The following is a 56,833-nucleotide window of genomic DNA, read 5'->3' as shown; positions in this document are numbered from 1 at the left end:
CGGCGTATCCACGGCCACCCCGATGTGGATGTATTTCTTCACGATCAGGTTCTCGCCGGCGGCATCCAGCGACGCGCAGAAATCGGGGAAGTGCTTCAGCGTGATGGCACAGGCCTTGAGCATGAAGGCCAGCGGGGTGATCTTGATGTTCTGCTTGGCGTATTCGGCACCCAACTCTTTGCGGAAGGCTTCCATCTCGCTGATGTCGGCTTCCTCGAACTGCGTGACATGCGGGATCATCACCCAGTTGCGGTGCAGGTTGGCACCGGACAGTTTCTTGATGCGCGACAGCGGCTTGCTTTCCACCGCGCCGAACTTGGCGAAATCCACTTCCGGCCACGGCAGCAGGCCGGGCAGTGCGCCTCCACCCGTGGCGGCAGCGCCGCCAGCCAGCGATTTCTTGACGAAGTTCTGCACATCGTCTTTGGTGATGCGGCCTTTTTCGCCGCTGCCGCCAACCAGCGCCAGGTTCACGCCCAGTTCGCGCGCGAAGCGGCGGATGGACGGGCTGGCGTGGGCCTTGCCACCGGAGGGGGCGACCGTTGCGGCCGGCATTGCCGGTGCCGCCGCAGCCACCGGGGCGGGCGCAGGAGCTGGCGCCGCCGCGACCGGCGCTGCGGCCTGCGGCGCAGGTGCCGCTGCCGGGGCGGCCGCTTGTGCACCGCTGCTTTGCATCAGGACGATCAGGTCGCCTTCGGATACCTTGTCGCCGACTTTTACCTTCACTTCCTTGACCACGCCGTCGAACGGCGCCGGCACATCCATGGTTGCCTTGTCCGTCTCCACGGTGATCAGCGCCTGCTCGGCGGACACCTTGTCGCCGGCTTTCACCGCCACTTCGATGACTGCAACACCCTTGAAATTGCCGATGTCCGGCACCAATACTTGTCTGATTTCTGCCACGCTGGTCTCCTCGGCTTAAACCGTCGTCGGGTTCGGTTTGTCGGGATTGATCTTGTACAACTTGATTGCCTTGCTCACTTCGCTCGCCGGCAGCGTGCCTTCGTCCGCCAGCGCCTTCAATGCGGCGACGGCGACATAGAAGCGGTCGACTTCGAAGAAGTGGCGCAGTTTCTTGCGCGTATCCGAACGGCCGAAGCCGTCGGTACCCAGCGTCCGGTAGCGGGCCTTGACGAAGGGGCGGATCTGGTCGGCATAAGAGCGGATGTAGTCGGTTGCGGCAACTACCGGCACGGCAGCGTCCAGGCACTGCTCGACGTAGCTGACGCGGGCCTTGGCTTCCGGATGCAGCGTGTTCCAGCGTTCGCAGTCGATGCCTTCGCGGCGCAGTTCGTTGAAGCTGGTCACGCTCCAGACGTCGGCGGCGACGCCGAAATCCTTCTCCAGCAGTTCGGCGGCGGCGATCACTTCGCGCAGGATGGTGCCGCTGCCCAGCAGTTGAACCCTGGCTTTCGCCTTGGCCTTGCCGGCGCTGAACTTGTACATGCCCTTGATGATGCCTTCCTCGGCGCCCTTCGGCATGGCCGGGTGCGTGTAATTCTCGTTCATCACGGTGAGGTAATAAAACACGTCTTCCTGGTTCTGGTACATGCGGCGCATGCCGTCATGCACGATCACCGCCAGTTCATAGGCAAAGGTCGGATCGTAGCTGATGCAATTCGGGATCATGGCGGCTTGCAGGTGGCTGTGGCCGTCCTGGTGCTGCAGGCCTTCGCCGTTCAGCGTGGTGCGCCCGGCGGTGCCGCCGACGAGGAAGCCGCGCGCGCGCATGTCGCCCGCTGCCCAGGCCAGGTCGCCGATGCGCTGGAAGCCGAACATCGAGTAATAGATATAGAACGGGATCATTGCCACGTCATGGTTGGCGTAAGCAGTCGCGGCGGCGATCCAGTCGGCCATGCCGCCGGCTTCGTTGATGCCTTCCTGCAGGATCTGCCCGGCTTCCGACTCCTTGTAGAACATGAGCTGGTCGGCGTCCTGCGGCGTGTACAGCTGGCCCACCTGGGAGAAGATGCCGAGCTGGCGGAACATGCCTTCCATGCCGAAGGTGCGCGATTCATCGGGCACGATGGGCACGATTTTCTTGCCGATCGCCTTGTCCTTCACCAGCACGCCTAGCAGGCGCACGAACGCCATGGTGGTGGAGAACTCGCGGCCTTCGCTGTCCTTCAGCAGGGCTTCGAATGCAGGCAGGTCGGGGATGGGCAATGTCTTGCTGACCGGTTTCCGCGCCGGCAGCGTACCCATCGCCTCGCAACGCTGGCGCAGGTATTTCATCTCCTGGCTGTCTTCGGCAAGGCGCACGAACGGCAGCTTGGGCAACTGTTCGTCGCTGACCGGGATGTTGAAGCGGTCGCGGAATTTGCGCAACGCGTCTTCGCCGATCTTCTTCTGCTGGTGCGTCGGATTCTGTCCTTCGCCTGCCTCACCCATGCCGTAACCTTTGACCGTCTTGGCTAGGATCACGGTGGGCTGGCCGGTGTGCTTGCTGGCAGCGGCATAGGCCGCGAACATCTTGAACGGGTCGTGGCCGCCGCGGTTCAGGTGCCAGATCTCGTCGTCCGACATGTCGGCGACCAGTTCGAGCAGCTCGGGATATTTGCCGAAGAAGTGCTGGCGTACATACGCGCCGTCCTTGGATTTGTAGGTCTGGTACTCGCCGTCGACCACCTCTTCCATGCGTTTCAGCAGCAGGCCGGTCTTGTCCTTGGCCAGCAGGCGGTCCCACCAGCGGCCCCAGATGACCTTGATGACGTTCCAGCCGGCGCCGCGGAACACGCCTTCCAGTTCCTGGATGATCTTGCCGTTGCCGCGCACCGGGCCGTCCAGGCGCTGCAGGTTGCAGTTGATGACGAAGATCAGGTTGTCCAGTTTCTCGCGTCCGGCCATCGAGATCGCGCCCAGCGATTCCGGTTCGTCGGTCTCGCCGTCGCCGAGGAAAGCCCATACCTTGCGGCCGTTGGTCTGTGCCAGGTTGCGGTGCTGCAGGTAGCGCATGAAGCGCGCCTGGTAAATGGCCATCAGCGGGCCCAGGCCCATCGACACCGTGGGAAATTGCCAGAAGTTCGGCATCAGCCAGGGGTGCGGATAAGAGGACAGGCCGTTGCCGTCCACTTCCTGGCGGAACTTGTAGAGCTGTTCTTCGGTAAGGCGGCCTTCAAGGAAAGCGCGCGCATACATGCCGGGCGAGGAGTGGCCCTGGAAATACACCAGGTCGCCGCCGTGGTCGGCGGTCTTGCCGTGGAAGAAATGGTTGAAGGCGACATCATATAAAGTCGCTGCCGAAGCGAAGCTGGCGATGTGGCCGCCCAGCTCGGACGATTCCTTGTTGGCGTTCATCACGATGGCCATCGCGTTCCAGCGCGTCAGGGCGCGGATGCGGTGTTCCAGCTCGAAATTGCCTGCCGAGCGTTCTTCCTTGTCCAGCGGGATCGTGTTGATGTAAGGGGTGGTGGCGCTGATCGGCATGTCGTCGCCAGCCAGGCGTGCGTGGTGGATCAGCTGATCCATCAGGAAGTGGGCTCGTTCGGCGCCTTCCTTCTCCAGCACGGATTGGAGCGCGTCCAGCCACTCTTGCGTTTCCTGTGGATCGTAATCGGGTTGTTGCGTAGCCATCTTCACTCTCTCCCTAAATTGCAACGTATCGTTTCGTTTTCCGTCACCAGCAAGTCGACATTGCGGTCGGTGCTTTCCTGCGGAATCTCCGGCACCACCTGCAGCGCGAACGCCCCGGCGACCAGGGCCGGCTGGTGCGGCATGTGCGCCAGCAGTTTGTCGTAAAACCCGCCGCCATACCCAAGCCGCGCCCCGTTCCGGGTGAATGCCACGCCGGGTAACAGGATGAAATCCACGGTTCCCGGCGATTCTTCTTTTATGCAGCGCTCTGCAACCGGTTCACGTATGCCCCATAGTCCGGGCGCCACGTCGTGCTGCAGATCCAGCACCTGATATAAGTCCAGATGCTTGCTGGCGCGGTTGACCCGCGGCAGCAAGACCCGTTTGCCGTCAGCCAGCGCCTGTCGTACCCACAGTTCGGCCGCCAGTTCGGCGCCGAAATTGAGATAACCCAGCACCGTCTGCGCCTGCCGATACCCGGGCAGATCGCATACAGCGCCAATAATGGTGCGGCTCAGATGCAAACGCTCGGCCGCGGCCAACTTTTCGCGGGCGGCGATTATACTTTGCCTGAGTGCCTGCTTCCTAGCTTGGATGTTCATCGCCGTGCCGCCTTCCTTGCCCAATGCATCAAACGCTCGCTATCTTCAAGGATTTCCACTGGAACTTCGCGGTAGTTCCGCAAAATCTGTTTTTCTGACGGGGCGAAAACAGGGGCTTCGCTGGCCAGATAATCCTGCAGGGTGTCGGGATGTGTCCTGAAATACAGCTGTCCGTGGAACAGGATGCCGAAGAAAATCTCACCGCAATACAGCCCGTGACCGCCGAACATGCGCTTGCAGCTCAATCTGTCGAGCGTGGCCAGCTGTTCGAGCACGAAATCACGGAAGCTGTCCGTGCTCATCCACCTTACCCCAGGAACAGCTTGTAGGCCGGGTTGTTGCTCTCGTCCCAGTACGGGTAGCCGAGGGTGTCGAGGAAGGTCTTGAGCGCCTTCTTGTCCTTTTGCGGTACCTGCATGCCGACCAGCACGCGGCCGTAGTCCGCGCCGTGGTTGCGGTAATGGAACAGCGAGATGTTCCAGGTATGGTTCATGCTGTTGAGGAAGTTCATCAACGCGCCGGGACGTTCCGGGAATTCGAAGCGGAACATGATCTCGTCTTTCGCTTCCGGCGCCCGCCCGCCGACGAGGTGGCGCAGGTGCAGCTTGGCCATCTCGTTGTCGGTGAGGTCGAGCGTGCTGAGCTTGTGCTTCTCCAGCGTGGCGACCAGTCTGGCAGTCTCGGACGGATCCTTCACCTGCACGCCGACGAACACCTGCGCCGCCTTGGGGTCGGCGTAGCGGTAGTTGAATTCGGTGATGTTGCGGTTGCCGAGCAGCGCGCAGAACTGGCGGAAGCTGCCCGGCGTTTCCGGGATGGTCACCGCGAGGATGGCTTCGCGCTTCTCGCCGATCTCGGCGCGCTCCGCCACGAAGCGCAGGCGGTCGAAGTTCATGTTGGCGCCGCTGCATACCGTGACCAGCGTCTCTCCCTTGAGCTTCTCGCGCTTGGCATACAGCTTGGCGCCGGCGATGGCGAGTGCGCCTGCCGGCTCCAGGATGGAGCGGGTGTCCTGGAACACGTCCTTGATCGCGGCGCAGACCGCATCGGTATCCACCAGGATCACCTCATCGACATAGTGCTTGCAAACGCGGAAAGTCTCTTCACCGGCCAGCTTGACTGCGGTGCCGTCCGAGAACAGGCCGACATCGTTGAGCGTGACGCGTTTCCTGGATTTGAGCGAACGCGCCATGGCATCGGAATCGCTGGTCTGCACGCCGATGACCTTGATGTCCGGCCGCACCTGTTTGACATAAGCCGCCACGCCGGAGATCAGGCCACCGCCGCCGATTGCGCAGAAAATGGCATGGATGGGTGCCTGGTGCTGGCGCAGGATCTCCATGCCGATGGTGCCCTGGCCGGCGATGACATCGGGGTCGTCGAACGGGTGGACGAAGGTGAGGCCATGTTGTTTTTCCAGCGCGAGCGAATGAGTGTAGGCATCGCTGTAGCTGCTGCCGTGCAGCACGATCTCCACCGCACGCTGGCCGAAATGTTTGACCGCATCGATTTTCACCTGCGGCGTGGTGGTTGGCATCACGATGATGGCCTTGCAGCCCATCTTGTTGGCGGACAGCGCGACACCCTGCGCATGGTTGCCTGCGGAAGCCGTGATGACGCCGCGCTTGAGCTGTTCCGGAGAGAGTTGCGCCATCTTGTTGTAGGCGCCGCGCAGCTTGAACGAGAACACCGGCTGCATGTCCTCGCGCTTGAACAGGATTTTGTTGCCGGTGCGTGCGGACAGGCTGGACGCATATTCCAGCGGGCTTTCGATGGCCACGTCATAGACGCGTGCGGTGAGGATGCGCTTCAGGTAATTTTGCATGATGGCTTGCGGACAAATGAATTGTCCGCAAGATTAGCAGGAAACCGGGCGAACTGCCTAAATGCGCAGGCCGGTGACGCGGTAGAAGTTCGCCAGGTCGCTGAGATCGTCGAACACGCCGGCGGCATCGGCGAAATCCTGCCGGTGCGTATAGGGGTTGGTGGTGACGTAGGTCTTGATGCCGGCCGCCAGCGCCGAACGCAGGCCGTTGTTGGAGTCTTCCAGTGCTATGCAGTCCTGCGGGGCGAGCTTGAGTTCGCTCAGCACCCAGTTGTAGATATCCGGCGCCGGCTTTTTGTGCGGCACGATGTCGCCGCAGCCGATGGAGGAGAAGTTGCTTGCCCAGTCCTTGCCGAGGCCGACCTCCAGCAATGCGCTGACGTTCTCCGGCGAAGTGGTGGTGGCGATGGCCAGCACGATGCCGGCCTTGCGCGCATCGGCTATGAGCTGCTTGATGCCGGGACGCAGCGGGATCATGCCGCCGCGCAGCATCGCGGTGTAATGGCCGGTTTTCACCACGTGCAGGTGTTTGACGAAGCCGTCATAGTCGGCCGGCTTGGCAAAGCCCGGCAGGTAGCTTTCGACATAGTGCTTGATGCGCTCCTTGCCACCGGTCACCTTCAGCAGCTTGTCGTACAGCGCCACGTCCCAGTTCCAGTCCAGGCCGTTCTCGGCAAAGGTCTTGTTGAAGGCGATGCGGTGCGCATCCTCGGTATCGGCAAGCGTGCCGTCCACGTCGAAAATGATGGCTTTGATATTCATGCTGGATTGCTCAGAGAGGTTGGTTAACGAAGTCCGGGGAATTTGCCTGCCATGCCGCGCATCATCTTTGCCATGCCGCCCTTGCTGCTGAACATCTTCATCATCTTCTGCGACTGCTCGAACTGGTTCAGCAACTGGTTGACGTGCATCACCTGCACGCCGGCACCGGCGGCGATGCGGCGTTTGCGCGAGGCCTTGATCTGTTCCGGGTGGGCCCGCTCCCAGGGGGTCATCGAGTTGATGATGCCTTCGGTGCGGTTGATCTGGCGTTCGTCGATCTTGGCGCCCGCCGCCGCTTGCGACAGCTGTGCCGGCAGTTTGTCCATCAATGCGGACATGCCACCCATCTTCTTCATCTGCACGATCTGCATCTTGAAGTCGTTGAGGTCGAAGCCCTTGCCGCTGTGCATTTTCTTCGCCAGCTTCTCGGCGGCGGCATGGTCCACGTTGCGCTGGGCCTCTTCCAGCAGCGACAGCACGTCACCCATGCCGAGGATGCGCTGCGCCATGCGTTCCGGGTGGAAGGCTTCGAGGCCGTTCGGCTTCTCGCTGACGCCGACGAACTTGATCGGTTTGCCGGTGACCTGCCGTACCGACAGTGCGCCGCCGCCGCGGGCATCGCCGTCCAGCTTGGTGAGGATCACGCCGGTCAGCGGCAGCGCATCGCCGAATGCCTTGGCGGTGTTCACCGCATCCTGGCCGGTCATCGCGTCGACCACGAACAGTGTCTCGATCGGCTTCAGCGCGGCGTTCAGGTCCTTGATCTCGGCCATCATCGCCGCATCTACGGCGAGGCGGCCGGCGGTGTCGACGATCAGCACCTCATGGTGGTGTTTGCGCGCGTAGTCGTGCGCGGCAAGGGCGATGTCCAGCGGTTTCTGGCTCGCATCGGAGGCGAAGAAATCGATCCCGAGTTGCTGTGCCAGCGTACGCAACTGCTCGATCGCGGCGGGACGGTATACGTCGCAGCTGACCAGCAGTACCTTCTTCTTGTTCTGTTCATGCAGCAGTTTGGCCAGCTTGCCGCTGCTGGTGGTCTTGCCGGCGCCCTGCAGGCCGGCCATCAGGATCACGGCGGGTGGCACGGTGGCGAGGTTGATGCCGACGTTGGCTTCGCCCATCAGCTTGGTCAGCTCGCGGTTCACTACGCCGATCAGCGCCTGCCCCGGTGTCAGGCTGCCGATGACCTCCTGCCCCAGTGCAGCCTCTTTTACCGTGGCGATGAATTCCTTGACCACGGGCAGAGCGACGTCGGCTTCCAGCAAGGCGAGGCGGACTTCCCTGAGCGCGTCCTGGATGTTGCTCTCGGTCAGCCTGGCCTGGCCGCGCAGATTCTTGACGATGCCCGAGAAGCGTTGTGTAAGGTTATCCAGCATGTGTGCAAATCCCGATGATTTCGGCGTGCGCCGGTGCAGACACTTTCGCGGCGCTTCCTGTAGAATCCGCACAGTCTAAAACATCTGCACTCCTCATGTCGAACTCAGTCTTGCCTCTGATCACGTTTGCCCTTTATGCCATTCTGGCTATTCTGTTCTGGCGTGCGCAGGCGGCCGGCAATGCAGAGCAGCAGAACCGCGGCTTCCTGGGCTTTGCGGTCATCGTGCCGCTGGCGCTGCACGGCTGGCAGCTTTACGACACACTATTTATATTGGGCGCATTGAACCTGGGGCTGGTCTATGCGTTGTCGCTGATCCTGTGGCTGACGGTGCTGGTGTACTGGCTGGCGCGCTACTTCTATCCCCTGTCCAGTTTGCAGACCCTGGTTTTGCCGCTGGCTGCGGTCAGCACGGCGCTGCCGGCGGTCTTTCCGGATGTGCGTATCCTGTCCCAGCACGCTTCGGGCCTGTTCGACACCCATGTCCTGGGGGCCATGCTGGCCTACAGCCTGTTCACGATCGCTGCGCTGCATGCGGCGCTGATCTCGCTGGTCGAGAAACGCCTGCACCATGCCAAGCTGCCCAGGGTGTTGCGCAACCTGCCGCCGTTGCTGACCATGGAGAGCCTGCTATTCCGGGTTATCGGTGCGGGATTCGTGCTGCTGAGCATCACTATCGCATCCGGCATGCTGTTTTCGGAGAAGCTGTTCGGCCATCCCTGGGAATTCAGCCATAAGGTGCTGTTCGGGATCCTGTCCTGGGGGGTGTTCGCTACCTTGCTGATGGGGCATCATTTCTATGGCTGGCGCGGGCATACGGCAGTGCGCTGGACGCTCAGCGGCTTCGGATTCCTGGTGTTGGCCTATCTGGGCACCCAATTCGTGCTGGAAGTCATCCTGCACCGCTGATTTTCCCCTTGGAAACAGTCCTTGCCATAGGCTGGCAAGGTATCGTAGAATTCGCGCCCTTTGGCATAGTCCAGATCACTATTTATTGGGTAATCATTATGGTAGTCATTCGTCTTTCTCGTGGCGGCGCGAAGAATCGCCCGTTCTACAACGTGGTGGTGGCGGATTCCCGCAACCGTCGTGACGGTCGCTTCATCGAGCGTATCGGTTTCTACAATCCTCTGGCTGCCGAAGGCTCGGAAGGTTTGCGCATCCAGCTGGACCGCGTGACGCATTGGCAAGAGCGCGGCGCGCAGTTGAGCGAGACCGTGGGCCGTCTGGTCAAAAAAGCCGGTGCAGCAGCCAAGGCCTGACGGTCATAACCGTTTCCCCCACCCTAACCCTCCCCCGGAGGGAGAGGGGACAAACGAGGCGAAACGTGATGAGTGTTAACGAGGCAAGCCCCATGGTCGTCATGGGGAAAGTGGTTGCGGCACAGGGAATCCAGGGGTGGGTGAAGGTGCAGACCTTTACCGAATATCTGGATAGCCTGCTGGACTACGACACTTGGTACATGGGCAACGAACAAGCCTGGCGTCCGCTGGAAGTTCTGGATGCGAGCGTGCATGGCGGCAAGGTAGTGATTGCCAGGCTGCAGGGCATCGCCGACCGCACGGCAGCCGAGAAATGCAAAGGCATGCTGATCGCGATCCCGCGCTCAGAGTTGCCCGAGCAGGAAGAAGGCGAATATTACTGGTCCGACCTGATCGGGCTGACGGTGGTGAACCAGGCGGGTGAGGTGTTCGGCACGGTGGATACCCTGCTGGAGACCGGAGCCAACGACGTGCTGGTGATCAAGGGCGATATCGGCGAGACATTGATCCCGTTCATCGCCAGCGTCATCCAGCAGGTGGATCTGAAGGGCAAAACGATCCGGGTGGATTGGCAGGCGGATTACCTCAAATGAGGTTCGACGTCATCACGCTGTTCCCCGAGATGTTCGAAGCGCTCACAAAGTATGGCGTGACGCGGCGGGCGGCAGAGCAGGGCAAGTTTGAATTGCAGACGTGGAATCCGCGCGATTTTACGACCGACAACTACCGCACCATCGACGATCGCCCCTACGGCGGCGGCCCCGGGATGGTGATGTTGGCGGAACCGCTGGAAAAAGCGATCAGCGCAGCGAAAGCAGCGCAGGCGCAAGGCGGGGCGAAGAAGAGTTGCGTGATCCACCTCTCGCCGCAAGGCAGGCAGCTCACCCATGAAGTGGTGATGGAACTGCTGGCGCGGGATGAAGGATTGATATTGCTGGCGAGCCGTTACGAAGGCGTGGATGAGCGCCTGTTGCGCCAGCAAGTGGATGAAGAGCTTTCCATCGGTGATTATGTGTTGTCCGGTGGCGAGTTGGCGGCGATGGTGGTGATGGACAGCGTGGTGCGGCAGATTCCCGGCGTATTGGGCGACGACGCATCGGCGCAGCAGGATTCCTTCGTACAGGGGCTGCTGGATTGTCCGCACTACACGCGCCCCGAGGTTTATAACGGCGAGGCGATTCCGGACGTATTGATGTCCGGGCACCACGCCGAGATAGAGAAGTGGCGATTGAAGCAGGCATTAGGCAGGACTGCGGAACGTCGCCCGGATTTGCTGGCATCACGCCAGTTGACTAAACAGGAAGCTCGGCTACTGGCAGAGTACCAGCAGGAACAAGCCTCCGCACAAGAAAAGGAAACAAAATGAATCTGATCGGAATTCTCGAAAAAGAAGAAATCGCCCGTCTGGGCAAGACCATCCCCAACTTCGCACCCGGCGACACCGTGATCGTCAACGTGAACGTGGTGGAAGGCGACAAGAAGCGCGTACAGGCCTACGAAGGCGTGGTGATCGCCAAGCGCAACAAGGGGCTGAACTCCAGCTTCATCGTGCGCAAGGTATCTTCCGGCGAAGGCGTCGAGCGTACCTTCCAGACCTACTCCCCGAGCATCGCCAGCATCGAAGTGAAGCGCAAGGGCGACGTCCGCCGTGCCAAGCTGTACTACCTGCGTGATCGTTCCGGCAAGTCGGCGCGTATCAAGGAAAAGCTGGCTGCGCGCACCACGACTGCGGCGTAACCAAGCAATACCTGCAGTACCTGAACGGGAGCCCAACGGCTCCCGTTTTGCATTTCCGCTATCATGCGCATATGACCCGCCAAGCCGTTATCGCCGCACCGTTCGGAAAGCTGGGCATCCTCTGTACGGAGGATGCGCTGCTGGGCATCGAGTTCCTGCCGGCGAATACGCGGGCAACGTCGCCGCGCGGCGTATTGGCCCGGGAGGTGTGCAGGCAACTGCAGGCTTATCTGGACAATGCTGGCTTCCATTTCGATCTGCCGCTCAGGCTGGACGGTACAGAACACCAGCGCAAAGTGTGGCAGGCGATGTGTGGCATTCCGCGTGGACAGGTACTGAGCTATGGTGAGCTGGCGGCGCAGATCGGTTCAAGCGCGCGAGCCGTCGGGCAGGCCTGCGGCAACAATCCCATCCCAGTCATCATTCCCTGCCATCGCGTGGTGAGCAAGGCCGGGCTGGGCGGATTCATGCATCGGGCAGATGCGGGCGCACTGGATATCAAGCGTTGGTTGCTGGCACATGAGCGACGTTGACCTGCTGGATGAATTCAGCGATGCCCTCTGGCTGGAAGATGGCCTGTCGCGCAATACGCTGGAAAGCTACCGGCGCGACCTGAACAAATTCACCGAGTGGCTGGAGAAGCAGCGTGGATGCGGTTTACAGGCTACCACCCATGCCGATATCCAGGGTTTTCTGGCGTACCTGGTAAGCGGCCAAAAAGCCAAATCCACTTCCACCTCGCGCGCCATTTCCAGCCTCAAGCGATTGTTCCGCTACCTGCTGCGGCAGAACAAAATTACCATCGACCCGACCCTGCAGATCGCCACGCCGAAGCTGCCGCGCAGCCTGCCCAAAAGCTTGACCGAAGAGGATGTCGAACTGCTGTTGAGTGCGCCCGATGTGGATACGCCGCTCGGCATGCGCGACCGCACCATGCTGGAAGTGCTGTATGCCAGCGGATTGAGGGTGTCGGAACTGGTCGGCCTGAGCGTGGCGCAGGTGAGCTTGGACATGGGGGTGACGCGGGTGATGGGCAAAGGCAGCAAGGAGCGCCTTGTGCCGCTGGGCGAAGAGGCGCTGGACTGGGTCAGGAAATACCTCGCCGAAGCCCGTCCTGCCTTGCTTTTGGGCAAGGTGACAGACGCCCTGTTCGTTACCCAGCGCGGCGAGGCGATGACGCGGCAGATGTTCTGGTACCTGATCAAGAAACACGCCAAACAGGGCGGCTTGCACAAGCCATTGTCGCCGCATACCCTGCGCCACGCCTTTGCCACACACCTGCTCAACCATGGTGCCGACCTGCGCGTGGTGCAGATGTTGCTTGGACATTCGGATATTTCGACTACGCAAATCTACACCCATGTGGCGCGAGAACGCCTGAAGCGGTTGCATGCCCAGCATCATCCGAGAGGGTGACCGTGCTGCGGAATCGCGCTGCACCGGACATGCTAAGATTCATATTGTTCATCTGATCCGGATTCCGGCCCATGCCTGACACACCCCGCAATCTGCTCATCGAATTCCTTTCCGACCTGGAACAGACCGCCATTCTCTGGCAGTTGGCGTTGCTGGCGGTGTGCATGGCTGTTGCCTGGGGAATGAACGGCTTGCTGAAGCGTCGTTACCTCGGGCCCGAGGGAGCATCGAGAGTTGGATTGGGTGGCGTGCACCGGGTGGCTCTCCCTTTATTCGCGTTATTGCTGGTGTTGCTGGGAAGGTCGCTGCTCCGGAACTGGCATTCCGTCAATCTCCTGAATATCGTCGTCCCCCTGTTGTTCGCCTGGATGTTGATCAGTCTGGTGGTCTATGCATTGCGCCAGGTGTTTAGCCCGAGCAGTTGGTTGCATGGATCGGAAAGATTCATCGCCATGGCGGTCTGGGCCGGGTTTGCCTTGCACTTGACCGGGTTGCTGCCGGAGATATTGGAAGCCATGGATCACCTCGGCTTCCGCGTCGGCAAGCAGCAGATATCGCTGCTCATGATCCTGAGCGGCGTGTTCTCCATCCTGGTCACCATGCTGGGGGCGATGTGGCTCGGGCGTGTGCTGGAGAGCAAGATCATGTCCGCCGCAAACCTGGAGTTGAATCTGCGCGTCGTGCTCTCCAAGCTGACCCGCGCTGTGCTGGTCGTGCTGGGCATCCTTGTCGCATTGCCCTTGGTGGGGATCGACATCACTGTGCTGTCGGTGTTCGGCGGCGCGCTGGGTGTCGGTATCGGTTTCGGTTTGCAGAAGATCGCCAGCAATTACGTGAGCGGCTTCATCATCCTGCTCGATCGTTCCATCCATCCTGGCGATGTGCTGACGGTGGACGGGCGCTTCGGCAAAGTCTCGCAACTGACCGCGCGCTACCTGGTGTTGCAGAGCACGGACGGCACCGAATCGATCATCCCGAATGAAACGCTGGTCAGCTCAACGGTCGTCAACCATACCTATACCAATCGGCAGATACGCATCGGCATCCCTGTGCAGGTCAGTTACCAGAGCGATCTGCAGCGCGCCATGGAGATCATGAAGCAGGCGGCGAGCAATCAGCCGAGGGTGCTCGCCGATCCGGAAGCGAAGGTCTATCTCAAGTCGTTTGGCGACAACGGGATCGACCTGGAACTGGGCATCTGGATCAATGACCCGGAGCAGGGGCAGCTCAATCTGTGCTCCGACATCAATATGGAGATCTGGCGCAAGTTCCAGGAAGCGAATATCGAAATCCCCTATCCGCAACGTGATATCCGCATCATCAATGCCCAGCAAGCGCCTGGCTTCAGCCCATGAGAATCGCTATGGCCTGCAGGCCACAATCAGGCGGTGCAGATCAGGGTCAAGATGGCTATTGGAAAGATCACATTCACGCAGTTCGATAACGCTTCCGTGAAAGAACGCAGAATGTCGATAATCGGATAAGTAACCTTCATTTTCATCTCCATCAGTACAGGATGAGAGGCATTATCCGGTTCAGGTGTTGCAGGATGATTAAGGTTGCATGCCTGGTTGGGGTTTAATAATTTTGTAATCCAGCATCGGTAATATTCGCACTGTTTTCTCCTCCCTCAAGAGAACATTTGCACTTCGGCAACGAAGTGCATTTTTTTTGCGCTGTCGATTCAGGATCGCTGTGGGACCATTGCGGGTGGAAGCGGCCGCCAAGCCGCGATAAGGCGTTGTTTCTAGTGGTGGAGGTGATCAGGATCGAACTGACGACCTTCTGATTGCGAACCAGACGCTCTCCCAACTGAGCTACACCCCCACGTCAACCTAATCCTAAAGGCAAAACGCCGATTTGGAAAGGGCGCGCCGGATCTGGCGTGCGAGGTTCCTAATTTAACGAATTCCTGCAATAATCCCGTCACGAAACAATATTTATTCCCGGGATTGAGACACAGCATGGCTTTGACACAGGATGATCTGAAACGCGCGGTCGCTCAGGCCGCGATCGCTTATGTACCGGCCGATTGCATTGTCGGCGTGGGCACAGGTTCCACCGCCAATTTCTTCATCGATGAACTTGCCAAGATCAAGCATAAGATACGCGGCGCAGTTGCCAGTTCGGAAGCATCGGCCAAACGTCTGCAGGGGCACGGTATCGAAGTGCTGTCGCTGAACGATGCGGGCGATCTGCCGGTATACGTGGACGGCGCGGATGAAATCACGCGTCACATGCACATGGTCAAGGGTGGTGGTGGCGCCCTGACGCGCGAAAAGATCGTGGCGGCGGCCAGCAAGAAATTCATCTGCGTGTGCGATGCCAGCAAGCTGGTGGACGTGCTGGGCAAGTTTCCTTTGCCGATCGAGGTGATCCCGATGGCGCGCAGCTATATCGCGCGCGAACTGGTGAAACTGGGCGGCCAGCCGAAATTGCGCGAAGGTTTCACCACCGACAACGGTAACGTGATCCTTGATGTGCATAACCTGCAGATCATGAATCCGGTGGAACTGGAGACCACATTGAACCAATTGGCCGGTGTGGTGACCAATGGCCTGTTCGCCCGCCGTGGCGCAGACGTGCTGTTGCTGGGCACGCCGGAGGGCGTAAAGACGCTCACCGCCTGAGCCGGAGTAACAAAATCGTAACGGCGCATCGGTAGCATCCGTCATTTGCAATAATCCTTTTTAAGGAACAGACATGGCCAGTAGCGAACACACCTCGAAACAGTTCGATGCAGAACTCGAAGCGGTACGCGCCCGCGTCCTGCAGATGGGGGGGCTGGTGGAGAGCCAGATACGCTTGGCGGTCGAGTCCCTGATTACCGGCGACGTGGCGCTGATGAACCGGGTGATCGACGACGATCATCGCGTGAACTCGCTGGAAGTGGAGATCGATGAGAGCTGTAATCGCATCCTGGTGCGCCGTCAGCCGGCGGCAGGCGACCTGCGCATGATCACGACGGTCATCAAGACCATCACCGACCTGGAGCGCATTGGCGACGAGGCCGAAAAGATCGCCCGCATGGCCAAGCTGCTGTCGCAGAAGGAGCGCCTGTATCTGCCGCGCTACAACGAGATCAAGCACGCTTCCGATATCGCGTTGGACATGTTGCGCAAGTCGCTGGATGCCTTCGCGCGTCTCGATCTTTCCACTGCCGCGCAAGTGGTGCGCCAGGACGAACAGGTCGACGAAGAATTCCGTTCCATCATGCGCTATCTGATCACCTTCATGATGGAAGATCCGCGCACGATCTCCACTTCGCTGGAGATCCTGTTCGTGGCCAAGGCGATCGAGCGTATCGGGGACCATGCCAAGAACATGTCCGAATATGTGGTGTACATGGTCAAGGGCCGCGATGTGCGCCACGTCACCGTGGAAGAGATCGAGCGCGAAGTCCTCGAATAACGCCTGTGCAACAACCCATCCTTGCCGCAGTCGATCTCGGCTCCAACAGTTTTCGGCTGCAAATCGCCCGTGTGGAGAATGACCAGCTGTACATGCTGGACGGATTGCGCGAAGCGGTGCGCCTGGCTGCCGGCATCACCGAAGACAAGCGGCTCGACAAGCCGGCACAACAGCGCGCACTTTCCTGTTTGCAGCGGTTCGGCGAGCGCTTGCGCGGGCTGCCGCGTGAAGCAGTGCGTGCGGTAGGCACCAATTCACTGCGTGTCGCCAAGAATGCCCCGGAATTCCTGCAACTGGCAGAGGCAGCTCTCGGTTTTCCCATCGACGTCATTGCGGGGCGCGAGGAAGCGCGCCTTATCTATCTTGGTGTCGCCCGGGCGCTGCCGCACACGGAAGGCAGGCGGCTGGTGATGGATATCGGCGGCGGCTCTACCGAGTTCATCATCGGTAACGGCCTGCAGCCGCTCAAGCTGGAAAGCCTGTACATGGGTTGCGTCAGCTACAGCGTGCGTTACTTTCCCGATGGCAAGATCAACAAGGCCAACCTCAAGCAGGCCGAGTTGGCTGCGCGCAGCGAAGTGCAGGCCATCGCTTCGGAGTATTCCCAAGGGCACTGGAACGTCGCATTCGGCTCCTCGGGCAGCGCCCGCGTGCTGTGCGACATACTCGAGCAGAATGGCTACAGCGAGGGGGGCATCACCCGCGAGGGGTTGGAACAATTGCGTGTCCAGATGCTCAAGGCTGGCGACGTCAACAGACTGGACGTGCTGGGCCTCAAACCCGACCGGATCCCGGTGCTGCCGGGCGGCTTCGCCATCATGTATGCGGCCTTTTGTGAACTCGGTATCGAACGCATGCAGCCGGCCCTCGGTGCATTGCGCGAGGGGTTGCTGTACGACCTGCTCGGCCGTTTCCATCACAATGACATGCGCGAAGTCACCGTGCAGCAGTTCATGCGCCGCTATCACGTGGACGTGCGCCAGGCAGCGCGGGTCGCCCGTCTGGCGGATTTCCTGGCGAGGCAATTCCTGGATGGCCAGCTCGGCGACGAAGAGTCGCACCTGCTCAACTGGGCGGCGAACCTGCATGAGATCGGCATCAGTGTCGCGCATAGCGGCTACCACAAGCACACTTCCTACATCCTGGCCAACGCCGACATGCCCGGATTCTCCAAAACCGAACAAGGTCACCTGAGCGTGCTGGCGCTGGCGCATCGCGGGGGGCTGGAAAAGGTGCGCGGCATGCTCAATGCGCCGTCGCAGCTGGCCCAAGTGATGGCCTTGCGTCTTGCGGCGCTCATCTACCGCAATCGTGGTGATGTCGCGCTGCCGGCCATGCAAGGGCGCTTCAGCGGTACCAAGTTCCATCTGGTCCTTGCCCCGGGCTGGCTGGTGCAGAACCCGCTCACCGAAGCTGCGTTGCTGGAAGAAATGAAGCAATGGAAGGGATTGGGTATCAGCATGCAAGTGGTAGAAGGGTAAGGCGGCACACTCGTTGCAACTAACTGGAGGCATACTTCGATGAAGCAACTCAAAACCATTCTTGTCAGCCTGCTGGTCGGCCTGCTCATCGGCATGGCACTTGGTGTCAATATCGGGCGGGAGAAGCCGCTGCTGTCCAATCCGTTTGCAAAAGAATCATTGGTAGACCGCGCCAAGCAGCTGGGCAACGAAACGCTGGAAAAGGGCGGCAAGGCTCTGGAAAAAACGGGGCAGGCCCTGCAGGGCAAGTGATGGACCATCGCGATGGTCGGATGCCGCCACCTCGCGTGGTAAACTCCGTGCCGAAGCTGGCCAGACAGTCGCTGCGCACCTCGTGCTGCGTAGAGGAAAGTCCGGGCTCCGCAGAGCAGGATGCCGGTTAACGGCCGGACGCCGTGAGGCGATGGAAAGTGCCACAGAAAATATACCGCCCAAGTTCCTTCGGGAAACGGCAAGGTTGAAATGGCGAGGTAAGAGCTCACCGCGCTGGTGGCAACATCAGCGGCAGGGTAAACCCCATCCGGAGCAAGACCAAATAGGCAAGCTATGACGTGGCTCGCGTCGCTTGCGGGTAGGTTGCTTGAGCGTCAGGTAACGAAACGCCTAGAGGAATGACTGTCCACGACAGAACCCGGCTTACCGGCCAGCTTCACCTCTTTTGTTGGTCGAGATTTTCGCGACCATTTTTCCCGGCAGGTCCCCTTGCGACGAGTCGATGCTGCTCGCGATTTGTGCGCAGCCTTGCTGTTGCATCACAAACGACTTTAGCTTTTCCGCGCAATCCATTGCTTTTTAAGCATATTTGTTTTGCATTAACTAAGTGCGCTAACTCATTGTCCCGTAAAGAAAAATCCTGTTTTCTTGCTTGACCACCCCGTCGATTTTCAATATAGTGGCTGTAAGTGGTAAAAAGTGGGTAATAGTGGGGAAACGGGATGTTCCAAGGGGCGACACAACTCAATCTGGATAGCAAGGGCAGGCTCGCGATACCGGCGCGGTATCGCGACATGCTGCTTGCGCATTGCGCGGGTCAGCTGGTGCTGACTGCCGATGCCGACGGTTGCCTGCTGGTCTATCCGCAACCCGAGTGGCAGCCCATTCGCGATAAATTGATGAAACTCTCCGCCTTTGATCCGCGCATCCGCGCTTTGCAACGCTTCCTTGTGGGGCATGCCGAAGATGCGGTGATGGATGCTGCGGGTCGCGTGCTGGTTTCGCCGACATTGCGGACTTTCGCGGTGCTGGACAAGCGCGCGATGCTGGTGGGGCAGGGTAACAAGTTCGAGTTGTGGGACGAGGCGCGGTGGCAGGCGCAGAACGAGAAGATGACCGGGTTCACGGCAGACAACCTGCCGCCAGAACTCGAAGGATTCACTTTGTGAGCGAGGGGCTGGTTCACGCGACAGTCCTGTTGAACGAAGCAGTCGAAGCATTGCAGGTGAAGCCGGATGGCATCTACGTGGATGGCACGTTCGGGCGCGGCGGACACAGCCGCCTGATCCTGCGCCGGCTGGGGGAGCGGGGAAGCCTGATCGCGCTGGACAAGGATCCGGCAGCGGTGGAGGCGGGAAGGGCGGTCGACGATGCGCGCTTCCGCATGGTGCATAGCGGTTTCGAGCATCTCGGAGAAGTGCTGCAGGAACTGGGGATCGACAAGGTGGATGGAGTGTTGCTGGACCTGGGGGTGTCGTCGCCGCAACTGGACGACGAGCAACGCGGATTCAGTTTCAGGTTCGATGCGCCGCTCGATATGCGCATGGATACGAGCAGGGGGGAGACAGCGGCAGAATGGCTGGCTACGGTGGACGAGGGCGAACTCGCGGAGGTGATACGTGATTACGGCGAAGAACGGTTTGCTAGGCAGATTGCAAGGGCGATTGTTGCTGCGCGCCAGGAACGAGAAATCCTCACCACGAAACAGCTCGGCGACATCGTCGCCCAGAGTGTACGCACGCGCGAACCCGGCAAGAATCCGGCGACCCGTACCTTTCAGGCTATACGGATTTATATCAACCGCGAGCTCGAGGAACTCGAGAGCGTGCTGCCGCAATGCGTGGGTCATCTGAAAGAGGGCGGGCGCATGGCAGTGATCAGCTTTCATTCGCTGGAAGATCGCATGGTCAAGCATTTCATGCGTGACATGGCACAGGGCGACAAATTGCCGAAGCATGTGCCGATCCGCGCAGCCGATGTGCCGCAAGGGAAGTTGCGCCTGGTCGGCAAGGCGATCCAGGCATCGCCGGAAGAAGTGGCAGCGAACCCGCGCGCGCGCAGCGCGGTGTTGCGAGTGGCGGAGCGTTTAGGTGGCTAGGCTGAATGTCCTCTTGCTTGCCATAGTCATCGCATGTGCGTTGGGTGTCGTCACCTCCCAGCACAAGGCGCGCAAGCTGTTCGTGGAATTGCAGAAGGAAAAGGACAGGGCGCAGCAGATGGATGTGGAGTGGGGCCAATTGCAGCTTGAGCAGGGTACGCTGGCCATGCCGGCGCGAGTGGAAAACCTTGCCAGTCGCCAATTGCAGATGCAGATGCCGCAGGCGGGGCAGATTCGCTATATCCGCATCGGTAGTGGAGCGGCGGTACAACCATGAACTACGCCACTGCGGCCATACAAACCTCGGGGCAGATCGCATTGCCGGCATGGCGTTCCCGCGTGCTGTTCGTGCTGCTGCTGACGGGGCTGGTTGTCTTGCTCGGTCGTGCGGTATACCTGCAGGGCATCCATAATGGATTCCTGCAACAGGAAGGGGATGCACGCTACGGGCGCGTCGTCGAGATCCACGCGCACCGCGGCATGATCACGGACCGGCACGGCGAGCCGCTGGCGGTGAGCACGCCGGTCGAGTCGGTATGGGCGAGCCCGGGCGATGTCGAGATTTCCCCGACGCAGATATCCCAGCTGGCGCAGATCATCGGGCTGAGTTCCGCAGAAGTGAAGAGCAAACTGGCTACCTCGCGCGAGTTCGTCTATCTCAAACGCCAGTTGCCGCCGGAGCAGGCGGCGAAGGTCGTCAAACTCGGCATTCCCGGCATTTCGCTGCAGCGCGAATATCGCCGTTACTACCCGGGTGGCGAAGTCACTGCGCACCTGATCGGTTTCACCGATGTCGATGACAACGGGCAGGAGGGCATCGAGCTGGCACTGCAGGGGCAACTTGGCGGCAAAGCCGGCAGCCAGCAGGTGATCAAGGACAGGCGCGGATTCATCGTGGAGGACGTGGCCAGCCTGCGCGCGCCCAAGGCGGGAGTCGATGTCGCCTTGAGCATCGACAGCAAAATACAATCCCTCGCCTTCCGCGAGATCAAGCAGGCGGTCGAGCGGAACAAGGCGAAGGGCGGCTCCATCGTCGTGCTGGACGCCAGGACCGGCGAAGTGCTGGCGCTGGCGAACTGGCCTTCCTACAATTCCAACAACCGCGACAAGCCGGGCATGGCGGTGCTACGCAATCATGCGGTCACCGATCAGTTCGAACCCGGTTCCACCATGAAGCCTTTCACCATTGCTACGGCGCTGGAAGCGGGCAAGATCAAACCCAACTCGGTCATCGACACGTCGGGCGGTGTGTTCACCGTGAACGGCCGCACGATACACGATACCCATCCCGAGAGGTTCCTCACGGTCGCCCAGATCATCCAGAAATCCAGCAACGTCGGCACGGCCAAGATCGCGCTCAGCCTGCCGCCGGAAACGCTATGGCATGGCCTGAGCGAGGACGGATTCGGCTCCCTGACGGGAAGCGAGTTCCCCGGCGAAGCGGAGGGCAAACTGCGCGACTACAGAAAATGGCGTCCCATCGAACAGGCGACGATGTCCTATGGCAACGGTATCTCGGTGAACCTGCTGCAACTGGCACGCGCCTATACGGTGTTCGCCAACAACGGCGAACTGAAGCCGATCACCCTGCTCAAGCAGGAAACCCCGGCGCTGGGCGTCAAAGTCTATTCCGATGCGACCGCACAAGCGGTGCGCGACATGATGGAAATGGTGGTGAAACCGGGGGGTACCGCGCCGCTGGCACAGATCACCGGCTACCGCGTGGCCGGCAAGACCGGCACAGCGCACAAGCTGGAGAACGGGAAATATGTGAATCGCTATGTCGCATCGTTCGTCGGACTGGCACCCGCATCCAATCCGCGCCTGATTGTCGCCGTGATGGTCAACGAGCCGGGCGGCCGCGACTATTACGGCGGACTGGTTGCGGCCCCGGTGTTCAGCAACGTGATGGGTGCTGCGCTGCGCATGCTCAGCATACCCAATGACGCGCCGCTGGATAATGTGCTGCAGGCGCCGGGCGAGGTAGTGGGGGAGGAAGTATGACCGCCTTCCATCCGGACCAATTGAATAGCCTGGGTGTGGGAATCGCGCGACTGGTGTCCGACAGTCGCGCCGTACAGCCTGGCGACACCTTTGTCGCCTATCCGGGAGGACAGGCCGACGGCCGCGGCTATATCGCGCAGGCGATCGAACGCGGCGCGAACGCCGTGATCTGGGAGGCGCACGATTTCGAATGGAATCCGGCGTGGCAGGTACCCAATCTTGCGGTGAAAGATCTGCGCCACCAGGCCGGACTGATCGCAGACCAGGTTTATGACAGGCCGTCGCACAAGCTCTGGATGGTGGGCATCACCGGTACCAATGGCAAGACCTCGATCAGTCACTGGTTGGCCAGGACATTCGGCGCGCTTGGGCGCAAGAGTGCCGTACTGGGCACGCTGGGGAACGGCTTCCCCGGCACGCTGCAGGCGACAGCCAATACCACGCCGGACGCGCTGCTCGTGCATGGCTTGCTGGCGCAGTACCAGAGCCAGGGGGCGCAAGTGGCGGTGATGGAGGTGTCCTCGCATGCATTGACGCAGGGGCGGGTCAACGGCGTGCATTACGACGTGGCGATGCTGACCAACCTCACGCGCGACCACCTCGATTACCACGGCGACATGCAAAGCTATGCGGCAGCAAAACGGCGGCTGTTCGACTGGTCGCAGCTCAAGCATGCGGTACTGAACCTCGACGATGCCTTCGGTGCCGAGCTGGCCGAACAACTGCAGGATGCCAGCGTCGAGGTGATCGGCTACGGTCTTGGCGACGACGCGTTGCGCCTGGCGGAGCGCCTGGGCATCCGCATGGTGTACGGCAATCTTGCGCAGGTGAATGCGCAGGGACTGACGCTGCAGCTGCACACCAGCTGGGGAGCGGCTGCGCTGTGCAGCAAGCTGATCGGGCGTTTCAATGCGTCCAATCTGCTGGGTGCGCTGGCGGTGTTGCTGGCCAGCGAAGTCCGGCTGGACGACGCGGTACACGAACTCGGTTTGCAGAAGGCGGTAGCCGGGCGCATGCAGACACTGGGGGGCAAGAATGTGCCGGCCGTCGTGGTGGATTACGCCCATACGCCGGATGCGCTGGAAAAAGTGCTGGTCACGCTGCGCGAAGTGACGGAACCGTTCGGCGGGAAAATCCTTTGCGTATTCGGCTGCGGAGGGGATCGCGACCGCGGCAAGCGGCCAATGATGGGAACCGTAGCCTCGAAGTTCGCCGATATCTGCATCGTCACGAGCGACAACCCGCGCAGCGAAGAGCCGGCTTCGATCATCGAAGCAATCTGCACCGGGATGCAGGGCGAGTACCAGGTGATCGAGGATCGCGCGAAGGCCATCAACCATGCCATCGCCATGGCGCGCCCGCACGATACGGTGCTGCTGGCCGGCAAGGGGCACGAGGATTACCAGGAGATCAAGGGGGTGCGCTATCCCTTCTCGGACAGCGAGATCGCCCATCGTGCGCTGAGCATGTGGAAGCCCGAGGAGCGCTGGCTATGATGATGCTGTCACAAGCCGCACGCGCGCTGCATGCAGAGATGGGCGGTGCCGATGTAAACCTGGCAGGCGTCTCCACGGATACGCGCACCATCCAGCCGGGCGACCTGTTCATTGCCCTCAAGGGCGAACATTTCGACGGCGCAGGCTTTGTCGGGCAGGCGCTTCAGGCGGGGGCCGTTGCTGCAATCGTGAATGCCGGCAGCGACATCGGCGGTGTGTCATGCCCGCTGCTGCGCGTGCCTGACACGCGCCTGGCCTTGGGGGCGCTGGCCGCATATTGGCGCTCGCAGTTCGACATACCCCTGGTTGCGATCACCGGCAGCAACGGCAAGACCACGGTAAAGGAAATGCTGGCATCGATTCTGCGCGCCACGGGAGGCGATGCCGGAAGCGTGCTGGCCACCCAGGGCAATCTCAACAATGACATCGGCATGCCGCTCACCTTGCTGAAGCTGCGCGCGGCGCATCGCTATGCCGTGATCGAAATGGGCATGAACCATCCGAACGAAATCGACTATCTGACGCGCATCGCACGTCCGGATGTGGCGCTCGTCAACAACGCATCGGGGGCGCACCTGCAGGGGCTGGGCTCGGTGGAAGGCGTGGCCCGCGCCAAAGGCGAGATATTCGCCGGTCTCGCGAGTGGCGGCACGGCGGTCATCAATGCAGACGATGCGCATGCGGGGTTATGGCGCAACCTGGCGGGCCAGCATCGCGTGCTCGATTTCGCCATGGCGCATCCGGCCGCGATCCAGGGGAAATGGACCCCCCAGGGGTACGGTGGCGCGCTGCGGGCACGGACGCCGGCAGGCGAGTTGTCCGTCGCACTGCAGGTGCCGGGTGAGCACAACGCGCGCAATGCGTTGGCGGCAACGGCTGCGGCGCTCGCGCTGGGCGTTCCGCTGGACACCATCGCCAGGGCGCTGCAGGAATTTGGCGGAGTGGCGGGTCGTCTGCAGCGCAAGCCGGCACGGCATGGAGCGACCCTGATCGACGATACCTACAACGCCAATCCCGCATCCATGCATGCCGCACTGGAAGTGCTGGCGCATACCGGGGGCAAGCGCATCTTCGTACTCGGCGACATGGGCGAACTGGGTGCCGACGCGGCCCAGTTCCATCGCGAGATCGGCATTGCGGCGCGCGAGCTGGGCATAGAGAGACTGCTGGCGCTGGGTACCCTGAGCGCCGAAGCGGTGCGCGAGTTCGGTACGGGCGCGCAGCATTTTGCGGACATCGAAACGCTGCAGAAGGTATTGGATGGGGAGCTGGATGCGCAGACGACGGTGCTGGTGAAGGGGTCGCGCTTCATGAAGATGGAACGGGTCGTGCAATTCAGCGCGCTCAACAAGGAGGAAGCATGCTGCTCGCATTAGCACAATGGTTGGCGCAGGACATCAGGACATTCAGCGTATTCAACTACATCACGCTGCGTGCGGTGATGTCGGCGATGACGGCGCTGTTCATCTCCTTCCTGCTCGGTCCATGGATGATACGCAAGCTGACCGCAATGAAGATCGGCCAGGCGGTGCGTACCGACGGGCCGCAGACGCACCTGGTGAAAGCCGGCACACCGACCATGGGCGGCGCGCTGATCCTGATGTCGGTCGCCATCACTACATTGCTGTGGGGCGATCTGCACAATTCATATATCTGGGTGGTGCTGTTCACCACGCTGGGTGTCGGTGCCATTGGCTGGGTCGACGACTACCGCAAGGTGGTACACCGCAATCCGGACGGCCTGTCGGCGCGCGCGAAGATGTTCTGGCAATCGCTGATCGCGCTGGCGGTCGGCATATTTCTGTGGACACACGCCACGCTGCCCGCGCATACCGAACTCATCGTGCCATTCTTCAAGAACGTGGCGTTCCCTCTCGGCATGATCGGCTTCATCGTGCTGGTCTATCTGGTGATCGTCGGCAGCAGCAATGCGGTGAACCTGACCGACGGCCTGGACGGCCTGGCCATCATGCCGACGGTGATGGTATCGGCGGCCCTGGCCATTTTCGCCTATGTCGCCGGCCATGCCGAATTCTCGAAGTATCTGGGTGAACCCTCCATTCCAGGCGCGGGCGAACTGGCGGTGTTCTGTGCCGCCATCTCGGGGGCCGGATTGGCCTTCCTCTGGTTCAACGCCTATCCGGCGGAAGTGTTCATGGGCGATGTCGGCGCGCTGGCGCTGGGCGCGGCACTGGGCGCGGTGGCGGTGATCATTCGCCAGGAACTGGTGCTGTTCATCATGGGAGGCGTGTTCGTGGTGGAAGCGGTGTCGGTGATGCTGCAGGTATCCTATTTCAAATACACGAAGAAGAAATACGGCACCGGCAAGCGCATCCTGCTGATGGCGCCGTTGCACCACCATTTCGAGCAAAAGGGCTGGAAAGAGACACAGGTCGTTGTCCGGTTCTGGATTATCACAATGCTGTTGGTGCTCATCGGATTGGCGACATTGAAACTCAGATAAAGAATGAACGAACTGCGCGGACAATCGGTTTTGATACTCGGTCTTGGTGAGACCGGGCTGTCGCTTGCGCGCTACCTCAGCGGGCAGGGGGCGCGCTTGCGCGTGGCCGACAGCCGCATGGAACCGCCGGGTATCGCGATCCTGCGCGGCGAGCTGCCGCAGGCCGAAGTGCATTGCGGCCCGTTCGGCGACGAACTGCTGCAGGGCGTGGACCGGATCGCCATCAGCCCCGGCGTGCCGCTGGCCGGTCCGTTCGTGCAACGCGCCATCGCACGCGGCATTCCGGTCGAAGGCGACATCGAATTGTTGGCGCAGCAACTCGCCACCAACGATTACCGGCGCAACACCAAGATCATTGCCATCACCGGTGCCAACGGCAAGACGACGGTGACCAGCATGGTCGGCGCGATGTGCGCGGCAGCCGGGCTGGATGCGCAAGTGGCGGGCAACATTTCGCCTGCCGTGCTGGACGCCTTGCGCGGCCGGGACCGACAGCCGCAGGTATGGGTGCTGGAACTTTCCAGCTTCCAGCTGGAGACCACTTATACGCTGGATGCCGATGCGGCGGCAGTGCTCAACGTGACCGAAGACCACCTCGACCGATACGACGGCATGGATGCCTATGCCGCAGCCAAGGCGCGGATCTTCCACGGTCGCGGCATGCAGGTGCTGAATCGCGACGATGCGCGCAGCAATGCGATGCGCATCGCCGGGCGCAGGCAGGCGAGCTTTGGCTTGAATCCGCCGCCGGGCGAGCAGGACTGGGGGATTTCCCGCGAAGGCGCGATCACCTGGCTGGTGCAGGGCAGGCAGAAGATCGTGCGCGCCGACGAATTGCAGGTGAGCGGCCTCCATAATGTGGCGAACGCGCTGGCGGCATTGGCGCTGTGCCGCGCACTCGGCATTCCGCTGGCGCCGCTGGTCGATGCATTGCGCGCCTTCAGGGGCTTGCCGCATCGCGTGGAAAAGGTTGCCGAGATACAAGGCATCACCTATTACGACGATTCCAAAGGCACCAACGTCGGCGCAACCGAGGCGGCGCTGAGGGGCCTGGGCAAGCCTGCAGTGGTGATCCTGGGCGGTGACGGCAAAGGGCAGAATTTCTCGCCGTTGCGCGAAGCGGTGGCGCGGCATGCGCGTGCCGCAGTGCTGATCGGCCGAGATGCGCCGCTGATCGAACAGGCCATCGCCGGATGCGGCAAGCCGGTATTGAAGGCGCGCGACATGGATGAAGCGGTAGGGATATCAGCCGCCCATGCGCAACCTGGCGACGCAGTGCTGATGTCGCCTGCCTGCGCCAGCTTCGATATGTACAAGAACTATCTGCATCGCGCGGAAGCATTCATCGCGGCAGTGAAGAAACTCGAAACGGAGGCGGCATGTTCAGCACGGCATTGAATGCGCCGCGCCGAAGCGTGGCGGAATACGACGACGTGCTGGCATGGATCGTCACGGCGCTGCTCGCCATCGGCCTGGTGATGGTCTATTCCGCCTCGATCGCCACGGCCGAAGCCGGCAAGTACACCAATTTCCAGCCGACCTATTACCTGGTGCGCCATGGAATCTTCATCCTGACGGGCCTGGTGGCCGGCGTGTTCGCATTCCAGATCCCGACGCAGATGTGGCAGAAATATGCGCCGTACCTGTTCCTGATCGGCGTGGTCTTGCTGCTGCTGGTGCTGATTCCCGGCGTGGGCAAGGCGGTCAACGGCAGCCGCCGCTGGTTGCCGTTGTTCGTCGTCAATCTGCAGCCGTCCGAACTGATGAAATTGTTCGCCGTGCTGTATGCCGCCGATTACGCCGTGCGCAAGGGTGCGGTGAAGGATCATCTGCTGCAGCCGTTCCTGCCGATGTTCGGCGTGATGGCGCTGGTCGGTGCGCTATTGCTGCTGGAGCCGGACATGGGCGCGTTCGTGGTGATCTGCGCGATTGCCATGGGCACGCTGTGGCTGGGCGGTTTCAACCTCAAGATATTCGGCGGGCTGCTGCTGCTGCTGCCGGTTGCCTTTGCGGCGCTGATCCTCTCGTCTCCCTATCGCATGCAGCGCGTCATCGGTTTCATGGATCCGTGGTCGGATCCGTATGGCAAGGGCTATCAGCTCAGTCATGCCTTGATCGCATTCGGGCGCGGCGAATGGCTGGGTGTCGGTCTGGGCGGCAGTGTGGAAAAACTGTTCTACCTGCCGGAGGCGCACACCGACTTCCTGCTGGCGGTGATCGCCGAGGAATTGGGTCTGTTCGGGGTGTGTGCGGTGATCCTGCTGTTCGGCTGGCTCATCGTGCGTGCCTTTTCCATCGGTCGCCAGGCGGCCATGTCGGAGCGCCTGTTTGCCGCGCTGGTGGCTCAGGGCATTGCGGTCTGGCTGGGCGTGCAGGCGATGATCAACATCGGCGTGAACATGGGAGTGCTGCCGACCAAGGGATTGACACTGCCGTTCCTGAGCTTCGGCGGCAGCGGCGTGGTGGTGAACTGCGTAGCGGTCGCAGTGTTGTTGCGGATCGATTATGAAAACCGCCGGGTCGCACGAGGTTTACCAATATGAATATTGGGCAACACATACTCGTTGAGCAAAGAGCAAATCCATGCTGTCCGGCAGTTTCGGAGAAGGCTAACTTGCGCCAGCAAGTTAAGCCCAAGCGGGGCGGCCGTAGCCAAAATCGAAGAGCAGCAAGGGGGTTGCCGGTATGAGTCGCACCATACTCATCATGGCTGGCGGCACCGGCGGGCATATCTACCCGGGCCTGGCGGTCGCCGACGCATTGCGCGTGCAGGGCTGGCAGGTGGTGTGGCTGGGGGCGCCGAACAGCATGGAGGCGGAACTGGTGCCCAGACATGGCTATCCGGTGGCCTGGGTGAACTTCACCGGTGTGCGTGGCAAGGGTGTGATGCGTTTGCTGACGCTGCCGTTCACCTTGCTGCGCGCGCTGGGGCAGAGCGCAGCCGCGATATTCACGCATCGCCCCGATGTGGTGCTGGGTATGGGTGGCTACATCACCATGCCGGGCGGCCTGATGGCGGCGATGTTGCGCCGGCCACTGGTGATCCATGAGCAGAATTCCATCGCCGGCATGAGCAACAAGCTGCTGGTAAAGATCGCCACGCGGGTATTGAGCGGCTTCCCGGACGTGCTGAAGGGTACGCAGTGGTGCGGTAATCCGGTACGCGCCGACATCGCCTCCTTGCCGGAACCGGAGACGCGCTATGCCGGCCGCAGCGGCAAATTGAACATGCTGGTGGTGGGCGGCAGCCTGGGGGCGCAGGCGCTCAACGAGGCACTGCCGAAAGCGCTTGCCATGCTGGATGAACAGGAACGTCCGAATGTATTGCACCAGACCGGCAAGAAGCATTTCGAGAATGTGCAGCAGCTCTACAGGCAGGCGGGCGTCAACGCCGACATCCGCCCCTTCCTAGACGACATGGCCAGCCAGTATGGCCGGGCCGATGTGGTGATCTGCCGCGCCGGTGCACTGACCATTGCCGAGCTGGCGGCGGCAGGCGTGGCGAGCGTGCTGGTACCGTTCCCGTTCGCGGTGGACGACCACCAGACACACAACGCGCGCTTCCTGAGCGAAAAGAATGCGGCGCTGCTGCTGCCGCAGAAAGAACTCAGCGCGGAAAAGCTGGCGCAACTGCTGCGCGAGATGACCCGCGAAAAATTGCTGGCGATGGCGCAGGCCGCGCGCAGCCTGGCGAAACCGGAAGCGACGGCGGCGGTTGCGGCGGTGTGCACGGAGATGGCGGAAGCATCATGAAACACAAGATCAAGCATATCCATTTTGTGGGCATCGGCGGTTCCGGCATGAACGGTATCGCCGAAGTGCTGCTCAACCTGGGGTTCAGGGTGAGCGGTTCCGACCTGGCCGACAGCGCGGTCACCCAGCGCCTGCAGGCGCTGGGTGCAAACGTGCATCTGGGCCATGATGCAAAGAACCTGCACGATGCCGATGCCGTGGTGGTGTCCACTGCCGTGAAGGCTGACAACCCGGAAGTGGTGGCGGCGCGCGAACAGCGCATCCCCATCGTGCCGCGAGCGGTGATGCTGGCAGAGCTGATGCGCCTGCGCCAGGGCATCGCCGTGGCGGGCACGCACGGCAAGACCACCACTACATCCCTGGTGACCAGCGTATTGGCCAAGGGGGGCTACGACCCGACCTTCGTCATCGGCGGCCGACTGAACAGCAGCGGTGCGAACGCACGCCTGGGCACGGGCGAGTTCATCGTGGCCGAGGCGGACGAGTCCGATGCCTCATTCCTGTATCTCACGCCGATACTTGCGGTGGTCACCAATATCGATGCCGATCATATGGAGACCTACGGCCACGATTTCGGCAGGCTGAAACAGGCCTTCATCGATTTCATCGAGCGACTGCCGTTCTATGGCCGCGCCATGTTGTGTGTGGACGACGAGAACGTGCGCGACATCCTGCCGCGCATCAGCAAGCCGGTCACTACCTACGGCATGAACGCGGATGCGCAGATACGCGCCGTGAACGTGCGGCATGAGGGCGGTCGGATGCATTTCACCGCACAGTGCCGGCATGACGAAAAATGCCTGTTCGAAGGCAAGCCGCTCGATCTGGATGTGACGCTCAATCTGGCCGGTGAGCACAATGTGCTGAATGCGCTGGCTGCCATTGCCGTCGGCCTGGAGGTCGGTGTGGCGCCGCCTGCAATCGTCGCGGCATTGGCCGAGTTCGAGGGGGTGGGGCGGCGCATGCAGCGCTATGGCGAGGTTTCGCTGGCCGGCGGCGGATCGTTCACGTTGATAGACGACTATGGCCATCACCCGGTGGAGATGAAGGCGACGCTGGCTGCCGTGCGCGGAGCTTTCCCCGGCAAGCGCCTGCTGCTGGCCTTCCAGCCGCATCGCTACACGCGTACGCGCGATCTGTTCGAGGATTTCGTGAAAGTGCTGAGCGGCGTGGATGTACTGGCGCTGGCGGAAGTGTATGCGGCGGGAGAGCCGCCTATCGTCGCTGCCGATGGGCGCGCCCTGATGCATGCCTTGCGCGTGGCTGGCCAGAACGAGGCGGTGTTCGTCGAGAACATCGCCGACATGCCGCAGACCATCATGCAGATGGCGCAGGACGGCGATGTGGTGTTGACCATGGGGGCAGGTTCCATCGGCGGCGTGCCGAACCAGATCAGACAGATGGCGCAACGATGAACATGAGCGAACCGACACAGTTCAGCACGGAGGGGTTGCGCGGGGAGATGTTCCACAACGAGCCCATGTCGCGGCATACCAGCTGGCGCGCGGGCGGCAGGGCGAAGCGCATGTACCGGCCGGCCGACCTGGCTGATCTGCAACGCTTCCTGCAGCTGACGCCGGCGGACGAACCGTTGATCGCAGTCGGTCTCGGCAGCAACTTGCTGGTGCGGGATGGCGGGCTGAACGGTACGGTGCTGTTGATGGTGGGCGCGCTGACCGAGCTGCGCATGGATGGCGAGCACACCATCTATGCACAGGCCGGCGTGGCGGGGGCCAAGCTGGCACGCTTCGCCGCCTCGAACCACCTGTGCGGCGCGGAGTTCTTCGTCGGCATCCCGGGCACTCTGGGCGGCATGCTGGCGATGAACGCCGGGTGCTATGGCGGCGAGACCTGGCAGAAAGTGCAGCGCGTGCAGGTGCTGATGCGCAGCGGCGAATTGCTGGAGCGCACACCGAAGCAATATGAGATCGGCTACCGCCATGTGGCGCTGCGCAATGCGGGCAAAGAGTTCTTCGTCGGTGCCTGGCTGCAGCTGGAGAGCGGCGATGTCGAAGCGGCGCGCCAGGAGATCAAGGCCTTGATGGAAAAACGCAGCGCCAGCCAGCCATTGCAATTGCCGAATGCAGGCTCGGTGTTCCGCAATCCACCGGGCGGGCATGCGGCAAAGTTGATTGAAGGTTGCGGATTGAAGGGACGCAGGATCGGCGGCGCGCAGGTGTCGGAGAAACATGCCAATTTCATCGTGAATGTGGGCGGGGCGACGGCGGCGGATATCGAGAACCTGATCGAAGAGGTGCGGGAGACGGTGCTGCGGCGAACGGGAATCGAGCTGCATCCGGAAGTAAAGATAGTGGGAGAGCGAATTTGAGCAAGTTTGGAAAAGTGGCGGTGCTGTTCGGTGGGCGTTCTGCCGAGCGCGATGTGTCGCTGAAGAGCGGCAGCGCAGTGCTGGCTGCACTGCAGCGCAGCGGTGTCGACGCGCATGCCTTCGATCCGGCGCAGCGCGAATTGGCCGAGCTGAAACAGGAGCGGTTCGATCGCGTGTTCATCGCGCTGCACGGGCGTTTCGGCGAAGACGGCACGGTGCAGGGCGCACTGGAGCTGATGGGCATTCCTTATACCGGAAGCGGTGTGATGGCCTCGGCATTGGGGATGGATAAATGGCGCACCAAGCTGGTATGGCAGGCCGCGGGCATGCCCATCCCGGATTACGAGATGCTCACCGAGCGCAGCGACTGGGTGGGCGTGGTACAGCGTTTGGGGCTGCCGTTGTTCGTCAAGCCGGCGAACGAAGGATCGAGCGTCGGCATCAGCAAGGTGAAGCGTGTGGAAGACTTGCCGGCTGCATATGCGGAGGCGGCGAAGCACGACAAGTTGGTGCTTGCCGAGCGCTTTATCGGCGGCGGCGAATACACCGCTGCGATCCTCAACGGGCGGGCGCTGCCGGTGATCAAGATCGAGCCGGCGAACGAGTTCTACGATTACGAAGCGAAATACCTGCGGGACGATACGCGCTATCTGTGTCCGTGCGGTTTGAGCGCGGAGCAGGAGGGTGAAATGCAGCATCTGGCGCAACTGGGTTTTGCGCTGATCGGCGGGCAGGGCTGGGGGCGCGTGGATTTCCTGCGCAGCGAAGATGGCAAGCCGTATCTGCTGGAGGTGAATACCTCGCCCGGCATGACCGATCACAGCCTGGTGCCGATGGCGGCGCGGCAAGCTGGCATCAGTTTCGAGCAACTGGTATTGCAGGTGCTGGAGGGGGCTGGAATTGGAAAATAGTTTTTCACGATTGCTTCCTCTCCCTCGGGGAGAGGATTGTGGTGTGGGCTATGTGGGATAACGTACCCCTGCTGCGCAACATCGCCAACGCCTTGTTCGGCCTCAGCCTGCTGCTGGTGCTGTATGGGACAGCGCGCTATGTGTTGCGCCTGCCGGTGTTTCCGCTGCGCACGGTGGAACTGGCACAGGCGCCGCAGCGCGTCCCGGTCGAGCTGCTGGAGAAAGTGGTGCACGAGCAGGTGAGCGGGAATTTTTTCACTGTCGACCTGGAGCAGACGCGGCAGGATTTCGAGAAGCTGCCCTGGGTGCGCAAGGTGAGCGTGCGGCGCAAATTCCCGTGGAGCCTGCAAGTGGAGGTGGAAGAGCAGGTCGCGCTGGCGCACTGGAACGGCAAGGAGCTGGTGAATACTCATGGCGAGGTGTTCGCCGGGGTGTCGGAGCAGGCGTTGCCCGATTTCATCGGACAGCCCGATACCTCGGCGCAGGTGACGCAAATGTACGGCGAGCTGAGCGCGACGCTGCAGCCGATGAAGCAGCAGATCGTGCAGATCAGCCTGTCACCGCGGTTCGCTTGGCAGGTCAGGCTGGACAGCGGTCTGGTGCTGGAACTGGGGCGGGAAGAGATGCAGCAGCGGCTGGCGCGTTTCGTGAAGGTCTATCCATACAGCCTTACCACGCTGGCGCGGCCGGTGAAGCATGTGGATCTGCGTTACCGCAACGGGTTTGCGGCTTACCTGCCGGGTGGGATTGTTTGAGGGTGTAGCAAGGGGATAACGATGAGCAAGAACAGGGAAAACAAGAATCTGGTCGTGGCGCTGGACATCGGTACGTCGAAGATTGCGTGCATCGTCGCCGAGATCAGGCCGGAGGGCACGCTGGAGGTGATCGGTGCGGGCATGCACGAATCCTCCGGCATGAAGAAGGGCATGGTGGTGAACATCGACGCCACCGTGGGCGCCATCCAGCGCGCGCTGGAGGAGGCTGAGCTGATGGCCGACTGCAAGATACGCGAGGTCTACACCGGCATCGCGGGCAGCCACATCCGCAGCTCCAACGCCAACGGCATGATCAAGATCAAGGACAAGGAAGTGGCGCACACCGACATCGTGCGCGCGGTGGAGACGGCGAGCTCGATCAGCCTGCCGGGCGACCAGCAGATCCTGCACATCCTGGAGCAGGAGTTCAGTATCGATGGTCAGGAAGGCATCAAGAAACCGCTGGGCATGAGCGGCATGCGGCTCGAAGTCGAGGTGCACATCGTCACGGGGGCGGTGGCGGCGGTGCAGAACATCCTGAAGTGCATCCACCGTTGCGGGCTGGAGGTGAACGAGATGATCCTGCAGCCGCTGGCGTCGAGCAAGGCGGTGCTGGCGGACGACGAAAGGGAGCTGGGGGTGTGCCTGGTGGACATCGGGGGCGGCACCACCGATGTGGCGATCTTCACAAACGGGGCGATCCGCCACACGGCGGTGATTCCCATTGCCGGCGACCAGATCACCAACGATATCGCGATGGCCTTGCGTACGCCGACCAAGGATGCCGAGGATATCAAGATCAAATACGGCTGCGCCTTGCGCCAGCTGGCCAACGATGCGCCGATCGAAGTGCCCGGTGTGGGCGAGCGCGGCGCACGCATGTTGTCGCGCCAAACGCTGGCGGAAGTGATCGAGCCGCGCGTGGAGGAGTTGTATTCGCTGGTACAGCAGGAGCTGCGCCGCAGCGGTTTCGAGGATCTGCTCTCATCCGGGGTGGTGATTACCGGCGGCAGCAGCGCCATGCAGGGCATGGTCGAGCTGGGCGAGGAGATATTCCATATGCCGGTGCGCATGGGCGTGCCGCGCAGCATCGGGGGATTGTCGGATGTGGTGAAGACGCCGCGCTATGCGACAGGCGTCGGTTTGCTGTTGTACGGCCTGGAGCAGCACAAGCGTGATGAGGTGGCGCGTGTGAATTCGGGTTCTTTCGGGGATGTGTTGGCCAGCATGAAGACGTGGTTCCAGCGTAATTTTTAGTGATGTCGTTTCAGGGTCGGTTTTGCAATTTAGAAAAGGAGAACAAACATGTTTGAACTAATGGATGCTCAGCCGCAAGGCGCAGTGATCAAGGTGGTGGGAGTGGGTGGTTGCGGCGGTAACGCCGTCGATCACATGATCGATCAGGGAGTCCAGGGCGTCGAATTCATCGCCATCAATACCGATGCCCAGGCATTGCGCCGCAGCAAGGCGCGCGTGCAACTGCAGATCGGCGCGAACCTGACCAAGGGGCTGGGCGCAGGCGCCAAGCCGGAGATCGGGCAGGCTGCGGCGATCGAGGACCGCGAGCGCATCTCCGAGATCATCAACGGTGCAAACATGGTGTTCATCACGGCCGGCATGGGCGGCGGCACCGGCACCGGTGCAGCTCCGATCGTGGCGCAAGTGGCCAAGGAGATGGGCATCCTCACCGTGGCCGTGGTGACCAAGCCATTCGTGTTCGAAGGCAAGCGCATGACGCTGGCGCAAAGCGGCATCGAGGAACTGGCTTCCTATGTCGATTCGCTGATCATCGTGCCGAATGCCAAGCTGATGGAAGTGCTGGGCGGCAAAACCACATTGCCGGAAGCTTTCAAGGCGGCCAATGGCGTACTGCAAGGGGCGGTGGCAGGGATTGCCGAAGTGATCAATGTGCCTGGCATGGTGAACGTGGACTTCGCCGATGTGTGCACGCTGATGTCGGAGAACGGCATGGCGATGATGGGCGCCGCTTCCGCATCCGGCGAGGGCCGTGCACAGCGTGCCGCCGAACAGGCTATCGCCAGCCCGCTGCTGGAGGATGTCGACCTGTCCGGTGCGCGTGGCGTGCTGGTCAACATCACTTCCAGCAGCAGCCTGACCCTGGAGGAGCTGCATGAGGTGATGAACTGCTTCCAGTTTGCGGCACAGGAAGCCACCGTGATCGTCGGTTCGGTGTTCGACGAGTCGATGGGCGACGAGATGCGCGTGACCATTGTGGCTACCGGACTGGGCGCACCGCTGGCGCGCAAGCAGCCGAAGCCGGTACTGGCCTACGAGAAGCAACAGCGCACCGGGACGCACGATGTACCGATGGTGAACTACAACGAACTGGACATGCCGGCAGTGATCCGTACCGGGCGTCATCGCGAAGCGGTGGAAGCGATGAAGCAGTCGGGCGTCGATCCGCTGGATATCCCTTCGTTCCTGCGCAAGCAGGCCGACTGAACCGGGGCGAAGCGGCGGCGGACGGGTCTCCCGTCTGTGTTAAACTTCGCTCCTGTTTTGTCAGGTCAGGTCAAATGGTCAAGCAACGCACACTGAAAACGACGGTGCAGGCGACGGGTGTCGGTCTGCACACCGGCGAAAAGGTCTATCTGACCTTGCGCCCGGCCGCCATCGATAGCGGCATCGTGTTCCGTCGCGTCGACCTGCCTGGCTCTGGGGATATCCGCGCCGAAGCGCATGCGGTGCATGACACGCGCCTCTCCACTTGCCTTGAGGCGCATGGCGCACGCGTGGCGACGGTCGAACATCTGATGTCGGCGTTTGCCGGCTTGGGCATCGACAATGCCATCGTCGAGCTGACCAGTTCGGAACTGCCCATTATGGACGGCAGTGCCGGAACCTTCATCTTTCTGTTGCAATCGGCGGGCATCGCCGAACAGGCGGCAGCCAAGAAATTCATCCGCATCAAGAAGGTCATAGAGGTGAAAGATGGCGACAAATGGGTGCGTTTTGAGCCATTCAACGGTTATAAGCTGAATTTCACCATCAATTTTGCCCATCCTGTGTTTGCCAACACCAAACAGAACGTGACGGTCGATCTGGGCGAACATTCCTATATAAAGGAAGTGAGCCGTGCCCGCACTTTCGGTTTCATGCAGGAAGTGGAGTACATGCGTTCGCAGGGGTTGGCGCTGGGCGGCAGCCTGGATAACGCCATCGTGATGGACGAATATCGCGTCATTAATCCGGACGGGCTGCGTTTCGAGGACGAATTCGTCAAACACAAGGTGCTGGATGCCATCGGCGACCTGTACCTGCTGGGCCACCCGTTGATAGGCGCATTTTCTGGCTATAAATCCGGCCATGCCTTGAACAATGCGTTATGCCGGGCATTGCTCGCCGACGAGACGGCGTGGGAGTTCACCACGTTTGAAAAGCCGGAAGAGGCCCCGGATTTCCTGCGGTTGCAACTACAACCGGCTTGAACCTTCGCCAGCGATGCTGATCCGCCTCGCATTGCTGCTGTCCATATTGCTGATCGTTTCGTCTGCGGCCCTGTACCTGGTTACCGGTGATCGGCGCTACCCGCGCCTCGTCTGGCAAGTGGTGCGTTTTATGGTTTATGTGCTGTTGGTATTCGGTGCACTTTACCTGCTGGAGCGATATGGGCTGGTTGCCTGGCGGGTGCTGGTCTGAGGCGGCGATTTTTATGTAACTTGTTGTTTATTGACAAATCACGTCCGTTTTGAAAGGCGTTTCAAGGCGGTCTTCAGAGGGGAGTCGGCGAGGGTTGCATTCAGCCTGTCCAGCGCTTCCTGCGCCGTTCTGCCCAGTTTGCGCGCTTTCGGCGGCGCGGCGCGCGGCGCGGCCGTGACTTGCACCCGAATTTGAATTCCAGTAACCTCGCATCCCCTTGCTTGAAAAAGGGAAATAAGTTCCGGCGCCATTTGCCGCAACTTCGCTGCCACCGCGCCGTTGTCGGCGCTGATCGACAGGAGCTGATGGCGGAGCTGTAATATGCGGCTGTTATGCTGCAGGGAGGGCGGTGCAATCGATGCATACATTCGCTGCAGCGCCATGAGCTGTCTGGCTGTGCTCGAAAGTTGCCGCAATTCCGGGCTGGAGCCGAGGAAGGCGTTCAAACGGTGCGGCACGGTAGGCTCCACTGGACACGGATCATAAAGGGGAATACGTGAATATTATTCTAGTTTCCAATCGGTTTGCAAAAGCCCGCAGCATTACGCTGACCGGGACGCATCTGGCCGTGCTGACCGTGCTGGCTGCGGCCCTGTTCGTTGCGGCAGTGCTGGCAGCACAATATGCCATTGTGCGGTTCCAGCCGAACCTGATGGGGAACGAATTGCGCAACTGGCTGGCCAGTGCGCAAGAAGACGAGCTGCAAAAACAGGAAGCTTTCATGCACAAGAGCCTGGATACCCTGGCCATGCGCCTTGGGCAGATGCAGGCACAGGTGATGCGGCTGAACGGACTGGGCGCGCGCCTGGCCAAGCTGACGGGCATGAAGCCGGAAGAGTTCTCGTTCGACAAATCGCCTGCGCAAGGTGGACCGTACCTGCCGGCCGCCCTGCAGCAGCAGGTTTCCCTGTCCAGCATGGATCAGCAACTGGTTGAATTGAACGCCTTGCTGAGCGACCGCAGCGACAAGCTGGTGGCGCTGGAGACCCTGTTGATGCAGGACAAGCTGAGCAAGAAGCTGCTGCCTTCCGTCGCACCGATCAACGAGGCCTGGTATTCCTCCAACTTCGGCTGGCGCATCGATCCGTTCACCGGCAAGAATGCCATGCACGAAGGTGTGGACTACATGGTTCCGGAAGGCACGGTGATCCATGCCTCGGCTGGCGGGGTGGTGGTGTATGCGGATACGCACCCGCAGTATGGTAATATGGTCGAGATCGACCATGGCAACGATGTCGTGACGCGTTATGCGCATGCATCAAGGCTGCTGGTCAAGGTCGGGCAGATGGTGCGGCGCGGGCAAGAGATCGCCCTGTCTGGCAGTACGGGCAGATCCACAGGGCCGCATCTGCATTTTGAAGTGAGATACAAAGGCATCGCCCAGAATCCGGTTCGCTTTCTGGAAAAAGCCAGAAGCTGACCTTACAGATTTTGCAGAAGGGTGAGGTGTGTGCCTCACCCTTTTTTATTTGTTGATGGCAGCACAGAAGAAAATACAGCATGATCTCAAAATTATTGAAGTCCGTATTCGGCAGCCGTAACGACCGCCTGCTCAAACAGTACCGCCAGACCGTCGCGCGCATCAATGCATTGGAAGCGGGCATAGCCGCGCTTTCGGATGACGATCTGCGCGGCAAGACGGCAGAGTTCCAGCAACGGGTGCAACAGGGAGAGTCGCTGGACGCGATCCTGCCGGAGGCGTTCGCCGTCGTGCGCGAAGGCGGCAAGCGTGCCCTGCAGATGCGCCACTTCGATGTGCAGCTGATCGGGGGCATGGTGCTGCATTACGGCAAGATCGCGGAGATGCGCACCGGCGAAGGCAAAACCCTGATGGCGACCCTGCCTGCCTACCTGAATGCCCTCTCCGGCAAGGGGGTGCACGTGGTGACGGTGAACGATTACCTGGCTGCCCGCGATGCCGAATGGATGGGCAAGCTATACCGATTCCTCGGTCTTTCCGTCGGCGTCATCCTCACCAGCATGGAGCATGCGGACAAGCAGGCTGCCTACGGCGCGGACATCACCTACGGAACCAACAATGAATTCGGTTTCGACTACCTGCGCGACAACATGGCGGCGAGCGCCGAAGAGCGCTTCCAGCGCGGCCTGAACTTCGCCATCGTCGACGAAGTGGACTCCATCCTGATCGACGAAGCGCGTACACCGCTGATCATCTCCGGGCAGGCGGAAGACAACCTCGATGTCTATCTGGCGATGGACAAGCTGGCGCCCAAGCTGACGCGGCAGGCGGATGAGAATGCGCCGGGCGATTATTATGTCGATGAGAAGAACCACCAGATCCTGCTGAGCGAATCGGGGCACGAGAACGCCGAGCGCCTGCTGGCGCAAGCCGGCATGTTGCCGATCGGCGGCAGCCTGTACGACCCGGCCAACATCACGCTGATCCACCACCTGTACGCCGCATTGCGCGCACATAACCTGTTCCTGCGCGACCAGCACTATGTGGTGCAAAATGGCGAAGTGGTGATCGTGGACGAATTCACCGGCCGACTGATGTCCGGGCGGCGCTGGTCGGACGGGTTGCATCAGGCGGTAGAGGCCAAGGAGGGTGTGGCGATCCAGAAGGAGAATCAGACGCTGGCCTCGATCACCTTCCAGAACTATTTCCGCATGTACAACAAGCTGTCCGGCATGACCGGCACGGCAGACACGGAGGCATTCGAGTTCCAGTCCATCTACAACCTGGAAACCGTCATCGTCCCGCCGCATCGTCCGACGGTGCGCAAGGACATGATGGACAAGGTCTATCTCAGCGCCAAGGAGAAATATGCGGCGGTGATCGCCGATGTGCGCGACTGCTACGAACGCGGCCAGCCCGTGTTGGTGGGCACCACCTCGATCGAGACCTCGGAGCTGTTGTCCGGCCTGCTGGACAAGGCCAGGTTGCCGCACCAGGTGCTGAATGCCAAGCAGCATGCGCGCGAAGCCGAAATCGTGGCGCAAGCCGGGCGGCCGAAGATGATCACCATCGCCACCAACATGGCCGGCCGCGGTACCGACATCGTGCTGGGCGGCAATGTGGAGAAACCCATCGAGTTGGTGCGCATGGACGAGAGCCTGGATGGGGCCACCAAAGAGCAACGCATCGCCCAGCTGCGCGCCGAGTGGCAGCCCGTCCATGAGCAGGTCATCGCCAGCGGCGGCCTGCATATCATCGGCACTGAACGCCACGAATCGAGGCGCGTGGACAACCAGCTGCGCGGACGTTCCGGCCGCCAGGGCGATCCCGGTTCCAGCCGTTTCTACCTGTCGCTGGAAGATCCGCTGCTGCGCATCTTCGCTTCCGACCGGGTTGCGGCGATCATGAACAGGTTCAAGCTGCCTGAAGGCGAAGCGATCGAACACACCTGGGTGACGCGCGCGATCGAGAACGCGCAGCGCAAGGTTGAAGCGCGCAACTTCGACATGCGCAAGCAGATCCTGGAATACGACGATGTCGCCAACGATCAGCGCAAGGTGATCTACCAGCAGCGCACCGAATTGCTTGAGAGCACGGATATCTCGGAAACCATCGATGCAATGCGCGAAGGCGTGCTGTCCGACACCATTGCGGAATATATTCCGCACGGCAGCATGGAAGAGCAATGGGATGCGCCCGGCCTGGAGAAGGCGCTGGCCGCCGAATTCCAGTTGCACCTGCCCGTGGTGCAATGGCTGGAGGAAGACAAGACCCTCGACGAGAACGGGCTGCAACAGCGCGTGGCGGCAGCCGGGCGGCAGCAATACCAGGCCAAGGTCGACCAGGTCGGTGCGGAGGTGATGCACGGTTACGAGCGCATCGTCATGCTGCAGAGCCTGGATCAGCATTGGCGCGAACACCTGGCGGCACTCGACCACTTGCGCCAGGGCATCCATCTGCGCGGCTATGCACAGAAGAACCCCAAACAGGAATACAAGCGCGAAGCGTTCGAGCTGTTCGCCACCATGCTGGAAGCGATCAAGCGCGATGTGACGCAGACATTGATGAATGTGCAGATCCGCAGCGAGGCGGATGTGGCGGCGGCGGAAGTGCCCCACGCGCCCGAAAATGTACAGTATCATCACGCCGATTATGAAGAGGCGCTGGCATCGACCGACGGGCAGGAGGCGGAGCACAAGCCGTTCGTGCGTGGAGCCGAAAAGGTCGGCCGTAACGATCCCTGTCCTTGCGGCTCAGGCAAAAAATACAAGCAGTGCCATGGCAGATTGAATTGATGCAACAACTTCTGGGGGATTGAGAATGACAAAAGAAGACCTGATCATACAAACCTTGCATAACTCCACGCTCACTGAGGAGCTGCGCGACGCCGAGATCGAATCACTGGCGCGCATCATCGAGATCAAGGAATACAAGGCAGGCGACGTTCTGGTGCAGCCCGGCGATGACAGGCTGAAGAATGCCCTGATCATTCTCGCCAACGGTGAGGTCGAGGCGAATGCCAACGTAGGCGGCGAGCAGGCCACGTTGCACCTGCTCCAACCGGGCGACCTGGCAGGCATCATCACTTTTGTCGGCGGCAACGTTGCGCAGATCAGTGCGATTGTGGTTGCCAAGACCGATTGCAAGGTGTTGTTGCTGGAGCGCTCCAAGTTCGAGTCGTTGCTGAACACGCAGCCGGCCATCGTGTATTACGTGATGCGCGGCATCGTGCGCCATACGCATGGCATCGTGCGCCGCATGAACATGCAATCCGTCGAGATGAGCAACTACATCCATCAAACCCACGGCCGTTACTAAAGGAAGCCTGCAATGCCGGTGAATCTCTCTGCGCCCGTCGCGGCACGACTGTTGCCCGTTGCGGGCGTTTCTTTGGGTGTCGCCGAAGCGAACATCAAACGTGCCGACCGCAAAGACCTGCTGGTCATCAAGCTGGACGAGGGTGCGACCGTCGCCGGCGTGTTCACCACCAACCGTTTCTGCGCTGCTCCGGTTACGGTGGCAAAAGCGCATCTTGCTGCGGGCAAGGGCATCCGCGCGCTGCTGGTCAACACCGGCAATGCCAACGCCGGCACCGGCGAGCAGGGCATGGCGGCTGCCCGCACGACCTGCGCCGAACTGGCAAAACTGCTGGGCTGTGCGTCAGAACAGGTGCTGCCCTATTCCACCGGCGTCATCATGGAGCCGCTGCCGGTCGGCAAGATCGTCGCCGGCATGCCGCAAGCCATCGCCAACCTGAAGGCCGACAACTGGTTCGATGCGGCTCATGCCATCATGACCACCGACATCGTCGCCAAGGCGGTGTCGAAGCAGGTGCAGATCGGCGGCAAGACCGTCACCGTCACCGGCATCTCCAAAGGCTCCGGCATGATCCATCCCAACATGGCCACCATGCTGGGCTATATCGCCACCGATGCGGCCATCGCACAGCCGTTGCTGCAACAGATGGTGAGCGAGGCTGCCAACCGTTCGTTCAATTGCATCACTGTCGACGGCGATACCTCGACCAACGACGCATTGATGCTGATCGCCACCGGCAGGAGCGGCGTGCAGATCGCAGAATCGGAACGTGCCGCGATGCAGACTGCAGTCAGCGAAGTTGCCACGGTGCTGGCGCAGGCCATCGTGCGCGACGGCGAGGGAGCGACCAAGTTCATCACCATCAAGGTGGAAGGCGGCAAGGACGAGGCCGAGTGCAAGAATATCGGCTACGCCATCGCCCATTCGCCTCTGGTGAAGACCGCGTTCTTTGCGTCCGATCCCAACCTCGGGCGCATTCTCGCTGCGATCGGATATGCAGGAGTGGGCGATCTCGATGTGGGGAAATTGAAGCTGTATCTGGATGATGTGCTGGTGGCCGAGAATGGCGGACGCGCACCGAGTTACCAGGAAGAAGACGGCCAGCGCGTGATGAAGCAGAGCGACATTGCCATCCGTGTGGTGCTGAACCGCGGCAAGGTGAATGCCACGTTATGGACGTGCGATTTTTCGTACGATTATGTGAAGATTAACGCGAGTTATCGCAGTTAATTTTCTTGCCGTTCGTGCTGTGCTTGTCGAAGCATGACGGCTGGGTACACAGATTGTCGGGGGTGCCCGGCAGCAAGTCACTTTTTCTTGCTTCGCCAAGGAAAAAGTAACCAAAAAGAAGGCGACCCCGGTGCGCCGCCCCTTCGGGGTTCCCTGCGTTGCTCGACTGGTCAGGCCTCCTCATAAGCTCGCACGACCCGCTGCGCGGTCACGTGCTCAAACATATTCGTCGGATTACCCCTGACCAGCCTGCGCTACTCGGCGGCGCACAGGGGAATGGGCGGCTAAGCAAAGAGGTTCGTTATGGATAAATTGGAAAGATTCCTAAGTCGTGCTGAAGGCTTACTTGCCCGCTTGGAAAACGTGTTGCCCGGCGCACAACCGCAAATTCCCGACTGGCAATCCGCTGCCGCCTTCCGCTGGGATCACCAGCAGCGCTCACTTCATCCCGTGCCGAATTTCCAGCGTATCGCGCTCGCCGATCTGCTCGGCATCGACGACCAGAAACAGCGCATCCGCCAGAACACGCAGCAATTCGTGCGCGGCGGCACGGCGAACAACGTGCTGCTCTCCGGTGCGCGCGGCACGGGCAAGTCGTCGCTGGTCAAGGCCCTGCTGAACGAATATGCCGGGCAAGGCCTGCGCGTGATCCAGATCGACAAGCAGGGCCTGATCGACCTGTCGTACATCGTCGGTCTGGTGCAGGGGCGCGCAGAGCGCTTCATCCTGTATTGCGACGATCTGTCCTTCAATGATGCCGAACCCGGCTACCAGTCGCTCAAGGCCGCGCTCGACGGCGATCTGGTCGCATTCTCCGACAATCTGCTGATCTACGCGACGTCCAACCGCCGCCACCTGATGCCGGACTATATGCAGGATAACCTTGCCACAAAACACGTCGGCGACGAGGTGCACCCGGCAGAAAGCGTGGAGGAGAAAGTGTCCCTGTCCGAACGCTTCGGCCTGTGGATATCGTTCTATCCGTTTGCGCAGGACGAATATCTGGCGGTGGCAGCACATTGGCTGGTGCATCATGGATGGAAGCAGGGGCTGACTGACGAAGTGCGCACGGCGGCATTGCAGTGGTCGTTGCTGCGCGGATCGAGGAGCGGCAGGGTGGCGGGGCAGTTTGCGAAGGATTGGTGCGGACGGCATGTCGCAAAGTAAGATCGTCGAAGTCGCCGCTGCAGTATTGCAACGCCCAGACGGTTCTTTCCTGCTGGCCCAGCGCCCTGTCGACAAGATATGGGCCGGCTACTGGGAATTCCCGGGGGGCAAGGTGGAGCCGGGCGAAACGCCTCGCGACGCGTTGTTGCGCGAACTGCGCGAAGAGCTGGGAATCACCGTGCAAACCGCTTATCCGTGGCTTACCCATGTGTTCACGTACCCGCATGCGACGGTACGCCTGAATTTCTTTCGCGTGACGGCATGGGGCGGCGAGCCGCACCCGCACGAAGGCCAGCAGTTTGCCTGGCAATACCCGGGCAGGGCTTCGGTCGAGCCGGTTCTTCCTGCCAATGCCCCCATCCTGCGAGCCCTGGAATTGCCGGATCTGTATGCCATCAGCAATGCCGCCGAACTGGGGGTAGAACCGTTTCTGGCCAGGTTGAAAACCAGGTTGGATGCCGGCCTGCGGCTGGTCCAGTTGCGCGAGAAAGACCTGTCGCGTAACGAATTGCGGGAACTGGCGCTACGCGTGGCGACGCTGACCCACGCATGCGGCGCGAAGCTGCTGCTCAATGGCGATGTGGCGCTGGCCCAGGAAGTGGGGGCGGCGGGTGTGCAGTTGACATCGACGCAGCTGGCGGAACTGAAGGAGCGGCCGGCCATCGATTGGTGTGCAGCTTCCTGCCACAATGCCGAGGAGTTGCGTCGAGCCGAATCACTGGGCTGCGATTTCGCACTGTTGAGTCCGGTGCTGCCGACAAGATCCCATCCCGGCGCGCAGCACCTGGGGTGGGCGGGCTTTGCGGTGATCGTGGCGGGAACGTCCATCCCGGTGTACGCCCTGGGCGGGCTGGTCGAGGACGATATGCGGGTCGCGTGGCAGCATGGTGCGCACGGCATTGCCTTGCTGCGTCAGGCCTGGGTTTCCTGATTGCCGGCATCCCGTTCGCGTTGTTCGACGCGGTATTCTTCGTTTGCCCATTTGCCCAGATCAATGAGTTTGCAGCGTTCGCTGCAGAACGGGCGGAAGCGGTTGCCGGTATCCCATACCAGTTCCTTGCCGCAGTTCGGGCAGGCGACGACAGGTGGCTTGTTCATTGCAGCGAGCAGAAGGTCAGATCGAAGGCCACATCCTGGTCGTACAGCGCAGTCTTGGCTGCGAAGCTGGCTGCAACGAAGCGGATATTGAGCGCGTACTTGTTGGCGCTGACCTCGGGAATGCAGGGCAGTCCGACATCAAGCGATATGCGCAACATCTGTGCCACGCGGCCCCCCTGCATTTGCTGGAAGCTGCCATGGAAGGCGGTGAAGTGGTGGACCTTGCCGTTCTCGCGCAACAGCTTGAGCAGGATGGTGATGCCGTCGCGCAACGGCAGCATGGGGGCGAGCCAGGCATCCAGGTTCTTGCGGCGGAGCTCGGCGCTCTGGTGCTGCCAATAGTGATAGGAAGGCAGGTCGAACTCGCACACGCCGCCGGGGATGCAGGCGCGCTGCTTGATCGCCATCAGCCATTCGTCGTCACGCAGGTGCTGGCCGATCTTGCCGCTCATGCCGAGCAGTCTGGCGCTGGCGTTTTCGATCTCGCCGAGCACGGCATCCAGCGCATCTTCCAGTATCTCGGGGTTGTTGTGCAGCGCGCTCAGCGCCTTCTTCTGGCGTTCCAGTTCTTGCAGCAGGTCGGATTTGAGGTCGGCGCGGCAGGCTACTTCGAGTATCTCGAACAGCACACCGAGTGCGGCATGGTGGTCCGGGCTTTCGTCGCTCTCGATGAACCTGCTGATGCGGAAGAAGAGATCTTCCAGGCGCAGCATCGTGCGTACTCGTTCGTTGAGAGGAAACTCGTAACTGATCACATTCGTCTAGCCGGGACGGGGTTTTGGTGGTTGCGAAAGATATAGGCAGTGCCGCATCGCGTCAATTGCTTTCGGCGGCCAAAACCGATAAACGGCGGTGCATCCTGACGACCTGTTCTTTCAGGCGCTCCAGGTTGCCGTTGTTGTCAATGACCTCGTCTGCCAGGCGCAACCGCTCGGTCCGGCCGAGCTGGCGCGCCATGATGGCCCGTACGGCGGCTTCATCCAGATTGTTGCGCTGGACGGTACGGGCGATCTGGGTGTCTTCCGAACAGTCCACGGTGATGACGCGTTGCAGCCAGCCGGCATAGCACCCGCTTTCGAACAGCAGGGGCACCACGACCAGCGTGTAAGGTGCATCGGTGGGCGCACTGGCCTGTTGCCTGGCTTGAGCGAAGATGAGCGGATGCAGGATCGCTTCCAGGCGCTCTCTTGCCGCCGCGTCGCCAAAAACAAGCGCACGCATCCGGCTGCGATCGAGTGCTCCTTCGTGATTGAGGGCTTGCTCCCCGAATGCGGCCCGGATCGCTGGAATGGCCATTCCGCTGGACTGGGTCAGCTGGTGCGAGATCAGGTCGGTGTCGACGATACGCACGCCGAGGGCGGCGAACAGGTGGGCAACGGTGCTTTTGCCGCTGCCAATGCCGCCTGTCAGGCCTACCAGATAGCTCACAGGGCCAGCAACTGCAGGTAACTTTGCGTCAGTGCCAGCCCCCAGAACAGCGCGATCAATCCGCCCCCTGCGAGGTAAGGCCCGAATGGGATGGGGATATTGCGGCCATGTTTGGCGAACAGGATGAGCGCGATGCCGACCACGGCACCGACCAGGGAAGAGAGCAGGATGACCAGCGGCAACAGCTGCCAGCCCAGCCATGCCCCGATGACGGCCAGCAGCTTGAAATCGCCGTAACCCATGCCTTCCTTGCCGGTAGTGAGCTTGAATGCCCAGTACACGCTCCACAGGCAGAGATAGCCTGCAGCCGCACCGATGACGGCATTGGGTAATGAAGTATAGACGCCATTGAGGTTGAGCAGCAGACCGAGCCAGAGCAGCGGCAGGGTGATGTCATCCGGCAGCAGCTGGGTATCGAAATCGATGAAGGTGAGTGCGAGCAGTGCCCATATGAATACGAGGGCCGCAACTGCGGCAATGCCAAAACCGAAATGCCAGGCGGCATAGGCGCTGAGGATGCCGCTGACGGCTTCGACGGTGGGGTAGCGCGGCGAGATGGCGGCTCCGCAGCCTTTGCATTTGCCGCGCAGCAACAGGTAGCTCAGAACCGGGATGTTCTCTGCCGCGCTGATGGCGTGCCCGCAATGCGGACAGGCGGAGCGGGGTACGAGCAGGTTGTAGCGCGGGGCTGGCTCAGGCGATTGCCCGTTCAGCTCGGCGCATTGTGCGTGCCAATCGCGTTCCATCATCCTGGGCAGGCGGTGGATGACGACGTTGAGAAAGCTGCCGACCACCAGGCCCAGCAGGCCGCAGGCAATGGCGAATACGAGGGGTTCGGATTTGAATAGCTGGAATAGTTCGGTCATGGCGATAGTTTCGGTGAAGCCTAACGGTGGGTTATATCGGAGCTAAAACTACCGACAAGCAGTTCTGGGATCCCGGCGAGCACGGAAAAATCAGCGCGCTGGATTGCACCGGAAGTGGCATCGATCACCTTGCATATACAAAAAAGGCGCGGCCATCGCCGCGCCCGTTGTCGTCTGGTTGCCTAACCGCTGACGGCCTGGCCCATTTTGAAGATCGGCAGGTACATTGCCACCACCATGCCGCCGATCAGCGTACCCAGGACCACCATGATGATGGGTTCCATCAGGCTCGACAACGCTTCCACAGCGTCGTCGACCTCGGCCTCGAAGAAGTCTGCGACCTTGCTCAGCATGGCGTCCAGGGCGCCGGACTCTTCGCCGATGGCGACCATCTGCAGCACCATGCTGGGGAACACATCGGTATTTTGCATGGCCACGGTCAGGCTGGTGCCCGACGTCACTTCGCGCTGGATGGCCTTGGTGGCATCGGAATAGACTGCATTGCCGGCAGCGCCCGCGACGGAGTCGAAAGCCTCGACCAGCGGCACGCCGGCTGCAAACATGGTGGAGAGGGTGCGCGCCCAGCGCGCGATGGAAGCCTTGCGCACCAGCGGCCCGAACACCGGGATCTTCAGCATCAGCTGGTCCATGCGGCGCTGCATGGTCTTGTTGCGCTTCCAGGCATAGAAGAACCCGTATACGCTGCCGCCGACGATACCGAAAATCGCCCACCACCATGCCACGAAAAAGTCGGAGATGGACATGACGACCAGGGTCGGGCCGGGCAAATCGGCGCCGAAGTTGGAAAACAGCGTCTTGAAGGCGGGGATCACGAAGATCATGATCACTGCGGTGATGACGAATGCGACCACGATGATGGAAACAGGGTAGAACAAGGCGGATTTGATCTTGCTCTTGATGGCCAGGATCTTTTCCTTGTAGGTCGCCAGACGATCCAGCAGACTGTCCAGGATACCCGCCGCTTCGCCCGCACCGAGCAGGTTGCAGTACAGGTCGTCGAAATACAGCGGGAACTTGCGGAATGACTGTTCCAGGCTGCTGCCGGTCTCGACATCGGTCTTGATGTCGAACAGCAAGCGTGCGACGGCAGGATTGTCGTGACCCTTGCCGACGATGTCGAAAGCTTGCAGCAGCGGTACGCCAGACTTCAGCATGGTGGCGAGCTGGCGCGTGAACAGCGTGATGTCCTTTTCGGTAACCTTGCCGCCGCCCTTTGAGCTCTTCTTGATCTTGGTGACGGTGATGCCCTGGCGGCGCAAATGCGCCGAAACGCTGGCTTCGCCGGCGCCGCGCATCTCGCCCTTGACGATCTTGCCGGCCTTGTCCTTGCCTTCCCAGGCGTATTGCTGCTCTTTCGGTTTGTCAGATCTTGCTGTAGCCATCCTGTGACCTCGATTCAAATGCCGTCATGGCGGCCCGTCTGCCAACTGTTGATATTATTCATGCGCGATGCGCCAGATTATAAAGGACTTTTGCATGATGCATGGCTTTACCCTCTTTGTAAAGGCTGGCTTTTTTGTGCAGGGAACAGTCTTGCGACCTTGACCGCACGATCTTGGGTCTGGATGATTTCAATCGGATAGTTGCCGATCTTGAGGCTGGTCCCGGCTTCCGGGATGTCCTGCAAATGTTCCAGGATCAGGCCGTTGAGGGTCTTGGCCTCCCCCAGCGGGAGCTGCAGGCCCAGTTTGCGGTTCAGTTCGCGCAGGCTGCTGCTGCCGTCGAGCAGCAGGCTGCCATCGTCCTGGCGCAGGAACTTGCCGGTCTGGGCGGGGGATTGCGTGGTGAACTCGCCGACGATCTCTTCCAGGATGTTTTCCAGCGTGACCAGGCCGAGCAGTTCGCCGTATTCGTCCACCACCAGCCCCATGCGCGTCTGCCGTTCCTGGAATTGCTGCAGTTGCTTGAGCAAGGGGGTATCCGAAGGAATGAAATAGGGATCGTGCAGGATCTCGCGGAATTGCCCGGTGTCCAGCGTATCCTCAAGCAGCGGCAGTACACGCTTGATATGCAGGATGCCGATGACGTTGCCCGGCGTCTGCGCATACACGGGCAACAGCGTGTGATGGCAGGTGATGATCTGCTGGCGCAGCTCGGCCGGGTCGGCGCCGGCATCCAGGGCTTCGATCTGGTTGCGCGGAATCATCACGTCGTTGACGGTGACGCGCTCCAGGTCGACCAGGTTCAGCAGCATCTTCTGGTGTTTGCGCGGAAGGAAATGCTCGGCCTCCAGCACCAGCGAACGCAACTCTTCCAGGCTCAGCTTGTGATGGCTGTGATCGGTCTGCACCTTGATGCGCAATAGCCACAACATGCCGCGCACCAGTGCGGTGGCGATGGAGACGACGGGGTAGAACAGCTTGATGATGGCGGCCAATGCATAACTGGAAGGCAGCGCCACGCGTTCCGCATGACTGGCTGCAATGACCTTGGGCATGATCTCGCTGAACACCAGGATCGCGAAGGTGACGGTCAGCGAGCCGACCAGCAGCGCCGTGCTGTTGTCGTGGCCGAACAGGCGCAGCACGATGATCTCGGCCAGCGTTGCCGCCGCCACATTGAGCAGGGTGTTGCCGAGCAGGATGGATCCGAGCAGCTTGTCTGTCTGTGCCAGCAGTCTGGCGGTGAGCTTGGCGCTTTTGTTGCCTTTCCTGACCAGATGGTTCAGGCGGTAACGGTTGATCGCCATCATGCTGGTCTCGGAAGCTGAAAAGAATCCGGAACACAGCAGGATAATGAGCAGGGCTACGAACAGCGTGCCCAAAGTGAAATCGTCCAAAACAGACAGCCTTAACTAACGCGATGCTCGGAGTATCTGGGAGGGGGGGGTGGGTGTCAAGGAAGCGGCCGTTGCTGATGCAATAAGTCGCGGATGGGCCTAAGTCTTGCGATCCGCTTCCTGTGCCCGTCGATAGGACCATGCCATCAAGCCTGCACCGGCCAACACCATCGGCAGGCTCAGCCATTGGCCCATGCTGATGCCGAACGTCATCAGGCCGAAGATGCCGTCATCCGGATTGCGCGTGAACTCGCCGATGAAGCGGAAGCTTCCATAGCCGATCAGGAACAGGCCCGATACGGCGCCGACCGGGCGAGACCTGCCTGAATACAACCAGAGCAATATGAATAGTGCGACACCTTCGAGCGCGAATTCATACAGCTGCGAAGGATGGCGCGGGATGCTGTCCACTTGCGGGAACACCATGGCCCAGGGCACATCGGCTGGGCGCCCCCACAGTTCGCCGTTGATAAAATTGCCGAGTCGCCCGAAAGCCAGGCCCGGCGGCACCAGCGGTGCGATGAAGTCCATCAGCGCCAGCCAGCGGATGTTGCGGCTGCGGGCGAACAGCGCCATCGCCACCAGCACACCGAGAAAGCCGCCATGGAACGACATGCCGCCTTCCCACACCGCGATGATCTTCAGCGGATGGGAAAAGTAATAGCCGGGGTTGTAGAACAGTACCTCGCCCATGCGTCCGCCCAGTACCACGCCGAGCACGCCATGGAACAGCAGGTCGTCGAGGAATCTCTCATCCCAGCCGGGCCGGCCCAGGCTGCGCAGCCGTTTTCTTCCCAGCCAGATGAAGCAGACGAAGCCGAGCAGGTACATCAGCCCATACCAGTGGATGCCGAATGATCCGAGATGGATGGCAACGGGGTCGAATTGTGGATGAACGAGCATGGGGCGAATAGAGTAAAATCGGTCGTCGGATTATACGTGCTTCATCTTTACCTTAGAGAGACAACATGCCCGCCTACCGTTCCCGTACCTCCACCCATGGCCGCAACATGGCCGGTGCACGCTCATTGTGGCGAGCAACCGGCATGGTTGACGGCGATTTTGGCAAACCCATCATCGCGATCGCCAATTCCTTTACCCAGTTCGTGCCCGGACACGTGCACCTGAAAGATATGGGGCAACTGGTGGCACGCGAGATCGAAAAGGCGGGCGGCATCGCCAAGGAGTTCAACACCATCGCGGTTGACGACGGCATCGCCATGGGACACGACGGCATGCTGTATTCGCTGCCTTCGCGCGACCTGATCGCCGACAGCGTGGAATACATGGTCAATGCGCATTGCGCCGATGCGCTGGTGTGCATCTCCAACTGCGACAAGATCACGCCCGGCATGCTGATGGCCGCGATGCGCCTGAACATCCCGGTGGTGTTCGTTTCCGGTGGTCCGATGGAGGCGGGCAAGGTCAACTGGCAGGGCAAGGTCAAAGGTCTCGACCTGGTCGATGCGATGGTCGCTGCGGCCGACAGTCGCGTAAGCGATGAAGAGGTGGATGCCATCGAGCGCTCCGCCTGCCCGACCTGCGGCTCCTGTTCCGGCATGTTTACCGCCAACTCGATGAACTGCCTGACAGAGGCTTTGGGCTTGAGTCTGCCCGGCAACGGTTCGCTGGTGGCGACACACGCCGAGCGCAAACAATTGTTCCTGCGCGCCGGACGCCTGGTCGTCGAACTCGCCAAGCGTTATTACGAACAGGACGATGCTTCGATCCTGCCGCGCAGCATCGCCACGTTCGATGCGTTCGAGAACGCAATGACGCTGGACATCGCCATGGGTGGTTCGACCAACACCGTGCTGCACCTGTTGGCCGTCGCGCGCGAGGCGGGCGTGGATTTCACCATGAAAGATATGGACCGGCTGTCGCGCCATGTGCCGACCTTGTGCAAGGTGGCACCCTCCAGCGAATACCACATGGAAGACGTGCATCGTGCCGGCGGCATCGTCGCCATCCTGGGCGAACTGGATCGGGCCGGGTTGCTGCATGGCGAGGTCGGCTCGGTGCACAGCAAGACCCTGCGTGACGGACTCAGGCAGTGGGATGTCGCGCAGACAGTAAGCGAAGAAGTGAAGAAATTCTATCGCGCCGCACCGGGCGGCATTCCGACGACCATCGCCTTTTCCCAATCCATGCTCTATCCGGAGCTGGACGTGGATCGCGCCAAGGGCTGCATCCGCGACAAGGCGCATGCCTACTCCAGGGACGGCGGCCTGGCGGTATTGCACGGCAATATCGCGCTGGACGGTTGCATCGTCAAGACGGCGGGTGTGGATGAAAGCATTCTCAAGTTCAGCGGGCGCGCGCGCGTGTTCGAGAGCCAGGATGCGGCGACTGCCGGCATCCTTGCCGACCAGATCGTTGCCGGCGACGTGGTGGTGATCCGCTACGAAGGTCCCAAGGGCGGCCCCGGCATGCAGGAGATGCTGTACCCGACTTCGTACCTGAAGTCGAAAGGCCTGGGCAAGGCCTGCGCCTTGTTGACCGACGGGCGTTTCTCCGGCGGCACCTCCGGCCTTTCGATCGGCCACGTCTCGCCGGAAGCGGCGAGCGGTGGCGCGATCGGGCTGGTGCAGGAAGGCGACCGCATCGAGATCGACATTCCCAACCGCACGATCAATCTGGCGATCTCCGATGCCGAACTGGCGCAGCGGCGCGCGGCGATGGAAGCGAAGGGCAGCAAGGCCTGGAAGCCGGCGGCCGAGCGTCCGCGCAAGATATCGGCGGCACTCAGGGCCTATGCGGCGATGGTGACCAGTGCCGATAAAGGTGCTGTGCGCGACGTGTCGCAGGTGGAGAGATAATGCAGCGGTACGGGCGGGGCGAATAGCAGTTCTCAGCGGGGAGAGGCGGTAACGTGAAAGCCATACTGATTGCGAATCCCAAAGGTGGCAGTGGCAAGACCACGTTATCCACCAATATTGCCGGCTACCTCGCCTCGCGCGGGCAACGCGTGGCGATGCTCGACCTGGACAGGCAGAAGTCCGCCACGCAATGGCTGTCCAGCCGGCCGAGGTATCTCCCGGGTATCGAATTGATGCAGGCCGAGGCAGAGAGGGACGCGCCCATCGATAGTCTGGTGATCGATTCTCCTGCCGGATTGCACGGCAAAAATCTGGAACATGCATTGAGGCTGGTGCACAAGGTGATCGTGCCCATCGCACCCTCCGCATTCGATATCCAGGCCAGCCGGGATTTCTTGGAAGTGCTGCATCAGGAAAAGACCGTGCGTAAAGGAAGGATATTTGTCGGGGTGGTCGGCATGCGCATGGATCCGCGCACCCGGGCGGCGCTTACGCTGGAACAGTTCCTGAAAGGCCTGGATATGCCGGTTCTCGCGTATCTTCGCGAGGCGCAGGTGTACGTGAATGCCGCCTTCGAAGGCAAGACGCTGTTCGATCTGCCGCCTTCGCTGGCGCAGCGCGAACTGGAGCAGTGGGCCTATCTGCTGAATTGGCTGGAGCAGGCGGCGGATTAACCACAACCGGAAAGTGTCAACGTCGCCAGTCGTATTGGCGTTACTGGCACACCATCGCGGGAAGGCTGGCTGGCGGAGTACCTGAAGCTGCCGGAATCAAAGACGAATCACTGGGCAGTCCAATCTGAAAATGGAGAGAACATGAAATCTATCGTCGTAAGCATGATCACCGCGGCAGGCCTGATGGCGGCTGCTTCCGCTTTGGCAACCGACATGCCGCCGCTGGCCAAAAAGAACAACTGTGTCGCATGTCATGCGATCGACCATAAAGTGGTCGGCCCTGCATGGATGGATGTTTCCAAGAAATACAAGAATGCGACTACCTATACCTACAAGGGTAAGGAATATCCCCTGCTCGAAGGGTTGATCATGAAGGTTTCCCATGGCGGCTCCGGCAACTGGGGTTCCGTTCCCATGCCCGCCAATTCCCCGGCGGTGAAGGATGCGGACATCAGGGAACTGGTGAAGTTTGAATTGAGTCTGGCAAAGTAAACTTGCCCGCGCCCCTGAAAGGCCATGCCTTTTGCATCTGCCGGGCGAGTCGTCGGAAGGGGGCGGGCAGTTGCTTCCGGTCCGTCCGGGATGATCGATCGGCCATTCAATTTGGAGGAATCATGAAGTCCGTCGCCGTGAATGTCCTTGCCGCCGCAAGCATGCTGCTGGTCGCTGGTTCGGCTATGGCAACCGGGATGCCCGAACTGGCGCAGAAAAGCAGTTGTACGTCCTGCCACGCAATCGACAAAAAACTGGTGGGACCAGCCTGGATGGATATCGCCAGGAAATACAAGGGTGATGCAGGGGCGGAGGCCAGGCTGATTGCCAAGGTTGCCAAGGGTGGCAGTGGAGCCTGGGGTGCCATGCCCATGCCGCCAAACTCCCCCCGGGTTTCGGATGCCGACATCAAGACCTTGGTCAAATTCATCCTCAGCCTGTCGAAGTAACAATACGGCGATGCCGGTGAAAGAGCCGGCCCGCGTCGGCTCCTTACCGCCTTGAAACGCCAAATTGACAAGGGTTGAGGGGCTACGCATAATCCGGCAACTTTGCCAATTCGCCGGATTCCAACATGTTCATCAATAAATCTGCCCTACTCGTCGCGCTCGGTATCGCACTCGCCGGATGCGGCAAAAGCGAGACGGCATCGAATCCCGCCGCAGCATCCCCGGACGAACTTGTGATCAAGATCGGCGCCGCCGCGCCGCTCACCGGTCCGCAGGCGCATATCGGCAAGGACAACGAGAACGGCACGCGCATGGCGATCGACGATGCGAATGCCAGGGGCGTGACCATCGGTGGCAAGAAAGCGCGCTTCGAACTGCTGAGCGAGGACGATCAGACCGATCCGAAAACGGCGACCATCGTGGCGCAGAAACTGGTGGATGCAAAGGTGAATGGCGTGATCGGGCACCTCAACTCCGGTACGACCATCCCCGCTTCCGCTATCTATTTCAAGAACGGCATTCCGCAAATCTCGCCTTCCGCTACCGCAGTCAGATATACCGCCCAGGGCTACAAGACCGCCTTCCGCGTGATGACCAACGATGCCCAGCAAGGTAAGGCGCTGGGCGAGTTTGCCGCCAAGGTTCTGGGGGCGAAGCAGATTGCAGTGATCGACGATCGCACGGCCTATGGACAAGGGCTGGCGGATGAGTTCGTCAAATCTGCCGAAGCCAATGGTGCGAAGATCATCGTGCGCGAGTACACCACCGACAAGGCGGTGGATTTCACTGCGGTACTGACCTCGATCAAGGGCAAGCAGCCCGACCTGCTGTTCTTCGGCGGCATGGACCCGCAGGGCGTACCCATGATCAAGCAGCTGCGCGCTTTGGGCATCAAGACGCAATTCATGATGGGCGACGGGGGATATACGCCGAAGCTGATCGAATTGGCGGGCGATGCGGCGGAAGGTGCATATGCTTCGCTGCCGGGGGTGCCGCTGGACAACATGCCGAGCGGGCGCGATTTTGCCAAACGTTATGAAGAGCGTTTCCACCAGCCGATTCAGCTCTATGCGCCGTATTGCTACGACGCCGTCAACGTGATGATCGCTGCGATGCAGAAGGCCGGTTCCGCCGAGCCCGAGAAGTATCTGCCGGAGATCGGCAAGACCGAGATCGAAGGCGTAACGGCGAAGATCGCATTCGACGAGAAAGGCGACATCAAGGGAGGGGCGGTCACCGTGTACCAGGTTCACCAAGGCAAATGGCATGCCGTGCAGACGATGGGCGGCACGCCCGCAGTCAAGCCGTGAGCCGGTTTGCAGTCATGGAAAGCGACACCGGGCGTGTCGCTTTTTCTTTGTATAGGGCGCCAACAAAGTAACTGTGGAAATCCTTCTTCAGCAGATCGTCAATGGCCTGGTGCAGGGCAGTGTCTATGCCTTGGTGGCGTTGGGCTACACCATGGTGTACGGCATCCTCGGCCTGATCAATTTTGCCCACGGCGAAGTGGTGATGATAGGCGCGATGATCGCTCTGACCGTGTTGCAAACCTTGCTGGCAGCCGCCGTTGCGCCTGTACTGGCGGTAGTGCTGAGCTTGCTGGCAGCGATGGCGGTATGCATGGCACTGGGCTACAGCATCGAACGCATCGCCTATCGTCCGTTGCGCAATGCGCCGCGCCTGGCACCGCTGATCACCGCCATCGGCGTCTCCATCGTGCTGCAGAATCTGGCGATGATGATCTGGGGGCGCGAATACCATTCCTTCCCGCTGCCTTTCAACAGCACTTCGCACCAGCTTGGCGGCGCCATCGTGAACGATGTGCAGATCGCCATCGTCGCGGTTGCATTGCTCATCATGTCAGCCTTGATGTGGCTGGTGCAGCGTACCCGTATGGGCCGGGCGATGCGTGCCGTGGCTGAAAATCCGGCGGCGGCAGCGCTGA

General features: G+C 61.0%; 57 protein-coding genes, 1 tRNA gene and 1 other RNA gene (2 of these 59 running past the window's edge). 43 read left to right on the top strand and 16 right to left on the bottom strand.

All coding sequences use genetic code 11. The features are described 5' to 3' along the window. The 7 genes in view from aceF to ffh are tightly spaced (at most 57 nt apart) and all read right to left on the bottom strand, a layout consistent with a single transcriptional unit that may run on beyond the window. Window positions 1-903, bottom strand: partial view of a dihydrolipoyllysine-residue acetyltransferase gene (aceF, locus tag L6418_RS12335; protein ID WP_237247220.1) — the 5' portion only. It extends 384 nt beyond the left edge of the window; the window shows 903 of its 1,287 coding nt (coding positions 1-903); its start codon is at window positions 901-903; its stop codon lies beyond the left edge, outside the window. Window positions 904-918: 15 nt separating this feature from the next. Next, a complete protein-coding gene (aceE, locus tag L6418_RS12330) occupies window positions 919-3,573 on the bottom strand; it encodes a pyruvate dehydrogenase (acetyl-transferring), homodimeric type (protein WP_237247219.1) in 2,655 nt (884 codons plus the stop codon). A 2-nt stretch (window positions 3,574-3,575) separates the two neighbouring features. Beyond that, a complete protein-coding gene (locus L6418_RS12325; protein ID WP_237247218.1) occupies window positions 3,576-4,175 on the bottom strand; it encodes a 5-formyltetrahydrofolate cyclo-ligase in 600 nt (199 codons plus the stop codon). Continuing rightward, complete coding sequence (locus L6418_RS12320) at window positions 4,172-4,477, bottom strand: TfoX/Sxy family protein (RefSeq protein ID WP_237247217.1); 306 nt, start codon at window positions 4,475-4,477, stop codon at window positions 4,172-4,174. Before L6418_RS12320 ends, L6418_RS12325 begins: the two co-directional genes overlap by 4 nt. A gap of 5 nt (window positions 4,478-4,482) precedes the next feature. Continuing rightward, window positions 4,483-6,000: a threonine ammonia-lyase, biosynthetic gene (ilvA, locus tag L6418_RS12315; protein ID WP_237247216.1), complete on the bottom strand. Its 1,518-nt coding sequence runs from the start codon at window positions 5,998-6,000 to the stop codon at window positions 4,483-4,485. Between the two features lie 57 nt (window positions 6,001-6,057). Next, a complete protein-coding gene (locus tag L6418_RS12310) occupies window positions 6,058-6,762 on the bottom strand; it encodes an HAD family hydrolase (protein ID WP_237247215.1) in 705 nt (234 codons plus the stop codon). Between the two features lie 23 nt (window positions 6,763-6,785). After that, window positions 6,786-8,138 (bottom strand): signal recognition particle protein, encoded by a 1,353-nt coding sequence (gene ffh, locus L6418_RS12305; protein WP_237247214.1) that lies wholly within the window; start codon window positions 8,136-8,138, stop codon window positions 6,786-6,788. A gap of 95 nt (window positions 8,139-8,233) precedes the next feature. Between ffh and L6418_RS12300 the strand changes: the two genes are divergently transcribed. The 8 genes from L6418_RS12300 (at window position 8,234) to L6418_RS12265 (ending at window position 13,907) form a co-directional block, all read left to right on the top strand. Next, complete coding sequence (locus L6418_RS12300; protein ID WP_237247213.1) at window positions 8,234-9,046, top strand: inner membrane protein YpjD; 813 nt, start codon at window positions 8,234-8,236, stop codon at window positions 9,044-9,046. Window positions 9,047-9,144: 98 nt separating this feature from the next. Next, the gene (rpsP, locus tag L6418_RS12295) at window positions 9,145-9,399 is read left to right on the top strand and encodes a 30S ribosomal protein S16 (RefSeq protein WP_269807814.1); all 255 of its coding nucleotides are present in this window, start codon (window positions 9,145-9,147) and stop codon (window positions 9,397-9,399) included. A 68-nt stretch (window positions 9,400-9,467) separates the two neighbouring features. Next, a complete protein-coding gene (gene rimM, locus L6418_RS12290) occupies window positions 9,468-9,992 on the top strand; it encodes a ribosome maturation factor RimM (protein ID WP_237247212.1) in 525 nt (174 codons plus the stop codon). Then, window positions 9,989-10,765 carry a tRNA (guanosine(37)-N1)-methyltransferase TrmD gene (trmD, locus tag L6418_RS12285; protein WP_237247211.1) on the top strand — a complete coding sequence of 259 codons (777 nt, stop codon included), beginning with the start codon at window positions 9,989-9,991 and terminating at the stop codon, window positions 10,763-10,765. The genes rimM and trmD overlap by 4 nt, the downstream gene beginning before the upstream one ends. Then, entirely contained in the window at window positions 10,762-11,136 is a 375-nt protein-coding gene (gene rplS / locus L6418_RS12280) for a 50S ribosomal protein L19 (RefSeq protein ID WP_237247210.1), read from the top strand. Before trmD ends, rplS begins: the two co-directional genes overlap by 4 nt. Window positions 11,137-11,207: 71 nt before the next feature. Further along, complete coding sequence (locus L6418_RS12275; protein ID WP_237247209.1) at window positions 11,208-11,669, top strand: methylated-DNA--[protein]-cysteine S-methyltransferase; 462 nt, start codon at window positions 11,208-11,210, stop codon at window positions 11,667-11,669. Further along, entirely contained in the window at window positions 11,656-12,552 is an 897-nt protein-coding gene (gene xerD / locus L6418_RS12270; protein WP_237247208.1) for a site-specific tyrosine recombinase XerD, read from the top strand. The genes L6418_RS12275 and xerD overlap by 14 nt, the downstream gene beginning before the upstream one ends. Before the next feature lie 71 nt (window positions 12,553-12,623). Beyond that, a complete protein-coding gene (locus L6418_RS12265; protein WP_237247207.1) occupies window positions 12,624-13,907 on the top strand; it encodes a mechanosensitive ion channel family protein in 1,284 nt (427 codons plus the stop codon). A gap of 396 nt (window positions 13,908-14,303) precedes the next feature. Here the strand turns inward: L6418_RS12265 and L6418_RS12260 are convergent. Beyond that, a tRNA-Ala gene (locus L6418_RS12260) sits at window positions 14,304-14,379 on the bottom strand. Window positions 14,380-14,522: 143 nt separating this feature from the next. Between L6418_RS12260 and rpiA the strand changes: the two genes are divergently transcribed. The 23 genes from rpiA (at window position 14,523) to L6418_RS12145 (ending at window position 37,127) form a co-directional block, all read left to right on the top strand. Next, on the top strand, window positions 14,523-15,182 hold the full coding sequence (gene rpiA / locus L6418_RS12255; RefSeq protein WP_237248741.1) for a ribose-5-phosphate isomerase RpiA: 660 nt from the start codon (window positions 14,523-14,525) through the stop codon (window positions 15,180-15,182). 73 nt (window positions 15,183-15,255) lie between these two features. After that, window positions 15,256-15,963, top strand: coding sequence for a phosphate signaling complex protein PhoU (phoU, locus tag L6418_RS12250; RefSeq protein ID WP_237247206.1), 708 nt, complete (start codon window positions 15,256-15,258; stop codon window positions 15,961-15,963). A gap of 5 nt (window positions 15,964-15,968) precedes the next feature. Next, entirely contained in the window at window positions 15,969-17,444 is a 1,476-nt protein-coding gene (ppx, locus tag L6418_RS12245) for an exopolyphosphatase (protein ID WP_237247205.1), read from the top strand. A gap of 39 nt (window positions 17,445-17,483) precedes the next feature. Next, on the top strand, window positions 17,484-17,696 hold the full coding sequence (locus L6418_RS12240; RefSeq protein WP_237247204.1) for a hypothetical protein: 213 nt from the start codon (window positions 17,484-17,486) through the stop codon (window positions 17,694-17,696). Window positions 17,697-17,748: 52 nt separating this feature from the next. Beyond that, window positions 17,749-18,099: RNase P RNA component class A (gene rnpB, locus L6418_RS12235), an RNA gene on the top strand. 280 nt (window positions 18,100-18,379) lie between these two features. Then, window positions 18,380-18,826 (top strand): division/cell wall cluster transcriptional repressor MraZ, encoded by a 447-nt coding sequence (gene mraZ / locus L6418_RS12230; protein ID WP_237247203.1) that lies wholly within the window; start codon window positions 18,380-18,382, stop codon window positions 18,824-18,826. Beyond that, window positions 18,823-19,755, top strand: coding sequence for a 16S rRNA (cytosine(1402)-N(4))-methyltransferase RsmH (gene rsmH / locus L6418_RS12225; RefSeq protein WP_237247202.1), 933 nt, complete (start codon window positions 18,823-18,825; stop codon window positions 19,753-19,755). The genes mraZ and rsmH overlap by 4 nt, the downstream gene beginning before the upstream one ends. After that, window positions 19,748-20,032 carry a cell division protein FtsL gene (ftsL, locus tag L6418_RS12220; RefSeq protein WP_237247201.1) on the top strand — a complete coding sequence of 95 codons (285 nt, stop codon included), beginning with the start codon at window positions 19,748-19,750 and terminating at the stop codon, window positions 20,030-20,032. The genes rsmH and ftsL overlap by 8 nt, the downstream gene beginning before the upstream one ends. Beyond that, window positions 20,029-21,759, top strand: coding sequence for a penicillin-binding protein 2 (locus L6418_RS12215; protein WP_237247200.1), 1,731 nt, complete (start codon window positions 20,029-20,031; stop codon window positions 21,757-21,759). Before ftsL ends, L6418_RS12215 begins: the two co-directional genes overlap by 4 nt. Next, on the top strand, window positions 21,756-23,255 hold the full coding sequence (locus L6418_RS12210; RefSeq protein WP_237247199.1) for a UDP-N-acetylmuramoyl-L-alanyl-D-glutamate--2,6-diaminopimelate ligase: 1,500 nt from the start codon (window positions 21,756-21,758) through the stop codon (window positions 23,253-23,255). Before L6418_RS12215 ends, L6418_RS12210 begins: the two co-directional genes overlap by 4 nt. Next, window positions 23,252-24,631, top strand: coding sequence for a UDP-N-acetylmuramoyl-tripeptide--D-alanyl-D-alanine ligase (gene murF / locus L6418_RS12205; protein ID WP_237247198.1), 1,380 nt, complete (start codon window positions 23,252-23,254; stop codon window positions 24,629-24,631). Before L6418_RS12210 ends, murF begins: the two co-directional genes overlap by 4 nt. Then, on the top strand, window positions 24,616-25,719 hold the full coding sequence (gene mraY / locus L6418_RS12200; protein ID WP_237247197.1) for a phospho-N-acetylmuramoyl-pentapeptide-transferase: 1,104 nt from the start codon (window positions 24,616-24,618) through the stop codon (window positions 25,717-25,719). The genes murF and mraY overlap by 16 nt, the downstream gene beginning before the upstream one ends. Before the next feature lie 3 nt (window positions 25,720-25,722). Then, entirely contained in the window at window positions 25,723-27,117 is a 1,395-nt protein-coding gene (murD, locus tag L6418_RS12195) for a UDP-N-acetylmuramoyl-L-alanine--D-glutamate ligase (RefSeq protein ID WP_237247196.1), read from the top strand. Further along, a complete protein-coding gene (gene ftsW / locus L6418_RS12190; protein WP_237247195.1) occupies window positions 27,099-28,262 on the top strand; it encodes a putative lipid II flippase FtsW in 1,164 nt (387 codons plus the stop codon). Before murD ends, ftsW begins: the two co-directional genes overlap by 19 nt. A 142-nt stretch (window positions 28,263-28,404) precedes the next feature. Then, window positions 28,405-29,472: an undecaprenyldiphospho-muramoylpentapeptide beta-N-acetylglucosaminyltransferase gene (gene murG, locus L6418_RS12185; protein WP_237247194.1), complete on the top strand. Its 1,068-nt coding sequence runs from the start codon at window positions 28,405-28,407 to the stop codon at window positions 29,470-29,472. Further along, window positions 29,469-30,887: a UDP-N-acetylmuramate--L-alanine ligase gene (gene murC, locus L6418_RS12180; protein ID WP_237247193.1), complete on the top strand. Its 1,419-nt coding sequence runs from the start codon at window positions 29,469-29,471 to the stop codon at window positions 30,885-30,887. Before murG ends, murC begins: the two co-directional genes overlap by 4 nt. Further along, on the top strand, window positions 30,884-31,801 hold the full coding sequence (gene murB, locus L6418_RS12175; protein ID WP_237247192.1) for a UDP-N-acetylmuramate dehydrogenase: 918 nt from the start codon (window positions 30,884-30,886) through the stop codon (window positions 31,799-31,801). Before murC ends, murB begins: the two co-directional genes overlap by 4 nt. Next, window positions 31,798-32,712 carry a D-alanine--D-alanine ligase gene (locus L6418_RS12170; RefSeq protein WP_237247191.1) on the top strand — a complete coding sequence of 305 codons (915 nt, stop codon included), beginning with the start codon at window positions 31,798-31,800 and terminating at the stop codon, window positions 32,710-32,712. The genes murB and L6418_RS12170 overlap by 4 nt, the downstream gene beginning before the upstream one ends. 50 nt (window positions 32,713-32,762) lie before the next feature. Further along, on the top strand, window positions 32,763-33,467 hold the full coding sequence (locus L6418_RS12165; RefSeq protein WP_237247190.1) for a cell division protein FtsQ/DivIB: 705 nt from the start codon (window positions 32,763-32,765) through the stop codon (window positions 33,465-33,467). Between the two features lie 21 nt (window positions 33,468-33,488). Next, complete coding sequence (ftsA, locus tag L6418_RS12160) at window positions 33,489-34,724, top strand: cell division protein FtsA (protein WP_237247189.1); 1,236 nt, start codon at window positions 33,489-33,491, stop codon at window positions 34,722-34,724. 48 nt (window positions 34,725-34,772) lie between these two features. Beyond that, window positions 34,773-35,930 (top strand): cell division protein FtsZ, encoded by a 1,158-nt coding sequence (gene ftsZ / locus L6418_RS12155; RefSeq protein ID WP_237247188.1) that lies wholly within the window; start codon window positions 34,773-34,775, stop codon window positions 35,928-35,930. Between the two features lie 74 nt (window positions 35,931-36,004). Then, complete coding sequence (gene lpxC, locus L6418_RS12150; protein WP_237247187.1) at window positions 36,005-36,916, top strand: UDP-3-O-acyl-N-acetylglucosamine deacetylase; 912 nt, start codon at window positions 36,005-36,007, stop codon at window positions 36,914-36,916. A gap of 13 nt (window positions 36,917-36,929) precedes the next feature. Then, window positions 36,930-37,127: a hypothetical protein gene (locus L6418_RS12145; protein WP_237247186.1), complete on the top strand. Its 198-nt coding sequence runs from the start codon at window positions 36,930-36,932 to the stop codon at window positions 37,125-37,127. A 38-nt stretch (window positions 37,128-37,165) separates the two neighbouring features. On the opposite strand, the gene L6418_RS12140 is transcribed toward L6418_RS12145, so the two are convergent. Further along, window positions 37,166-37,585, bottom strand: coding sequence for a DciA family protein (locus tag L6418_RS12140; RefSeq protein ID WP_237247185.1), 420 nt, complete (start codon window positions 37,583-37,585; stop codon window positions 37,166-37,168). Window positions 37,586-37,623: 38 nt separating this feature from the next. On the opposite strand from L6418_RS12140, the gene L6418_RS12135 reads away from it, so the two are divergent. The 6 genes from L6418_RS12135 (at window position 37,624) to L6418_RS12110 (ending at window position 45,193) form a co-directional block, all read left to right on the top strand. Further along, window positions 37,624-38,547 carry a M23 family metallopeptidase gene (locus L6418_RS12135; RefSeq protein ID WP_237247184.1) on the top strand — a complete coding sequence of 308 codons (924 nt, stop codon included), beginning with the start codon at window positions 37,624-37,626 and terminating at the stop codon, window positions 38,545-38,547. Between the two features lie 80 nt (window positions 38,548-38,627). After that, window positions 38,628-41,342 carry a preprotein translocase subunit SecA gene (gene secA, locus L6418_RS12130; protein ID WP_237247183.1) on the top strand — a complete coding sequence of 905 codons (2,715 nt, stop codon included), beginning with the start codon at window positions 38,628-38,630 and terminating at the stop codon, window positions 41,340-41,342. A 25-nt stretch (window positions 41,343-41,367) separates the two neighbouring features. Next, window positions 41,368-41,865, top strand: a complete 498-nt coding sequence (locus L6418_RS12125; protein WP_237247182.1) for a Crp/Fnr family transcriptional regulator — start codon at window positions 41,368-41,370, stop codon at window positions 41,863-41,865. Between the two features lie 12 nt (window positions 41,866-41,877). Next, window positions 41,878-43,095, top strand: a complete 1,218-nt coding sequence (gene argJ / locus L6418_RS12120; RefSeq protein ID WP_237247181.1) for a bifunctional glutamate N-acetyltransferase/amino-acid acetyltransferase ArgJ — start codon at window positions 41,878-41,880, stop codon at window positions 43,093-43,095. Window positions 43,096-43,398: 303 nt separating this feature from the next. Continuing rightward, window positions 43,399-44,262: an ATP-binding protein gene (locus L6418_RS12115; protein ID WP_237247180.1), complete on the top strand. Its 864-nt coding sequence runs from the start codon at window positions 43,399-43,401 to the stop codon at window positions 44,260-44,262. Further along, on the top strand, window positions 44,249-45,193 hold the full coding sequence (locus L6418_RS12110; RefSeq protein ID WP_237247179.1) for a Nudix family hydrolase: 945 nt from the start codon (window positions 44,249-44,251) through the stop codon (window positions 45,191-45,193). Before L6418_RS12115 ends, L6418_RS12110 begins: the two co-directional genes overlap by 14 nt. Here L6418_RS12110 and L6418_RS12105 read toward each other — a convergent pair. From L6418_RS12105 to lgt, 7 genes are all read right to left on the bottom strand, one after another. Then, entirely contained in the window at window positions 45,175-45,360 is a 186-nt protein-coding gene (locus L6418_RS12105; protein WP_237247178.1) for a DNA gyrase inhibitor YacG, read from the bottom strand. The genes L6418_RS12110 and L6418_RS12105 overlap by 19 nt on opposite strands. Further along, window positions 45,357-46,115, bottom strand: coding sequence for a cell division protein ZapD (gene zapD, locus L6418_RS12100; RefSeq protein WP_237247177.1), 759 nt, complete (start codon window positions 46,113-46,115; stop codon window positions 45,357-45,359). The genes L6418_RS12105 and zapD overlap by 4 nt, the downstream gene beginning before the upstream one ends. 61 nt (window positions 46,116-46,176) lie before the next feature. Then, window positions 46,177-46,788 (bottom strand): dephospho-CoA kinase, encoded by a 612-nt coding sequence (gene coaE, locus L6418_RS12095; protein WP_237247176.1) that lies wholly within the window; start codon window positions 46,786-46,788, stop codon window positions 46,177-46,179. Beyond that, window positions 46,785-47,654, bottom strand: a complete 870-nt coding sequence (locus tag L6418_RS12090; RefSeq protein ID WP_237247175.1) for an A24 family peptidase — start codon at window positions 47,652-47,654, stop codon at window positions 46,785-46,787. The genes coaE and L6418_RS12090 overlap by 4 nt, the downstream gene beginning before the upstream one ends. A gap of 182 nt (window positions 47,655-47,836) precedes the next feature. Next, on the bottom strand, window positions 47,837-49,057 hold the full coding sequence (locus L6418_RS12085) for a type II secretion system F family protein (protein WP_237247174.1): 1,221 nt from the start codon (window positions 49,055-49,057) through the stop codon (window positions 47,837-47,839). A 107-nt stretch (window positions 49,058-49,164) separates the two neighbouring features. Further along, window positions 49,165-50,454: an HlyC/CorC family transporter gene (locus L6418_RS12080; RefSeq protein WP_237247173.1), complete on the bottom strand. Its 1,290-nt coding sequence runs from the start codon at window positions 50,452-50,454 to the stop codon at window positions 49,165-49,167. 99 nt (window positions 50,455-50,553) lie between these two features. After that, window positions 50,554-51,357 carry a prolipoprotein diacylglyceryl transferase gene (gene lgt, locus L6418_RS12075; RefSeq protein WP_237247172.1) on the bottom strand — a complete coding sequence of 268 codons (804 nt, stop codon included), beginning with the start codon at window positions 51,355-51,357 and terminating at the stop codon, window positions 50,554-50,556. Between the two features lie 65 nt (window positions 51,358-51,422). Between lgt and ilvD the strand changes: the two genes are divergently transcribed. From ilvD to L6418_RS12045, 6 genes are all read left to right on the top strand, one after another. Next, window positions 51,423-53,273 (top strand): dihydroxy-acid dehydratase, encoded by a 1,851-nt coding sequence (gene ilvD / locus L6418_RS12070; protein WP_237247171.1) that lies wholly within the window; start codon window positions 51,423-51,425, stop codon window positions 53,271-53,273. Between the two features lie 53 nt (window positions 53,274-53,326). Next, entirely contained in the window at window positions 53,327-53,947 is a 621-nt protein-coding gene (locus tag L6418_RS12065; RefSeq protein ID WP_237247170.1) for a ParA family protein, read from the top strand. Between the two features lie 141 nt (window positions 53,948-54,088). Continuing rightward, window positions 54,089-54,439: a c-type cytochrome gene (locus tag L6418_RS12060; protein WP_237247169.1), complete on the top strand. Its 351-nt coding sequence runs from the start codon at window positions 54,089-54,091 to the stop codon at window positions 54,437-54,439. A 122-nt stretch (window positions 54,440-54,561) separates the two neighbouring features. Next, window positions 54,562-54,888, top strand: coding sequence for a c-type cytochrome (locus L6418_RS12055; RefSeq protein WP_237247168.1), 327 nt, complete (start codon window positions 54,562-54,564; stop codon window positions 54,886-54,888). A 125-nt stretch (window positions 54,889-55,013) separates the two neighbouring features. Beyond that, complete coding sequence (locus tag L6418_RS12050; protein ID WP_237247167.1) at window positions 55,014-56,198, top strand: branched-chain amino acid ABC transporter substrate-binding protein; 1,185 nt, start codon at window positions 55,014-55,016, stop codon at window positions 56,196-56,198. Between the two features lie 73 nt (window positions 56,199-56,271). After that, window positions 56,272-56,833, top strand: partial view of a branched-chain amino acid ABC transporter permease gene (locus tag L6418_RS12045; RefSeq protein ID WP_237247166.1) — the 5' portion only. The gene runs 362 nt beyond the window's last position; only the first 562 of its 924 coding nucleotides appear in the window; it begins with the start codon at window positions 56,272-56,274; its stop codon lies off the right edge, out of view.

Origin of the sequence: Sideroxyarcus emersonii, from assembly GCF_021654335.1 — a bacterium.
Lineage (GTDB): Bacteria > Pseudomonadota > Gammaproteobacteria > Burkholderiales > Gallionellaceae > Sideroxyarcus > Sideroxyarcus emersonii.
Note: the sequence above shows the minus strand (reverse complement) of the source record. Positions and strands in the feature narration are given on the sequence as shown.

Bases quoted from the DNA above. Each gene is read 5' to 3' on its own strand.
- aceE (WP_237247219.1), bottom strand. From the start codon at position 3,573: ATGGCTACGCAACAACCCGATTACGATCCACAGGAAACGCAAGAGTGG.
- L6418_RS12325 (WP_237247218.1), bottom strand. From the start codon at position 4,175: ATGAACATCCAAGCTAGGAAGCAGGCACTCAGGCAAAGTATAATCGCC.
- L6418_RS12320 (WP_237247217.1), bottom strand. From the start codon at position 4,477: ATGAGCACGGACAGCTTCCGTGATTTCGTGCTCGAACAGCTGGCCACG.
- ilvA (WP_237247216.1), bottom strand. From the start codon at position 6,000: ATGCAAAATTACCTGAAGCGCATCCTCACCGCACGCGTCTATGACGTG.
- L6418_RS12310 (WP_237247215.1), bottom strand. From the start codon at position 6,762: ATGAATATCAAAGCCATCATTTTCGACGTGGACGGCACGCTTGCCGAT.
- ffh (WP_237247214.1), bottom strand. From the start codon at position 8,138: ATGCTGGATAACCTTACACAACGCTTCTCGGGCATCGTCAAGAATCTG.
- L6418_RS12300 (WP_237247213.1), top strand. From the start codon at position 8,234: ATGTCGAACTCAGTCTTGCCTCTGATCACGTTTGCCCTTTATGCCATT.
- rpsP (WP_269807814.1), top strand. From the start codon at position 9,145: ATGGTAGTCATTCGTCTTTCTCGTGGCGGCGCGAAGAATCGCCCGTTC.
- rimM (WP_237247212.1), top strand. From the start codon at position 9,468: ATGAGTGTTAACGAGGCAAGCCCCATGGTCGTCATGGGGAAAGTGGTT.
- trmD (WP_237247211.1), top strand. From the start codon at position 9,989: ATGAGGTTCGACGTCATCACGCTGTTCCCCGAGATGTTCGAAGCGCTC.
- rplS (WP_237247210.1), top strand. From the start codon at position 10,762: ATGAATCTGATCGGAATTCTCGAAAAAGAAGAAATCGCCCGTCTGGGC.
- L6418_RS12275 (WP_237247209.1), top strand. From the start codon at position 11,208: ATGACCCGCCAAGCCGTTATCGCCGCACCGTTCGGAAAGCTGGGCATC.
- xerD (WP_237247208.1), top strand. From the start codon at position 11,656: ATGAGCGACGTTGACCTGCTGGATGAATTCAGCGATGCCCTCTGGCTG.
- L6418_RS12265 (WP_237247207.1), top strand. From the start codon at position 12,624: ATGCCTGACACACCCCGCAATCTGCTCATCGAATTCCTTTCCGACCTG.
- phoU (WP_237247206.1), top strand. From the start codon at position 15,256: ATGGCCAGTAGCGAACACACCTCGAAACAGTTCGATGCAGAACTCGAA.
- L6418_RS12240 (WP_237247204.1), top strand. From the start codon at position 17,484: ATGAAGCAACTCAAAACCATTCTTGTCAGCCTGCTGGTCGGCCTGCTC.
- mraZ (WP_237247203.1), top strand. From the start codon at position 18,380: ATGTTCCAAGGGGCGACACAACTCAATCTGGATAGCAAGGGCAGGCTC.
- L6418_RS12215 (WP_237247200.1), top strand. From the start codon at position 20,029: ATGAACTACGCCACTGCGGCCATACAAACCTCGGGGCAGATCGCATTG.
- L6418_RS12210 (WP_237247199.1), top strand. From the start codon at position 21,756: ATGACCGCCTTCCATCCGGACCAATTGAATAGCCTGGGTGTGGGAATC.
- murF (WP_237247198.1), top strand. From the start codon at position 23,252: ATGATGATGCTGTCACAAGCCGCACGCGCGCTGCATGCAGAGATGGGC.
- mraY (WP_237247197.1), top strand. From the start codon at position 24,616: ATGCTGCTCGCATTAGCACAATGGTTGGCGCAGGACATCAGGACATTC.
- murD (WP_237247196.1), top strand. From the start codon at position 25,723: ATGAACGAACTGCGCGGACAATCGGTTTTGATACTCGGTCTTGGTGAG.
- ftsW (WP_237247195.1), top strand. From the start codon at position 27,099: ATGTTCAGCACGGCATTGAATGCGCCGCGCCGAAGCGTGGCGGAATAC.
- murG (WP_237247194.1), top strand. From the start codon at position 28,405: ATGAGTCGCACCATACTCATCATGGCTGGCGGCACCGGCGGGCATATC.
- murC (WP_237247193.1), top strand. From the start codon at position 29,469: ATGAAACACAAGATCAAGCATATCCATTTTGTGGGCATCGGCGGTTCC.
- murB (WP_237247192.1), top strand. From the start codon at position 30,884: ATGAACATGAGCGAACCGACACAGTTCAGCACGGAGGGGTTGCGCGGG.
- L6418_RS12165 (WP_237247190.1), top strand. From the start codon at position 32,763: ATGTGGGATAACGTACCCCTGCTGCGCAACATCGCCAACGCCTTGTTC.
- ftsA (WP_237247189.1), top strand. From the start codon at position 33,489: ATGAGCAAGAACAGGGAAAACAAGAATCTGGTCGTGGCGCTGGACATC.
- ftsZ (WP_237247188.1), top strand. From the start codon at position 34,773: ATGTTTGAACTAATGGATGCTCAGCCGCAAGGCGCAGTGATCAAGGTG.
- lpxC (WP_237247187.1), top strand. From the start codon at position 36,005: ATGGTCAAGCAACGCACACTGAAAACGACGGTGCAGGCGACGGGTGTC.
- L6418_RS12145 (WP_237247186.1), top strand. From the start codon at position 36,930: ATGCTGATCCGCCTCGCATTGCTGCTGTCCATATTGCTGATCGTTTCG.
- secA (WP_237247183.1), top strand. From the start codon at position 38,628: ATGATCTCAAAATTATTGAAGTCCGTATTCGGCAGCCGTAACGACCGC.
- L6418_RS12125 (WP_237247182.1), top strand. From the start codon at position 41,368: ATGACAAAAGAAGACCTGATCATACAAACCTTGCATAACTCCACGCTC.
- argJ (WP_237247181.1), top strand. From the start codon at position 41,878: ATGCCGGTGAATCTCTCTGCGCCCGTCGCGGCACGACTGTTGCCCGTT.
- L6418_RS12115 (WP_237247180.1), top strand. From the start codon at position 43,399: ATGGATAAATTGGAAAGATTCCTAAGTCGTGCTGAAGGCTTACTTGCC.
- L6418_RS12110 (WP_237247179.1), top strand. From the start codon at position 44,249: ATGTCGCAAAGTAAGATCGTCGAAGTCGCCGCTGCAGTATTGCAACGC.
- L6418_RS12105 (WP_237247178.1), bottom strand. From the start codon at position 45,360: ATGAACAAGCCACCTGTCGTCGCCTGCCCGAACTGCGGCAAGGAACTG.
- L6418_RS12090 (WP_237247175.1), bottom strand. From the start codon at position 47,654: ATGACCGAACTATTCCAGCTATTCAAATCCGAACCCCTCGTATTCGCC.
- L6418_RS12085 (WP_237247174.1), bottom strand. From the start codon at position 49,057: ATGGCTACAGCAAGATCTGACAAACCGAAAGAGCAGCAATACGCCTGG.
- lgt (WP_237247172.1), bottom strand. From the start codon at position 51,357: ATGCTCGTTCATCCACAATTCGACCCCGTTGCCATCCATCTCGGATCA.
- ilvD (WP_237247171.1), top strand. From the start codon at position 51,423: ATGCCCGCCTACCGTTCCCGTACCTCCACCCATGGCCGCAACATGGCC.
- L6418_RS12060 (WP_237247169.1), top strand. From the start codon at position 54,089: ATGAAATCTATCGTCGTAAGCATGATCACCGCGGCAGGCCTGATGGCG.
- L6418_RS12055 (WP_237247168.1), top strand. From the start codon at position 54,562: ATGAAGTCCGTCGCCGTGAATGTCCTTGCCGCCGCAAGCATGCTGCTG.
- L6418_RS12050 (WP_237247167.1), top strand. From the start codon at position 55,014: ATGTTCATCAATAAATCTGCCCTACTCGTCGCGCTCGGTATCGCACTC.